This window comes from Imperialibacter sp. EC-SDR9, from assembly GCF_902498805.1.
GTDB lineage: Bacteria > Bacteroidota > Bacteroidia > Cytophagales > Cyclobacteriaceae > Imperialibacter.
Map to the genome: position 1 here is coordinate 1 of NZ_LR701584.1, position 57,671 is coordinate 57,671.

Annotated in this window: 53 protein-coding genes; 18 read left to right on the forward strand and 35 right to left on the reverse strand. The window is 45.6% G+C overall.

Translation table 11 applies throughout. The features are described from left to right. On the forward strand, window positions 1–176 hold a 176-nt coding region (locus GC130_RS12765; protein ID WP_304599205.1), incomplete at its 5' end, for a transposase. On the opposite strand, the gene GC130_RS12770 is transcribed toward GC130_RS12765, so the two are convergent. The 4 genes from GC130_RS12770 to GC130_RS12785 form a co-directional block, all read right to left on the reverse strand. Then, window positions 148–3,180, reverse strand: coding sequence for an IgGFc-binding protein (locus GC130_RS12770; protein ID WP_151998711.1), 3,033 nt, complete (start codon window positions 3,178–3,180; stop codon window positions 148–150). The genes GC130_RS12765 and GC130_RS12770 overlap by 29 nt on opposite strands. A 65-nt stretch (window positions 3,181–3,245) precedes the next feature. Then, the gene (locus tag GC130_RS12775) at window positions 3,246–4,472 is read right to left on the reverse strand and encodes an alanine dehydrogenase (RefSeq protein ID WP_151998712.1); all 1,227 of its coding nucleotides are present in this window, start codon (window positions 4,470–4,472) and stop codon (window positions 3,246–3,248) included. Then, window positions 4,465–4,893, reverse strand: a complete 429-nt coding sequence (tsaE, locus tag GC130_RS12780) for a tRNA (adenosine(37)-N6)-threonylcarbamoyltransferase complex ATPase subunit type 1 TsaE (protein ID WP_151998713.1) — start codon at window positions 4,891–4,893, stop codon at window positions 4,465–4,467. Before tsaE ends, GC130_RS12775 begins: the two co-directional genes overlap by 8 nt. A gap of 1 nt (window position 4,894) precedes the next feature. Beyond that, the gene (locus GC130_RS12785) at window positions 4,895–6,454 is read right to left on the reverse strand and encodes a bifunctional response regulator/alkaline phosphatase family protein (protein WP_151998714.1); all 1,560 of its coding nucleotides are present in this window, start codon (window positions 6,452–6,454) and stop codon (window positions 4,895–4,897) included. A 60-nt stretch (window positions 6,455–6,514) separates the two neighbouring features. On the opposite strand from GC130_RS12785, the gene GC130_RS12790 reads away from it, so the two are divergent. The 6 genes from GC130_RS12790 to GC130_RS12815 all read left to right on the forward strand — a co-directional run bounded on the left by GC130_RS12790 (window position 6,515) and on the right by GC130_RS12815 (window position 12,216). Continuing rightward, window positions 6,515–7,744 carry an HD domain-containing protein gene (locus GC130_RS12790; protein ID WP_151998715.1) on the forward strand — a complete coding sequence of 410 codons (1,230 nt, stop codon included), beginning with the start codon at window positions 6,515–6,517 and terminating at the stop codon, window positions 7,742–7,744. Window positions 7,745–7,769: 25 nt separating this feature from the next. Then, entirely contained in the window at window positions 7,770–8,828 is a 1,059-nt protein-coding gene (gene lpxD, locus GC130_RS12795; protein ID WP_151998716.1) for a UDP-3-O-(3-hydroxymyristoyl)glucosamine N-acyltransferase, read from the forward strand. Then, the gene (locus GC130_RS12800; RefSeq protein WP_151998717.1) at window positions 8,818–10,212 is read left to right on the forward strand and encodes a bifunctional UDP-3-O-[3-hydroxymyristoyl] N-acetylglucosamine deacetylase/3-hydroxyacyl-ACP dehydratase; all 1,395 of its coding nucleotides are present in this window, start codon (window positions 8,818–8,820) and stop codon (window positions 10,210–10,212) included. The genes lpxD and GC130_RS12800 overlap by 11 nt, the downstream gene beginning before the upstream one ends. After that, window positions 10,209–10,988, forward strand: a complete 780-nt coding sequence (gene lpxA / locus GC130_RS12805; RefSeq protein ID WP_151998718.1) for an acyl-ACP--UDP-N-acetylglucosamine O-acyltransferase — start codon at window positions 10,209–10,211, stop codon at window positions 10,986–10,988. The genes GC130_RS12800 and lpxA overlap by 4 nt, the downstream gene beginning before the upstream one ends. 1 nt (window position 10,989) lies before the next feature. Continuing rightward, on the forward strand, window positions 10,990–11,607 hold the full coding sequence (locus GC130_RS12810) for an ATP-binding cassette domain-containing protein (RefSeq protein ID WP_151998719.1): 618 nt from the start codon (window positions 10,990–10,992) through the stop codon (window positions 11,605–11,607). Between the two features lie 105 nt (window positions 11,608–11,712). Beyond that, complete coding sequence (locus tag GC130_RS12815) at window positions 11,713–12,216, forward strand: hypothetical protein (RefSeq protein ID WP_151998720.1); 504 nt, start codon at window positions 11,713–11,715, stop codon at window positions 12,214–12,216. Between the two features lie 49 nt (window positions 12,217–12,265). On the opposite strand, the gene GC130_RS12820 is transcribed toward GC130_RS12815, so the two are convergent. Further along, entirely contained in the window at window positions 12,266–14,665 is a 2,400-nt protein-coding gene (locus GC130_RS12820; RefSeq protein WP_151998721.1) for an endonuclease MutS2, read from the reverse strand. Further along, window positions 14,662–15,039: a DUF4296 domain-containing protein gene (locus GC130_RS12825; RefSeq protein WP_151998722.1), complete on the reverse strand. Its 378-nt coding sequence runs from the start codon at window positions 15,037–15,039 to the stop codon at window positions 14,662–14,664. Before GC130_RS12825 ends, GC130_RS12820 begins: the two co-directional genes overlap by 4 nt. Before the next feature lie 51 nt (window positions 15,040–15,090). On the opposite strand from GC130_RS12825, the gene GC130_RS12830 reads away from it, so the two are divergent. Genes GC130_RS12830 through GC130_RS12840 form a run of 3 tightly spaced genes read left to right on the forward strand, consistent with a single transcriptional unit; the run spans window position 15,091 to window position 17,909 of the window. Beyond that, window positions 15,091–15,969, forward strand: coding sequence for a DUF58 domain-containing protein (locus GC130_RS12830; RefSeq protein WP_151998723.1), 879 nt, complete (start codon window positions 15,091–15,093; stop codon window positions 15,967–15,969). Window positions 15,970–15,985: 16 nt separating this feature from the next. After that, on the forward strand, window positions 15,986–16,855 hold the full coding sequence (locus tag GC130_RS12835; protein WP_151998724.1) for a hypothetical protein: 870 nt from the start codon (window positions 15,986–15,988) through the stop codon (window positions 16,853–16,855). Further along, on the forward strand, window positions 16,848–17,909 hold the full coding sequence (locus tag GC130_RS12840) for a VWA domain-containing protein (RefSeq protein ID WP_226940465.1): 1,062 nt from the start codon (window positions 16,848–16,850) through the stop codon (window positions 17,907–17,909). Before GC130_RS12835 ends, GC130_RS12840 begins: the two co-directional genes overlap by 8 nt. A gap of 23 nt (window positions 17,910–17,932) precedes the next feature. Here the strand turns inward: GC130_RS12840 and GC130_RS12845 are convergent, their stop codons facing one another. Continuing rightward, a complete protein-coding gene (locus GC130_RS12845) occupies window positions 17,933–18,997 on the reverse strand; it encodes an LA_2272 family surface repeat-containing protein (protein ID WP_151998725.1) in 1,065 nt (354 codons plus the stop codon). 155 nt (window positions 18,998–19,152) lie between these two features. Here GC130_RS12845 and GC130_RS12850 point away from each other — a divergent pair, with 155 nt between their 5' ends. Both GC130_RS12850 and GC130_RS12855 read left to right on the forward strand, forming a co-directional pair. Next, on the forward strand, window positions 19,153–19,704 hold the full coding sequence (locus GC130_RS12850) for an RNA polymerase sigma factor (protein WP_151998726.1): 552 nt from the start codon (window positions 19,153–19,155) through the stop codon (window positions 19,702–19,704). A gap of 12 nt (window positions 19,705–19,716) precedes the next feature. Then, window positions 19,717–20,094, forward strand: coding sequence for a hypothetical protein (locus GC130_RS12855; protein WP_151998727.1), 378 nt, complete (start codon window positions 19,717–19,719; stop codon window positions 20,092–20,094). Between the two features lie 17 nt (window positions 20,095–20,111). Here the strand turns inward: GC130_RS12855 and GC130_RS12860 are convergent, their stop codons facing one another. Together GC130_RS12860 and GC130_RS12865 are read right to left on the reverse strand one after the other, a co-directional pair. Next, window positions 20,112–20,726: a hypothetical protein gene (locus GC130_RS12860; RefSeq protein WP_151998728.1), complete on the reverse strand. Its 615-nt coding sequence runs from the start codon at window positions 20,724–20,726 to the stop codon at window positions 20,112–20,114. 214 nt (window positions 20,727–20,940) lie between these two features. Continuing rightward, the gene (locus GC130_RS12865) at window positions 20,941–22,503 is read right to left on the reverse strand and encodes a GH3 auxin-responsive promoter family protein (RefSeq protein WP_151998729.1); all 1,563 of its coding nucleotides are present in this window, start codon (window positions 22,501–22,503) and stop codon (window positions 20,941–20,943) included. Between the two features lie 97 nt (window positions 22,504–22,600). Between GC130_RS12865 and GC130_RS12870 the strand changes: the two genes are divergently transcribed. The 3 genes from GC130_RS12870 to GC130_RS12880 all read left to right on the forward strand — a co-directional run bounded on the left by GC130_RS12870 (window position 22,601) and on the right by GC130_RS12880 (window position 25,557). Then, window positions 22,601–23,284, forward strand: coding sequence for a YggS family pyridoxal phosphate-dependent enzyme (locus tag GC130_RS12870; RefSeq protein ID WP_151998730.1), 684 nt, complete (start codon window positions 22,601–22,603; stop codon window positions 23,282–23,284). Between the two features lie 40 nt (window positions 23,285–23,324). Beyond that, window positions 23,325–23,720, forward strand: a complete 396-nt coding sequence (locus GC130_RS12875) for a DUF423 domain-containing protein (protein WP_151998731.1) — start codon at window positions 23,325–23,327, stop codon at window positions 23,718–23,720. Window positions 23,721–24,585: 865 nt separating this feature from the next. Continuing rightward, on the forward strand, window positions 24,586–25,557 hold the full coding sequence (locus tag GC130_RS12880; RefSeq protein ID WP_151998732.1) for a DUF4382 domain-containing protein: 972 nt from the start codon (window positions 24,586–24,588) through the stop codon (window positions 25,555–25,557). A 76-nt stretch (window positions 25,558–25,633) separates the two neighbouring features. Here the strand turns inward: GC130_RS12880 and GC130_RS12885 are convergent, their stop codons facing one another. From GC130_RS12885 to GC130_RS12910, 7 genes are all read right to left on the reverse strand, one after another. Continuing rightward, the gene (locus GC130_RS12885) at window positions 25,634–28,606 is read right to left on the reverse strand and encodes a PD-(D/E)XK nuclease family protein (RefSeq protein ID WP_151998733.1); all 2,973 of its coding nucleotides are present in this window, start codon (window positions 28,604–28,606) and stop codon (window positions 25,634–25,636) included. Beyond that, window positions 28,603–31,911, reverse strand: coding sequence for an exodeoxyribonuclease V subunit beta (locus tag GC130_RS12890; protein WP_193217849.1), 3,309 nt, complete (start codon window positions 31,909–31,911; stop codon window positions 28,603–28,605). Before GC130_RS12890 ends, GC130_RS12885 begins: the two co-directional genes overlap by 4 nt. A 122-nt stretch (window positions 31,912–32,033) precedes the next feature. After that, on the reverse strand, window positions 32,034–32,168 hold the full coding sequence (locus tag GC130_RS29250) for a hypothetical protein (protein WP_370455778.1): 135 nt from the start codon (window positions 32,166–32,168) through the stop codon (window positions 32,034–32,036). 31 nt (window positions 32,169–32,199) lie between these two features. Next, on the reverse strand, window positions 32,200–32,595 hold the full coding sequence (locus tag GC130_RS12895; protein ID WP_370455779.1) for a transposase: 396 nt from the start codon (window positions 32,593–32,595) through the stop codon (window positions 32,200–32,202). Window positions 32,596–32,768: 173 nt separating this feature from the next. Continuing rightward, window positions 32,769–33,572, reverse strand: a complete 804-nt coding sequence (locus GC130_RS12900) for a hypothetical protein (RefSeq protein WP_151998735.1) — start codon at window positions 33,570–33,572, stop codon at window positions 32,769–32,771. A 231-nt stretch (window positions 33,573–33,803) separates the two neighbouring features. Further along, window positions 33,804–35,732 carry an ATP-binding protein gene (locus GC130_RS12905; protein ID WP_151998736.1) on the reverse strand — a complete coding sequence of 643 codons (1,929 nt, stop codon included), beginning with the start codon at window positions 35,730–35,732 and terminating at the stop codon, window positions 33,804–33,806. Between the two features lie 3 nt (window positions 35,733–35,735). Then, window positions 35,736–36,116: a hypothetical protein gene (locus GC130_RS12910; protein WP_151998737.1), complete on the reverse strand. Its 381-nt coding sequence runs from the start codon at window positions 36,114–36,116 to the stop codon at window positions 35,736–35,738. A 214-nt stretch (window positions 36,117–36,330) separates the two neighbouring features. On the opposite strand from GC130_RS12910, the gene GC130_RS12915 reads away from it, so the two are divergent. From GC130_RS12915 to GC130_RS12925, 3 genes are all read left to right on the forward strand, one after another. Next, entirely contained in the window at window positions 36,331–36,705 is a 375-nt protein-coding gene (locus GC130_RS12915) for an iron chaperone (RefSeq protein ID WP_151998738.1), read from the forward strand. A gap of 179 nt (window positions 36,706–36,884) precedes the next feature. After that, window positions 36,885–37,289 (forward strand): heme-binding domain-containing protein, encoded by a 405-nt coding sequence (locus tag GC130_RS12920; RefSeq protein WP_151998739.1) that lies wholly within the window; start codon window positions 36,885–36,887, stop codon window positions 37,287–37,289. Window positions 37,290–37,292: 3 nt separating this feature from the next. Continuing rightward, complete coding sequence (locus GC130_RS12925; protein ID WP_151998740.1) at window positions 37,293–37,748, forward strand: heme-binding domain-containing protein; 456 nt, start codon at window positions 37,293–37,295, stop codon at window positions 37,746–37,748. A 7-nt stretch (window positions 37,749–37,755) separates the two neighbouring features. Here GC130_RS12925 and GC130_RS12930 read toward each other — a convergent pair whose 3' ends face one another. The 19 genes from GC130_RS12930 to GC130_RS13020 all read right to left on the reverse strand — a co-directional run bounded on the left by GC130_RS12930 (window position 37,756) and on the right by GC130_RS13020 (window position 57,634). Next, window positions 37,756–39,051 (reverse strand): enolase C-terminal domain-like protein, encoded by a 1,296-nt coding sequence (locus tag GC130_RS12930; RefSeq protein ID WP_151998741.1) that lies wholly within the window; start codon window positions 39,049–39,051, stop codon window positions 37,756–37,758. Window positions 39,052–39,288: 237 nt separating this feature from the next. Continuing rightward, window positions 39,289–40,440 (reverse strand): DegT/DnrJ/EryC1/StrS aminotransferase family protein, encoded by a 1,152-nt coding sequence (locus GC130_RS12935; RefSeq protein WP_151998742.1) that lies wholly within the window; start codon window positions 40,438–40,440, stop codon window positions 39,289–39,291. An 873-nt stretch (window positions 40,441–41,313) separates the two neighbouring features. Beyond that, window positions 41,314–41,748 (reverse strand): HU family DNA-binding protein, encoded by a 435-nt coding sequence (locus GC130_RS12940; protein ID WP_151998743.1) that lies wholly within the window; start codon window positions 41,746–41,748, stop codon window positions 41,314–41,316. A gap of 1,109 nt (window positions 41,749–42,857) precedes the next feature. Next, window positions 42,858–43,616, reverse strand: coding sequence for a YdcF family protein (locus GC130_RS12945; protein ID WP_151998744.1), 759 nt, complete (start codon window positions 43,614–43,616; stop codon window positions 42,858–42,860). Next, a complete protein-coding gene (locus GC130_RS12950) occupies window positions 43,613–44,290 on the reverse strand; it encodes an acetyltransferase (RefSeq protein ID WP_151998745.1) in 678 nt (225 codons plus the stop codon). Before GC130_RS12950 ends, GC130_RS12945 begins: the two co-directional genes overlap by 4 nt. Before the next feature lie 107 nt (window positions 44,291–44,397). Then, window positions 44,398–45,177: an SDR family NAD(P)-dependent oxidoreductase gene (locus GC130_RS12955; protein WP_151998746.1), complete on the reverse strand. Its 780-nt coding sequence runs from the start codon at window positions 45,175–45,177 to the stop codon at window positions 44,398–44,400. A gap of 5 nt (window positions 45,178–45,182) precedes the next feature. Further along, window positions 45,183–45,947 (reverse strand): SDR family NAD(P)-dependent oxidoreductase, encoded by a 765-nt coding sequence (locus tag GC130_RS12960; protein WP_151998747.1) that lies wholly within the window; start codon window positions 45,945–45,947, stop codon window positions 45,183–45,185. A gap of 146 nt (window positions 45,948–46,093) precedes the next feature. Further along, a complete protein-coding gene (locus GC130_RS12965) occupies window positions 46,094–47,155 on the reverse strand; it encodes a 3-oxoacyl-ACP synthase III family protein (protein ID WP_151998748.1) in 1,062 nt (353 codons plus the stop codon). An 86-nt stretch (window positions 47,156–47,241) separates the two neighbouring features. Continuing rightward, window positions 47,242–47,469 (reverse strand): acyl carrier protein, encoded by a 228-nt coding sequence (locus GC130_RS12970; protein WP_151998749.1) that lies wholly within the window; start codon window positions 47,467–47,469, stop codon window positions 47,242–47,244. 26 nt (window positions 47,470–47,495) lie between these two features. Then, window positions 47,496–48,218, reverse strand: a complete 723-nt coding sequence (locus GC130_RS12975) for a 3-oxoacyl-[acyl-carrier-protein] synthase III C-terminal domain-containing protein (protein ID WP_370455781.1) — start codon at window positions 48,216–48,218, stop codon at window positions 47,496–47,498. A gap of 364 nt (window positions 48,219–48,582) precedes the next feature. After that, window positions 48,583–49,224: an acetyltransferase gene (locus tag GC130_RS12980; protein ID WP_151998751.1), complete on the reverse strand. Its 642-nt coding sequence runs from the start codon at window positions 49,222–49,224 to the stop codon at window positions 48,583–48,585. Between the two features lie 9 nt (window positions 49,225–49,233). Further along, window positions 49,234–49,845, reverse strand: coding sequence for a sugar transferase (locus GC130_RS12985; protein ID WP_151998752.1), 612 nt, complete (start codon window positions 49,843–49,845; stop codon window positions 49,234–49,236). A gap of 95 nt (window positions 49,846–49,940) precedes the next feature. Next, window positions 49,941–51,077, reverse strand: a complete 1,137-nt coding sequence (locus GC130_RS12990) for a glycosyltransferase family 4 protein (RefSeq protein WP_151998753.1) — start codon at window positions 51,075–51,077, stop codon at window positions 49,941–49,943. Window positions 51,078–51,182: 105 nt separating this feature from the next. After that, window positions 51,183–52,325, reverse strand: coding sequence for a glycosyltransferase family 1 protein (locus GC130_RS12995; RefSeq protein WP_151998754.1), 1,143 nt, complete (start codon window positions 52,323–52,325; stop codon window positions 51,183–51,185). Beyond that, window positions 52,298–53,197 (reverse strand): NAD(P)-dependent oxidoreductase, encoded by a 900-nt coding sequence (locus GC130_RS13000; protein WP_236582971.1) that lies wholly within the window; start codon window positions 53,195–53,197, stop codon window positions 52,298–52,300. The genes GC130_RS12995 and GC130_RS13000 overlap by 28 nt, the downstream gene beginning before the upstream one ends. A gap of 23 nt (window positions 53,198–53,220) precedes the next feature. Beyond that, a complete protein-coding gene (locus tag GC130_RS13005; protein WP_151998755.1) occupies window positions 53,221–54,300 on the reverse strand; it encodes a glycosyltransferase in 1,080 nt (359 codons plus the stop codon). Between the two features lie 13 nt (window positions 54,301–54,313). After that, complete coding sequence (locus GC130_RS13010; protein WP_151998756.1) at window positions 54,314–55,201, reverse strand: hypothetical protein; 888 nt, start codon at window positions 55,199–55,201, stop codon at window positions 54,314–54,316. Continuing rightward, a complete protein-coding gene (locus GC130_RS13015) occupies window positions 55,201–56,640 on the reverse strand; it encodes an MBOAT family protein (RefSeq protein WP_151998757.1) in 1,440 nt (479 codons plus the stop codon). Before GC130_RS13015 ends, GC130_RS13010 begins: the two co-directional genes overlap by 1 nt. 157 nt (window positions 56,641–56,797) lie before the next feature. After that, window positions 56,798–57,634, reverse strand: a complete 837-nt coding sequence (locus GC130_RS13020) for a hypothetical protein (protein ID WP_151998758.1) — start codon at window positions 57,632–57,634, stop codon at window positions 56,798–56,800. Window positions 57,635–57,671 lie beyond the last annotated feature (37 nt).

The following is a 57,671-nucleotide window of genomic DNA, read 5'->3' on the forward strand; positions in this document are numbered from 1 at the left end:
TAGAAACTGTAAACGATGAACTCAAGAACATCTGTCAAGTCGAACATTCCAGACATAGGTCTTTCGAAAACTTCATCACCAACCTTATTTCAGGATTGATTGCCTACTCCTTCTTCCCCAAAAAGCCTGCAATCAAATATCAACCCGTCAAAACAAGCCAATTAGCCGCTTTTTAAAATCGAACTCAGGTTTGTAAGCAAATACTGCTGGCTCAAAATTGACGCAAGCCTCGTTGGAAAGCGACAATTGGTTATTACCATCGTGTTCAAGCGCCTTCACCCTAAAGCAGTAGGTGAACCCATCTTCCTGATAAGAAAAATCAAAGCCATTCTCCGTGACAGTCTCCTGTAGTTGAAATTCGCCTCCATCAATCTGCCGCCAAACTTCATAGTGTTTTACACCATGCTGCCACCCGGCATAGTCGTTCCACATAATAGAACCACTGGTATGATCGTCACTAACGCTGCCAGTTAGCAAAATGCTTTCATGGACACTAGTGGCAATACCCTCTTCGCAATTGGTGTTGGTCTCCAGCCCGTAGGCATAGCTATTGTTCTTTGTCTCCAACAGGCTCCGGTCGAGATATTCGGATTCGCCGTCGGTCAAAGTTGCCAGTAGCCTCCAGGCTGAAGCGACAGGCGAGTTAGTTCTACGGTAAAGAAATTGTGGTTTGTCATATCCTTCAACCGCCGCCAATCCAGTCCAGTCTATTTGAATGGTATTGCCGACCTCTTCACTATGTGTAACCCTGAGGAGCTCAAGTGGTGGAGCTAGCACTGTGATCTGGTTTAACACCCGAGCTTCTGTATTACACAGAATTGTCGAGTCGTAAGCAACCGCTGCCACATCATACACTCCCTGGCATGTGTAAGTGTGCGTTACCTTATCATTAACTGAAATGCTATCAAGGGTTGTTCCATCGCCAAAATCCCAATTCACAAGTGTGAAAAGTGGATCGGCCTGCAATTGAAAGACCGTTTCCTGTAAAACATACGCCCTCTCTGGCTTCTGGTCAATGATTACTTTGCCGGAAGGCTCTCGTTGAAGATAAACTTGCAGTGAATCCGAAAAACCGGCGCACAGCGTGTCGGTAGAAGTCAGTTGTTCGAACCAGAGCCAGCCTGAGCCCGGCTCAAGCCAGTCGATATTTACCTGGTGTTTGCCTTGCCCGCTTGCTATGCTGCCATTCGACACCTGCCAATTGTAGGTGGAGCCTTCAGTGAAGTAAGTACTGTAAGGAATGGCCCTCGCACTGCTCACACAAAGACTGTCAGGCCCAAAAGGAGCTTCCGGCTCGAGTTGAATATTTATTTTAATAGCGAAAACACTTTGTGCACCTGCGCAGCCAAACCTGTTGGTTGCTACCACACCCACAAAAGCAGCATTGGATGTTTGTCCCCAGTTCACAGATATGCTATCTCCATTGAACGAGTTTACAGTACCACCTTCAACCTTCCAGGTGAGGTCATAGCCCCCGGCATTCTCCACCTTATAAACAACATTGTGCGTATTTGGGCACACCGATCTTGGTCCCAGCACCTCTACACTTGGATAGATAGCGTTGACCAATTTGATACTTGTTTCCTGATTTCCGTTGCCGCATTCTCCCAGACCTGTAGAAGCAATAAGTCGAATTAAGTATTCTCCGGTGTCGGCGTATTCATGAGTAACTGCTTGTTTGTCGTCACTGATCAAAGTGGTGCCATCGCCAAAATCCCAAACGTAGTGATCAAACTCAAACTCGCTGACGGGTTCGAAATAAATCGAGGTGGTGGGACACAGACTATCTTTAGCCAATAGCTGACCAGTAGTGCTTATAATGTTAAAATCTACCTTTAGGTTGCCCAAAGCTGCTCCGGTTGGATATCCAAACGATTCGTTATTACCGTAGCCATACACATAAGCAATGAACCCATCACCGCCAGATCGTATAGTGTGATTGCCACCGGATGACTGTAGGGTAGCAAATGAGTAGCCTGGACTTTGAGGTACTTCTGCAAACCTGCTGCTGATATCGTTATTATCGAATGTGAGGCTCGCCGTGCTGGATGAAGGTGAAATGATCGTGACTTCGTATTTCGAAATAGTGGCTATTGACGGAGCATTGAAGGTGATTTTCTTCACGAGTTGTTCATTCGGACTAATCATCACCACAAATGGATCTCCTGTTGTTCCATCGCAACCCTGGCTCAGGCTGAACTGAGCCACGGAAACAGGTTTATCGGACTTAACTGAGGTCACCTCTCGTTGAATGAAACTTTTGAACTCTCCCCGAGCCAGCTCATAGGCTACGTTATTAACGGTAACATTTGTGCCTTCTTCTGCAGCCAGTACTTTCACCAAGTCGCCGCCCAAACGAGAAGCAAACGGAACGGTGATGTATTCTTTTCCCCAGGTATCAACCGGATACATCTGGGCAAATAAGTGATCGTGCCCATCGGGATGCTCGCATTGGCCTACTTTGGTATATCGATTACCGCCAAAAACTGCAAAGTTGCTACAGGTACCTTCCACCGTGTTCACTGACCGGATGTGGGTGCCCGTAAGGTCGCTTCCAGCCTGCAACTGATACACTTGACCCTGATTCAACGTAACAAGAAAAGGAGTTCCGGCAGGGTGCGCTCCAATGGCATTCACGCTTGGCGTAATTTCTATTTCTGTGCCATCGCTAACTGCAACGATGAGCAGTTCCGAGTCTGAGTGAGAATTATTGTCTCTGTTGCCACTTTCCCAATGGGACATGGCAAAATAGTCGCTACCCAATGAGTAAACAGGTAAAATAAGCGCCATATCTGCACTGTACTGCCTTTTGTTCATAGCATACACGCTCACGTTCTTATCGGTAGTGATATGAATGCCTTTGTTTTGGACTAAGCCAGACCCAAAGGCCATGGCAACATTTGCCGGGACGCTTAGAGAAGTGGTGACGCCAGGAATCACAGTAAATTGCAGAGGCTGCCAGCCGCTAATCAGAGGCATGTCTACTATCCCGGACGTAGTATCATCGGCGCTGATGTACAATTCGAGGCGAATGGGGTTATTTGGATCCTGAAGCCAATTGTCCATGTAACCAAGCCAAAACTCTTTGCCCTCCGTGGACAATGCTTGGGCGACAAGGTGCCTGTGATTCAGAAGACCTGACAAGAGAATCAAACAGATGATTATCCTTGCTCTATTCATTTTTCAAAATCCCCATTTTACAGTATAATAAGATGGGGTATATGGCAGCTTGCAAATAGAACAAGTTAGAACCTCGCCGCCATTAATAAATTTAAATCTTTGTACTTAAGATTGAACTTGCGGGCAAGATGAGGGTTGGTGAGGCTTCCCTTGAAGGTATATACGCCTTTCATGAACCACTTGTGAGTAAATATCATGTCGCCAACGCCCCCCACTTCGGCTATTTGCATCAACACCGGAGTGAATATATTGCTGAGCGCTGTTGAAGCAGTTCTGGCCACCCTGGAAGCGATATTGGGCACGCAGTAGTGAATAACTCCGTGTTTTCTAAAAACCGGATCGTTGTGAGTTGTTAATTCGGCTGTTTCTATGCAGCCCCCCTGATCAATAGTCACATCAATGATGATAGAATCTTGTTTCATCTCCATCACCATTTCTTCAGTCACCACGCATTTGTTCCTCCCCTTCTCGACTCTCATGGCCCCAATGACCACATCGGCATTTTTCAGGGCTGTCAGCAAAGTGGCATGATCGAGGGTAGACGTGTACACCTGCTGGCCAAGGGCATGCTTTACACGCCGTAACTTATAAATATGGTTGTCGAAAATTTGAATATCCGCTCCAAGACCGAGTGCAGCTCTTGCGGCATGCTCTGCTACCGTTCCCGACCCCAGGATAACTACCTGTGTGGGTGGCACGCCCGTAATGCCTCCGACAACTACTCCCTGCCCCCCATTCACATTGCTGAGGTACTCCGCTGCTATGAGCATGACTGTGCTGCCCGCAATTTCACTCATGGCCCTTACCAACGGCAGCCCACCTACTTTGTCTTCAATTAGCTCGTAGGCCAGGGCAGTTACTTTCTTTTCGTTGAGTGCGTTGATGAAATGAGCCGACTGACGCCCTGTTTGAATGGCAGAAAACAGCGTTTGACCGCTTTTCATGTAGCTAATCTCCTCCGACATGGGTGGCTCCACTTTGAGCATAATGTCGGCTGAATAAACTTCTTTGGCAGAATAAACAATTTTTGCGCCAGCCTCGCTATAGTCCTTATCAAGGAATTTGGCAGCTTTTCCTGCGCCGGTCTCTACCCAAACCTCGTGACCTCCGGCTGCTAAAACAGCTACTGAGGATGGCTTCAGCGCCACTCTATTCTCCTGAAGCGACCGCTCACGGGGGATGCCTATAAAAAGGGATTTATCGCCCTCTCTTACCTTCAGAAGTGATTCCTGCGGATACAGGGATTGTTCTTTCGCTAGTTCCTCCACTTCCTTTCGGTACTTGTCAGCCATATGTCTCGAGCAAAATCTTCCGTTGGTTTCCTGACACTAAGATAAGGGTAATTTTGAGGTATTCTTCGGGCAGCAACGAGGGAATTTTAGAAGGCCACTCGACGAAACAATAATTCCCCGAATAAAAATACTCATCTACACCAATATCAGCCGCCTCCGACTCAGACTTGATCCGATAAAAATCAAAGTGATAAATAGTCTCCCCTTCAGTGTTTTCGTATTCATTCACGATCGAAAAAGTCGGGCTATTCACATTGTCAACCACTTTCAGTTGCACGCAAATTTCTTTAATAAGTGTGGTTTTGCCGGTGCCCAACTCGCCCTCAAGAATCCACACCTTATTTTTGCCTGCCAGTCCAATGATTTGACTGGCAATCTCCGGAAGCTGAGAAATATCCTCACAAAACAATTCTGTAGTCAACTCAGCCTCCCTTGGGTGTCAGGTAAATAATAGGAATGATCATTTCTTCGAGCGAAACACCTCCGTGCTGGAAGGTATCCTTGTAAAAATTCACATAGTAATTATAATTGTTAGGATAGGCGAAGAAATAATCCTCTACAGCAAAAACGTAAGAAGTAGAAACATTCACCTTCGGCAGGAACATCTCTTCAGGCTTTTTGGCGACAAACACATCCTGCCCATCGTATCCAAGATTCTTGCCTTGCTTGTAGCGCAGGTTAGTATTGGTGTTTTTATCGCCAACAATCTTGAAAGGCCTTTTCACCCTGACCGTGCCGTGGTCGGTTGTAATAATTGTCCTGCACTTCTTTTCAGAAATCTTTTTTAATGCATCCAAAAGAGGTGAGTGTTCAAACCATGATTTGGTAATAGAGCGGTAAGCTGCCTCATCAGGAGCCAGTTCTCTGATCATTTCCAGGTCAGTGCGGGCGTGCGACAGCATGTCTACAAAATTATAGACGATCACATTAAGGTCGTTATTCATCAGGTTGTTGAAATTGTCCAACAAATGCTTGCCCTGATTTACATGGATTATCTTGTGATACGATGACTTAATATTCAACCTGTTGCGCTGAATTTGCCGTTTCAAAAAATCCTCTTCATGATTGTTTTTCCCGTCATCGGTATCTTCTCCCACCCAAAGATCAGGGTGATGTTTTTCCATTTCACTCGGCAGCATACCAGAAAATATCGCATTGCGGGCATAGGCTGTGGTTGTGGGGAGAATAGAAAAATAAGTTTCCTTCTCTTTAATATTAAAGTATTGAGAAATGACAGGCTCTAATATCTCCCATTGGTCATACCTAAGGTTGTCTATCACAATAAAAAACAACGGGTCATTTTCTTTTAGCTGAGGAAATACCTTTTTCTTCATGAGCTGATGTGAAAGCATTGGCTTTTTGGACTCTGGATCGTTAAGCCAGTCCTTATAGTAGTCGGCTATGAACTTCGTAAAGTTTTTGCTCGCTTCCGCTTTTTGCATTTCGAGGACCTCAGCCATGCTTTTGTCTTCTGTATTTTCTATTTCCAACTCCCAATACACCAGCTTCTTGTACACTTCCACCCACTCCTCGTAGTCCATGTGCTCACTGAAAGCCATACTTATGTTCCGAAAGTCCTGCTGATAACTTTGGTTAGTATGCTCGCTTACCAGCCTGCGGTTATCGAGGATTTTCTTGACAGACAGAAGGATTTGATTTGGATTAAGTGGCTTGATAAGATAGTCGGCGATTTTTGCTCCTATCGCTCCCTCCATAATCTCTTCCTCTTCACTCTTGGTAATCATCACCACGGGAAGACTTGGATGCGTCGATTTGATATAACTCAACGTTTCCAGCCCCGTCATTCCTGGCATGTTTTCATCGAGGAACACAATATCAAAATCGTTATGATCGCATTGATCCAACGCATCTGCACCACTAATCACCGGTGTGACTTTGTATCCCTTGCTTTCAAGAAATAAGATGTGAGGTTTAAGCAGGTCTATTTCGTCATCGGCCCAAAGAATGGAATATTTTTGCATAGTGGCTTTACTTTAAGAAGCTGAGTGATCAATTTACACCCAAAATTCAGTACAACTAGTTTGAACAAAAAGAAAATAATAAACGATCCGGTATACGGTTTTATCACCATACAAAGCGATCTGATTTTTGATATTATCCAACACCCTTACTTTCAGCGGTTAAGAAGAATCAAACAGCTCGGGTTGAGTGACTTTGTTTACCCGGGAGCACTGCATACCAGGTTTCATCATGCGTTGGGCGCCATGCATTTAATGACCATTACCCTCGACAACCTGAGGAGCAAAGGTCACGAAATTTCTCCAGAAGAATACGAAGCGGCGCTGATTGCCATTTTACTTCATGATATCGGCCACGGCCCTTTTTCGCATACGCTGGAGTTTAGCTTAATGAATGGCATCGGTCATGAGCACATATCCGTTCTTCTTATCAGTAAGCTTAACGAGTATTTTGAAGGAAAGCTTACTCTTGCCTTCGAAATTTTCAAGAATAAATACCATCGCACCTTTTTTAACCAACTGGTTGCAAGTCAACTTGACATAGATCGGCTTGACTACCTGAAAAGAGATAGCTTTTTCACGGGAGTTTCCGAAGGTACCATTGGCGCTGACCGAATCATCAAGATGCTCGACATCCGGGATGGGCAGTTAGTAGTGGAAGAAAAAGGCATTTACAGTATTGAAAATTTTCTGAGTGCAAGACGGCTCATGTACTGGCAGGTATATCTTCACAAAACCTCAGTGGCGTCGGAAAAAATGATGATTCAGCTCATTAAACGAGCCAAGTGGCTGGTGCAAAACGGCACATCTATTAAAGCGACACCAGCCTTCAGCATTTTTCTCGAAAGAAACATCGCACTAAAAGATCTTCAGGACGACCCCGATCTCCTTGATGTTTTTGCGTCCCTCGACGACTACGACATTTGGGGCTCTGTGAAATTCTGGGTCAGTTACGAGGATAAAGTGCTGAGCATGCTCTCCACCATGCTGCTGCAACGGAAGCTATTCCAGATCGTGATGTCGGGTGATAAAATTAATGACTCGATAGCAAATGGATTGAAGGTGAAAATTCAATCTCAGTTGGGTGTGAACGAGGACGAAGCCAACTACTTTATCGGCAAGGGAAGCATCAGCAACAAAGCGTATATTGCTGAAGGGCAAACCATCAATATTTTAACCAAAGCAGGGCAAATTGTCGATGTTGCCACTGCGTCGGACCTCCCAAACATCAAGGCCATGAGCAAAATCGTAACTAAACACTATCTATGCTGGCCCAAAATTGTATCTTTGTAACACAGAAATTTGAGGCCCATTTCGCATGGAATTTACCCTGGCACAAATCGCTCACATCCTTGGTGGGGAGCTAAAAGGCAACGGTCAAGTAAAAGTAAACAGAGTAGGCAAAATTGAAGAGGGTGGCGAAGGGGCAATTACCTTTTTGTCTAATCCTAAATATGAGCCTTTCATCTACAAGACCACAGCATCGGCTGTGATCGTGAGCAAAGGCTTTCAACCAAAGGGCGAAATTTCGGCCGGTCTAATCCTTGTCGACGATCCATACTTAAGTTTTACAGCACTGCTGGAAGAGTACCATAAATTGGTCAGCTTTCAAAAATCGGGGGTTGAGCAACCATGCTTTTTTGCTGACACAGCCGCTGAAGGAAAAAACACCTACAGAGGGGCCTTCTCTTATGTCGGAAAAAATGTCAGGCTTGGTGACAATGTAAAAGTCTATCCAAATACCTACATAGGCGACGATGTCACCATTGGCAACAACACCATTATATATGCAGGCGTAAAAATCTACTCCAGAACAAAAATTGGGAATTACTGCACCATCCATTCAGGTGCTGTGATTGGCAGCGACGGGTTTGGATTTGCTCCTCAGGCCGATGGTAGCTACAAAACAATTCCACAAGTGGGGAATGTGGTGCTGGAAGACCATGTAAGCATTGGTGCCAACACCACCATTGACTGCGCCACTTTTGATTCAACGATCATCAGGGAGGGCGTGAAGCTCGATAACCTTGTTCAAATAGGGCATAATGTGGAAATAGGGAAACACACTGTCATTGCTTCTCAAACTGGCATTTCCGGGTCTTCGAAAGTTGGCGAATACAGCATGATTGGCGGGCAGGTAGGGCTTGCAGGGCATATTCAACTTGGGGCCAGGACTAAAATCGCCGCACAATCGGGCATCAACAAGTCTATCAAAGAAGAAGGAAAAATCCTTTTTGGTAGCCCGGCATTTGATCATTTACAGTACATGAAGTCCGCTATGCTTTTCAAAAGACTTCCTGAACTAAACCAGAAGATCAGAGAACTTGAAGAAAAAATTATAAATTTGACGTCGCTAAAGACAGACGATGAACATTAGGCAGCAAACCGTAAAAGAGAAAGTAACCGTTTCAGGCGTAGGCTTACACACAGGCGTCCATACCACGATGACATTTGTGCCAGCTCCACCCAACCACGGCATAAAGTTTCAAAGGGTAGACCTTGAAGATCAACCAACTATCGATGCCGATGCTGACTTAGTTGTCGATGTTTCCCGTGGCACTACCCTGGAACAAAACGGCGCCAGGGTGAGCACAACCGAGCATGCTTTAGCTGCTTTGGTGGGCCTGGAGATAGACAACGTGTTGATCCAGCTTGATGGCCCCGAAGTGCCGATTATGGACGGAAGTGCGTTGCTGTTTGTAGAAGCGATTCAAAGAGTAGGAGTTGAAGAGCAAAATGCTCAACGAAACTTTTTCGAGGTGCCGGAAAGCATCTTCTACAGAGACAAAACCAATGAAATAGAGATTGCTGCTCTCCCGCTCGACGATTACAGGGTGACTGTGATGGTCGACTACAACTCGCCTGTTCTGGGAAGCCAGCATGCTACATTGACGAATGTGGGCGAGTTTGCCACTGAGATTGCTTCATGCCGCACGTTCTGCTTTTTGCATGAACTTGAAACGCTGCATAAAAACAACCTCATCAAAGGTGGCGACCTTAGCAATGCGATTGTGGTAGTAGACAGGGTAGTTGAAGAACACGAACTCGATAGCCTTGCAAAGCTTCTTGGCAAGCCCAAGGTACAGGTGAAAAAAGAAGGCATTCTCAACAACGTTGACCTGAGATATAAAAACGAGCCCGCCAGACACAAACTGCTGGATGTAATGGGAGACCTTGCCCTTGTCGGCCGTCCCATTAAGGCCCAGATTTTGGCTGCCAGACCAGGTCACGCTGCCAATGTAGCTTTTGCAAAGAAGCTCAAGAAAGTAATGCAGAGCTCTACCAACGACGGCGTGCCTTACTACGACCCAAAAATACCTCCTGTATTAGACATCAATAAGATTACTAACATACTTCCGCATCGGTATCCCTTCCTTTTGATCGACAAAATATTTCATTTGGATGAGAAGTGGGTAGCAGGCGTGAAAAATGTAACCTACAACGAGCCCTTCTTCCAGGGTCATTTTCCTGGCAATCCGGTAATGCCCGGGGTGCTTCAGGTAGAGGCAATGGCACAAATAGGTGGTATATTGGTACTGAACACCGTGCCCGATCCCGAAAACTACTGGACTTACTTTTTGGGGATCGAAGGCTTCAGATTCAGAAAAATGGTGCTTCCTGGTGACACCCTGGTAATTCGTTGCGAACTTTTGGCACCTATCAAAAGAGGAATTGCCAAAATGAGAGGCGAAGCCTATGTTGGCTCCAACCTGGTTTGTGAAGGTGCAATGACCGCCAGCATAGTTAGAAAAGACGTATGATCCACCCGCTAGCATATGTTCATCCTGAAGCCAAGGTAGGGCCCAATGTAACCATTGAGCCCTTCGCTGTGATCCATCACAATGTGGAGATTGGCGAGGGCACCTGGATTGGCTCACATGCGGTAATTTACGAGGGGGCCCGGATTGGCAAAAACGTAAAGATATTCAACGGTGCCTCTATTTCTACAGTTCCTCAGGATCTTAAATTCAAAGGCGAATCAACTGAGACCTTTATAGGTGACGGCACGTCCATAAGAGAATTTGTCACTATTAGCCGGGGCACAAGCGACAAGCTAAAGACTGTGGTGGGCAGCGACTGCCTGATAATGGCCTATGCCCACGTGGCCCACGATTGCACTATCGGCAATAACTGTATTCTTGGAAACTCAGTGCAAATAGCCGGGCATGTGGTGATTGATGACTGGGCCATTATTAGTGGAACTACGGCCGTTCACCAGTTTTCCAGAATCGGCTCTCACGTGATGGTATCAGGAGGTTCTCTGGTCAGAAAGGACATCCCCCCATTTACTACGGCAGGCAGAGAGCCTTTAAGTTTTTGCGGCATTAACTCTGTAGGTCTTCGCAGAAGAGGGTTCAGTAACGAAAAAATCAACGAAATACAGGACATCTATCGCTATATCTATTTCAGAGGCCTCAATCACTCCAAAGCCATTGAACTGATTCTTGCTGAAACTCCTCATTCCAATGAAAGGGATCAGATCGTTGATTTTATCAAATCCTCAGAACGAGGAATAATGAAGGGTTTTGCTGTCTGACATGGAGGTAGTGCTTGAAAATGCCGGCAAACGCTATTTGCGTGAGTGGATTTTCAAGAATTTGAACTATACACTCAAAAAAGGCTCCTCATACGCCATTACAGGAAGAAATGGAAGCGGGAAATCCACGTTGGCAGCCGTGTTGAGCGGGCAGTTAATTCCCTCTGAAGGGACAGTAAAACACTATATTGACGGAAAAGCAATCGATGAACACCTGGTTTACAGATACACGTCACTGGCAGCACCTTACCTGGAGCTCATTGAGGAATTCACGCTAACCGAAATGGTCAACTTCCATTTCAGCCTTAAAAGATTGGAAAGTGGCAAGTCGAAAGAGGACGTCCTACCCTTCGCCTGGCTGGAAGACTCGGCACAAAAACAAGTGAAGCATCTGTCGTCGGGTATGAAGCAGCGGTTCAAGCTTGCTCTCAGCTTTTTGAGTGCCACGCCACTTCTTATCCTGGATGAGCCTACAAGTAATTTGGACACTAATGGAATAAATTGGTATTTGGAACGTTTGAATTCTGTGCTACAGGATCGGTTGGTGGTGATCTGTTCCAACCAGTCCTATGAATATGAAATGTGTAGAAACACCATTTCAATTGAAGAATTCAAGTGAAACATTGGATTATTCCTATTTTAATTTTTTAAACCGTAATTAGGTATAATTTTCAATTTCTGCTATTTTTGAAAAAGGTTAATTTTTAGTTATAACTAAATCCACATGAACAAACTATCTAATCTATTCACAGCAACAACAATTTTCGCATTGATTATTTTTATCAGTTGCGGAGGCGGGGATGATCCCGGAACAACAGAGCCGGATCCCGTAGCCGAGCGGCTCGAACTGCTCCTCAATGGAGGAACGGAATGGGCAGTAGCGGCCGGAGCGGTAAAACAGGATGGTGTAGCAGCCACAGAGTGGGATGGCTTCGGTTTGAAGTTTACCGGTTCTGGCAGTAGTGGAAGCTACACAGCTACTGGTAGACCAGCAGCCTCAGAAGTACCCAATGTTGACGTAGTATGGCCAGCAAGCGGTACCTGGTCATTTGGTGACGGCGCAACAGCTGGAGAGAAAGACATTAGCAAAATAGTAAGAAGCGATGGCGTTACGATGGCTGCTTCGGTAACATCTACCAAGCTTAGTCTGACATTCACTATCGAAGACACTGGTGCGGGCCGTATGCAAGGTGTAGCCGGTACTTGGGTGTTTGAATTCCCTAACTAATATCGATCTCAGATACGACTAGTACAAAGGCCCAGAACGGGCCTTTTTTTTACTGTCTGAAGCTGATAACAGTCACCCCACTACCACCTCTCTCCACATGTTCGTCGGCCATCCGCTCAATGAACTTATTGCCACTCAGGTAGCGTCTGATCACCTCTCTTAAGATTCCATCGCCCTTGCCGTGCACTATCCTCACCTCGTGCATGCTGAAGAGTACAGAGCTATCTATAAAATCGTCCACCAGTTGAATGGCCTCATCAGCCCTCTTCCCTCTAAGATCAAGATTGGGCGAGAAGTCGGCCCTTCTCTGGTTCATGTCGATCCCTTTGAAAACACCACCGACGCTCTCTCGCTTGAAACTCTTTTTTCCCTGTAAGGACGATTTTACTTTTTCAAGACGGTTAAGTGCAATATGAGATTTTAGCTCTCCCATGAGTACTTCCGCTTTTTTTCCCCGAATCGACACCACTTCACCTGCGGACTCCTGCCCTGCCATCCTGACCTTGTCGCCCACTTTTATCTCACCAGCCACAGTTTTCCAAACAGGCTTCTTTTCCTCTACTTCCTCAGTGAGCGAAACCTGTATTTCTGTGAGCTTTTGACGCACCTCTTTCGTCTTTTCCTTTTCGGCTTTATTCTCTTTTATCTCTCTAATGGTGTTTTCTACAGCCTTATTGGCATCCAGCACTATACGCTTGGCCTCTTGCTTGGCCTCCTTTATAATCTTGCTCTTTTCTGCATCCAAATGAGCTTTCAAATCCTGGTAGTCCTTCAGCACCTTTTCAAGCTCGGTATTCTTCCTGTTAACACTCTCGTATCTGGTTTGAAAGTCGTTCTTGGCAGCTTCCAACTCGTTGATGAGCGTTTCAAATTTTACCTGCGAGTGTCCAACGAGGCTTTTCGCTCTTTCGATCACTGCATTTGACAACCCAATATTTGCAGCCATCTCCAATGCGAACGAGCTCCCGGGTCGGCCTACCTCCAGTTCATACAAAGGCCTTAACTGGTTTACATCGTATCTCATGGCCCCGTTGATGATCCCGGCATTCTTCTCGGCCATGCTCTTCAGGTTGCCATAGTGTGTTGTAATGACTCCGAATGACTGCTTCTTATATAATTGCTCCAGCACGCCTTCGGCGATCGCTCCACCAAACTGCGGCTCGGTGCCAGCACCAAACTCATCGATCAGAAACAAGGTCTTCCCCCCTGCATTTTCCAGAAAGAAGCGCATAGAAGTGAGGTGAGAACTGTAGGTGCTTAGGTCATTTTCCAGCGACTGCTCGTCGCCCATGTCGATGAAGATCTTATTAAAGACGCCCATGACGGAGTCGTCTCTCACGGGCACCAAAAGGCCACACTGTAGCATGTATTGCAGTAGAACGACTGTTTTCAGGCAGACAGACTTACCACCGGCATTTGGCCCCGAAATGATGAGAATGCGCTTTTCGGCGTCGAGCTCAATATCCAGAGGAATGATTGGTTTTTGCGCCTTTTTGTGCAACAGATAAAGAAGAGGATGCACTGCCTTGTGCCAAACAATGACAGGCTTTTCGTCTATGATAGGCAGCAATCCATTGATTTCTATGGCGAACAAAGCCTTCGCTCGTATAAAGTCAACTGCACCAAGAAAGTGGTAAGCTTTTTCCAGCGCAGGAACGTGAGGCCTGAGTTGATCTGTCAGGTTTCTGAGAATCCTGATAATTTCCCTTCTTTCCTCCAGTTCCAGCTCCCTGATTCGGTTATTAATTTCCAGGGCCTCAGCGGGTTCCATAAAGACAGTGTGCCCTGTTGCAGACTCGTCATGAATAAACCCCTTTAGTTTCCGTTTGTGCTCTGCAAGCACAGGAATAACCAAACGTCCGCCCCTCACGGCGATGGAACCGTCGTCAGGTGACCACCCCTGTTTTTGTGCGTCTTTGCTTATGTGATCCATTACCCGCCTCAGCGATGAATGCTCGCTGACCATAGAAGCCCTTATTTGCATGAGTTCTTTGGAGGCGTTGGCCCTTAGCTTTCCTGTATCATCAATAATAGCTTCGAACCATTTAATAACATCGACAGGAAGGTCGACCATCCCCAATAAGCCATAAAGTGTTGGGCACTCTTCGGCATGCTTTATCAACACTGACTGAAGCTGTATGATGGTGCTAAGTGACCTTTTAAGGTCGTAGGCTTCTTCTTCCTCCAGGTAAGTGCCGCTAACCTTCATTTTGGCCAGCTGCTCCGCCGGATCAATGTAGTTGGCGTCGGGCAGTCTGTTACCTGCCGCAAATAACCGTCTAAGCTCTTCAGTTTGGATCAAAAGCCTTTTCAGGTACTTCAGGTCGTCTGAAGGCTTCATCTTCTCTACATGCCTTGTGCCGAGGCTGCTGAGGCACTTGGCCACAACCATTTCACGAATTTTGTCGAAGCCCGTTTTGGCCTCGAAGGTATCAGGAAACACCCTCATAGCGACTCTCCTGATTCTTCAGGCTCCTTACGAGGGCCCATATTCCGCCTCACTGAGAGACTATCTACCACTGCTGCATAAATTTTGTCGAGCATTTCCACGTGCTCAAGGTAATATTCAAAACTATGCGTATAAACCGAATCCGATACGTTGTGTTTGTCAAACAAAAGTTGTTGCTGCTGCTTGTAAAGAGCCGTTGAGGAGTCGTAGGTTAACTTCAGCGACGCTACCTCCGTTTCCAGCTGATGTATATCTGTGAGAATGCTGATCATTCGTTGGGGCTCAACGACACCCACAGGAATTTCCTCTTTGTTGCTACACCCAAAGAGAGATATAAAGAAAAGGCCACCAAGGCTCCAAAAAACATTTTTCACCGACAAAATTTAGCTAAATAAATTCTAACTTTAAACCCCAAACCAAGAGTGATGAAGGATTTCCTCAAGAAGCTGCGAAGATATGAGATTGAGATCAGGAAGGCAATCACCTCACAAATGCAGGGAGATTTTCATTCGATCTTTAAAGGCTCCGGCCTGGAGTTTGACGACGTGCGTCAATACCAGTACGGAGATGATATCAGAACCATAGACTGGAATGTGACTGCCAAAGGGCACGGCACCTTTGTGAAAACATTCAAGGAGGAAAAGGAGCAGACGGTCTTCTTTATTCTCGACGTAAGTGCCTCTCAGGAAATTGGCGCCGACGGGCAGCAAAAGATAGATATTGGAAAAGAGCTCTGTGGGCTTTTGGCTCTTTCAGCCATTAAGGAGGGCAGCCAGGTTGGTGTGTTGTGCTATTCTGACCAAAAGGAAAAATATATCAAGCCAGCTAAGGGGCTAAGACATGCCTATCAAATTATAGATAGCTTGTTTAACCTGAAGCCATCATCAACAGGTACCAATCTAAACCTGGGCATAAGAAGCGCCATGAATATGATTCATCGCAAAAGCGTGATCATTATGATCTCCGATTTTGTGGACGATGACTATCAACAGGGCATTAAGGCTTTAGCAAAAAAACACGACCTTGTGGTGATCCACTTGAGCGACAGAAGAGAAACGCATTTCCCAAGGCTAGGCATAGTGCCATTGTACGACAAGGAAAGTAAAAAAACGATTTGGGTGAACACTTCCGCCCCTGCCTTTCGTAAAAAAGTAGAAACCATCTATCAGGGAAACCAGTATGATCTTGAGAAGTTGTGCAAGAAGAATCAGGCCAACTACCTTTCTATAAGTACCGAAGAAGAATACGTGCCAAAATTGATCCGTTTGTTTAGAGTGAGAAATAAAGTCAGGAAAAGTGGGTAAAACGACGGTTTGTTTCATGGCTGCATGGCTGCTTAGCTGGGGGGCACTGCATAGCCAATCGGTGAATGTTAAAGGATACTTTCTGGAGGACAGCGTGAAGCTGGGTAGCCCTGCTAGCTATGTGCTCGTGGCCGAGTACCCCGGCAGCATTAAAGTGCTATTTCCCGACTCCACGCATCGTTTTACTCCGTTCGAATTCAACAAACAAACGTTTTTTCCTTCCCGACTAAGAAATGGCTCCGTAGTGGATAGCGTCATTTATGAGCTTTCCACTTTTGAGCTTGAGCCCTACCAAAGCCTTCAGCTCCCTGTGTTTCGGCTGAGAGAAAAAGACAGCCTGAAGGTGATGTCTAATGTCGATTCACTGTTTATTGATGGCCTGCTGGACGAAATTCCTCAGGATGCCAAATTAAAAGAAACTGTGGGCTACAGTCCGCTGGATTTCGCTTTCAACTATCCCTACCTCGTTATTGGCGGTATTATCTTTCTGATCATTGTTATCACGCTTTTCCTTGTTTTCGGAAAAACGGTGAGGAAAAAGATCACCCTGTACCGGATGCGGAAGAAATACGAGAAGTTTTCCAATAGCTTTACTGAGCAGCTAAGAACGATAAGGAGCAATAACGATATCCATGAAGCTGAGTCAGCCTTTATTTCCTGGAAGAGCTACCTGGAGGCGCTCGAAAAGGTGCCCTACACGAAGCTGACGACCAAGGAAATTCTAAAGGGCGAGGAGAATGAAAAACTTCGAACAGCCTTGAAAAATATCGACAAGAATATTTACGGGCGAGTAGGCGATAATGAGCTCTTCAAGCAGTTTGAAGCATTGGAAGACATTTGCCAGGACAAATACAACAAGAAGGTAGAGGAGGTGAAACATGGATGAGGCAGCTATAAAGATGGCAGAGGAAACTCCGTGGTTCTTTCTGAAATGGTTCGCACCGTCAACATTTGAGAATTTTGACTGGGCTTTTCCAGTTGTGCTTTATCTGCTACCTGCCGTGCCCCTACTTTTCCTTTTGAAATGGCTGTTAACGTTCAAAAGGCAACAGAAGCTGGATATTGCGCTTACCAAAACCGACCTTAGATCAGATCCACTTAGCGTACTGAGGTTCTTGCCCGGTTTGGTATTATTCTTTACGTTCCTGCTACTCATCATCGCTTTGGCAAGGCCGCAGAAGACGAACGAAAAAGTGGAGCAGTGGACGGAAGGCATCGACATTATGCTGGTGATTGACATCTCAGAGTCCATGCAAATTCAAGATTTTGAGCCTAACAGGCTGGAGGCAGCCAAACAGGTGGCACGGGATTTTATCACCGGCCGGTTTCAGGACAGAATCGGTTTGGTGGTATTTTCCGGTGATGCATTTTCTATGTCGCCGCTGACAACCGACTACGACTTACTCAATGCTAATATTAACACTGTAACGTTCGACTTAATTGAAAGCCGGGGAACTGCCATTGGCAGTGCTTTGGCAGTGGGCACCAATCGAATGCGTGAGTCCGATTCCAAATCGAAGGTACTTATCCTGTTGAGTGATGGTGATAATACCGCTGGCAACATTGACCCCATCACTGCCGCCGAGCTGGCCAGGGCCTATGACATTAAAATTTACACCATTGCCATTGGAAAAGAAGGCCGTGTGCCTTTCGGTACCGACTTCTTCGGCAGGACACGCTTTGTGGAGAATACACTCGACGAAACTACGCTGCGGGAAATTGCCCGAATTGGTGAAGGCAAGTTTTACAGAGCGATCGACAACGATGCATTGGAAAGAGTATTCCAGGAAATTAATGAGTTTGAAAAGGCAGAAATAAAAACGACCCAATTCAAGGACACGACCGATTTTTATACGGTGTACCTGAAATGGGCCATTGCATTTTTATTGCTTTGGCTACTGCTCAAAAGCAGCTTTATGAGCAATATACTGAGGGACTAAAGCCTTCAGCTTCGGTAAAAGTGCTATTCGTCCTGATCAATTCTATCACCTTTCCCTCCTCCAAAATGAGCGTTAATAATTGGCAGCACCCTTAGTCCTTTCGGATTGTCCTTTACAATATTGATGAGACCGATTTGCATGCCACGAAGGCGATGGGTGGTGTTGATGATGCCGATACTCAGGCCATTCTGAGTACCCTGCACGGCATTAACCGCACTGATGGAAATTCCATTCAATGAACTATCCGATCCACTTTCTACCTTCAGGAAAATGGGGGCAACCGTAATGCCTGACACCTGCTGACCACCAATGGCCAGTGCCACATTGATACCCCTGATTTTCTTCGAGCCCATGCCTACACCAGCAAAGTTAATACCGGTAAGCGACTCTCCGGCGCCGATTCCAACAGCGGCCAAATTGATACCTGTCATTTTCTGACCGGCCCCCATGCCTATTCCGGCTACATTAAGGCCGATGGCATTCTCGGAAGCACCCAGGCCTACCAGGGCAAGGTTGATACCCTTCAGGCTCTCACCAGCGCCCACACCAATACCGCCGAAGTTAAACCCAATAGCATTGCCAGACGTGCCCATACCTACCCCACCAATATTAATACCTTTGATATCACCACCGGCACCAACACCCACCAGACCGAGGTTGAACCCTGCCACATCGCCGCCAGCACCTACTCCCACACCTCCGATATTTATTCCAGACAAGCTGTTACCAGCCCCAACGCCAATACCGGCGATGTTGATGCCCGACACATTTCTCCTGGCCCCAACACCAAATATCCCCAGGCTTATCCCGCTCCTGTTTTCGGAGCCCAATGCCAAAGGGACGCCAACAGAGATTCCATTCACATCACCAGTGTGAAGTTCGTCGTCCTTGGGTGCCCAGGCAGTAATATTGATCCCGTTGACCTTTTCAAGGTTGCTGTCTTTAAAATTGAACCGGATACCGGTGAAGCTTGGAAGGTTACCAAATCCGATGCCGCCTTTCTTTGAGGGAATGCCAAAGCCCTGAGAAAAGGCACATTGTGCTGAAAGAACCAGCACAACCACTGCTGAAATCGTAGTCTTTTTCATAGTCCGTTTTTGAGTTTTTATTGAATGGAAGATGTCCACCAGTTGGGGTAGGTTGCATGAGTACAATAGATTTCTCAAGTTTTTTTAGAACCTTTAAAGTAAAATCAAATCTGCGTTCGTCTACTTATTTGATGAACGAACCTGTTTCACTCACGATGACCGAAAGAAGATCTCAAAACATTGCTGAAGCATTAAAGCAATACGGGAAACGTCTGTTTGGCTTTATCAGATCGAGGGTGCGAACACTGGAGGAGGCTGAAGACATCACGCAGGAGGTGTGGTATCAATTCAGCAACCTGGTTGATGTGGAGTCGATAGAGCAGGTAAATGCCTGGCTATTCCGGGTAGCCAGAAACAAGATTACCGACAACTACCGAAAGAAAAAGGTCGATCTTCTGGACGATCAGACCTTCGAAGATGACGGCGACGGTGATTACATGCTGAGAGACCTTTTGCCGTCTGAGGAAGATGTGCCTGAGCTTGAAAACCTGAAAGAAATATTCAGGAAGGAACTGTTTGCAGCGCTCGAAGAGCTTCCTGTCAATCAACAGCAAGTCTTTATCTGGAACGAAATAGAAGATATGACTTTCCAGGAAATGTCAGACCTGACAGGAGAGAATATCAAAACTCTGATATCAAGGAAACGATACGCAGTGCAGCACCTAAGAAAAAAGCTGCTGCCGCTTTACAATGAATTAATGAATTAAAATAACATAGTTATGTATACTGAAAATAAGTTCAACCGTGGTAAACATTGGGCGAAGAAGATAGGCTTATTTGTTCTGCTTGCACCTCTTTTCGTGTTCGTCTTTGGCTTCGTAGTCATGACGCTGTGGAATTATACCCTTCCAGCCCTGTTCGGAATAAGTACCGTCACATTCTGGCAGGCGATTGCCATTACCATCCTTTCAAAAATCCTCTTTGGCGGGTTTCATGGTGGCAAGGGGCACAAACAAAGTCACAATAGAAGTGACTATTGGAAACACCGCTGGAAAAATATGTCAGAGGAAGAAAGAGAACGGTATAAAAACCGCTGGAAGAATTGGTGCGACACAAGGTGGGATGATGAGCGGAAGGATACTGAAGAGCAAAGCTGAGGTAAGAGTTCCCATGATTACCTTAGCGGAATAATCATCCCAATTCCTTCGGGCCCGAGGTTTACATTTTGTAAAATTCGGGCCCAATCTTTTTGAGCACCATGATGGGCGAAGTACATACTCAGATCAAAAACGAATAGAAAGCCACCTTGTAATAGTACACCCTTGCCAAAGCCGTTCAGTCTATCAGCCTGTGTCAATGCATTTTTTGATCTCTCTAACAGGTAAAAGCCGCCAGCCAAGTATGCTACATCCAGGGCAGTATTGACTAGAAATATTTTCTCAATTGAATGCTGCTCGCTATAAGCGGCTTGCCAATCAGCAGCACCGGCATTTCCTCTCATACTTTGCCACAAAGAAGCACCAGCCAGGCCAAGGTTAACGACATTCCAAATTGAATTCATTTGATAGAAGTACTTTTGAGAGCCTTCTGCTTTGCCCTGAAATATGGGGTTTACGGCAAGATTGCTGATCGCCCAACCACCGAGTATATACATACCAGTGGTGGTGATTTTGACTCTATTGTCATCCAGTGCCTGCCATGAAGCAGCTACCTCCAGTGCGCCATCTGGCTGCTGGCCAATAACCGTGTGAAATGAAAAAAGGAGCAGACAGCAAGCAAATAGTTTCATCTGTATAAAATTTACTTTTTAACGGCCAGATCGGTCGCTCGGCGAACCGCCGCCGAAGCGGGAATAGCCTGTACCATTACGAAATAGATCTTAGTCTGCTGACAGGTTATTCATCGTTCCACGCCGGTCCGTTGGGTAGGGTATTCCTTATGGCTATTTCATGCTTTGATAACACCAGGAAAGCTGAAAGGTTGGGTTGAAGGATGATTTCTTTTCAACCACCTTTTAATTCCACATTCTCCTCCACCAAAAAGGCCTTCCAGCTTTCCAGCTTTTCCTTTTTCAGTACCCGTGGAAACTTGTGCTGACCGCCCTCTTTACCCTGCGCTTTCATCCATTTGTAGAAGAGCTGCGAAGGAATCAACTCCACAAAAATCTCTTTCAGTGCAGCAGTGCGCTCCACTTTGTAATCGTCATTAATCTCCTTCAGCCTGGCATCTAGCTGCTCTTTGAACAATTTTGGGTCGGTGTCGTCCTCGATGCCGATATACCACCGATGCGCAAAAAGCGACCCGTACTTTTCGCCGGTGACAGTAAACTCCTTCACCCTGATATTCAGCTCATCCGACACCAGCTCCACCGCCTTGTTCATGTTGTCCATCGACAAATGCTCGCCGCAAAGGCTGAGGAAATGCTTCGTTCGGCCGGTGATCATGATCTCGCAGTCATCCTTAGATACAAACTTGATGGTGTCGCCAATCAGGTATCGCCAGGAACCCGAATTGGTCGAAATGAGCAGTGCATATTCCTTGCCTTCCTCTACCTCGTCAATTTTGTAGGTTTGCGGGTTGTCCACCATCTCCCCATCGGCCGTGAAGTTGGTTTCATTGAATGGGATGAATTCATAGAAAATGCCGTTGTTCAGCACCAGTCGCATTGACTTTGAAAATGGGATGTACTGGAAGCCAAAGAAACCCTCAGAGGCCAGGTAGGTTTCCATGTAAATGAGGGGTTTTGCCAGCAGCTTTTCAAAGCTTTTACGATAGGGATCCATCGAAACACCCCCATGAACGAAAATGGTAAGGTTAGGCCAGATATCGTGAATGGTTTTGACTTTGTAATGGTCAATGATCCTTTCCATAAGAATCTGAAGCCATGCCGGCACTCCTGAAATAATGCCTATGTCCCAATCCTTTGCCTTTAAAGTAATCTCAGCAATTTTTTCATTCCAGTCCCTTGTTTTGGCAATTCGCTTACCAGGCTTATAAAAGTGCTGAAACCAAAATGGAATCTGGCCTGTAGTTATCCCGCTCAAATCCCCCTCAAAATAAGATCCATTACGCTGAAGCTGCGTGCTGCCACCCAGCATCAATATGCCTGCAGAAAATACTTCGTCAGATACATTGTATTTGGAAAGAGTAAGAATCTGTCTGATGCTGGTCCGCTGGATCGACTTGATCATGTCCTTGGTGACAGGAATGTGCTTCGAGGCCGACTCTGATGTGCCTGAGCTGAGTGCGAAGTATTTTACCTTTCCAGGCCAGCAAATATCAGGCTTCCCCTGCATCAGCTTGTGCCACCAGTTGGCATACATGCTACTATAATTATGAACGGGTATACTCCGTTTGAATTCGTCGTAAAAATGGTCGCTGTGTTTGTGTTTGAAACTGGTAAGAAGTTCATTGAAATGGTAAGCCTGCCCAAACTCTGTACCTCTTGCTTGTATCAACAGCTTCCTGAGTTCCATCTTCTGAAGGTCGGCTGGAAACGAGTAATCCTGCTCTAAACTCTCCCTAAGTCTAATTCCCTTCTTTAATAGCTTTCCTATTATCTCCATAAACCGGCAGCAATTGAATTTATTTAGAAAGTTACACAACAAAACATGGAATGGGTAACTCCCTTGATTAATTTTGGATTACGAAAATCGCTAGAAAATGGATATTGATATTGGCAGAAATCTTCAAACTTTTTTAAGAACCATCGATCAAAGTAAAGCAAAGCTAGTTGCTGTTAGCAAAACAAAACCGGTGAGTCTGGTGATGAAAGCATACGACGCAGGCCAAAGGGAGTTTGGTGAAAATAAGGTGCAGGAGATGGTAGAAAAGTATGAGCAAATGCCGAAAGACATCCGCTGGCATTTGATTGGGCATCTACAGACTAACAAAGTAAAATACATTGCTCCATTTGTCCATTTGATTCACAGTGTGGACAGCGAAAAACTACTAAGAACCATCGACAAAGAAGCAAAAAAAGCCAATCGGGTGATCGATTGCCTGCTTCAGGTGCATATTGCCGAGGAGGAAACCAAGTTTGGTTTGTCGGATGACGAAGTGAAACAGCTGGCGAGCCCGGAGGTGGTAGACAGCCTGCCTAACATCCGTATCGTAGGTCTGATGGGCATGGCGACTAATACTGAAAGCGAACAACAAGTCAGAAAGGAGTTCCGTCATTTAAATACACTCTTCGAGGAATTGAAGTTGACAGTTGACCACGCCAGGGTCACCATGTCTGAATTGTCGATGGGCATGAGTGGAGACTATCTGTTGGCCATTGAAGAAGGTAGCACAATGATTCGTGTTGGAAGTGCAATTTTTGGTCAAAGGAATTATTCAGTCTAAATCGTAGTTTGTCACAACACCACCCAGCAGCAGATCAATCATGTCAGATTCAGTGAACAAGGATGCCAAAAGAACCCTTATCGTAGCTTCGGTCTTCGGCGCTCTTGCTGTGGGCATCGGAGCCTTCGGCGCTCATTCGCTCAAAGCACATTTGTTGGAAATTGGCCGGTTCGACACCTTTGAAACTGCTGTGCGTTATCATTTCTATCACACATTCGCCTTGTTGGCGGTTGGCTTGCTCCAGTTGCGCTTCAATAACAAATATCTCCGTTGGTCTGCCAATTCTTTTCTGGCTGGCATTCTGCTCTTCAGTGGCTCTCTTTATGCGCTGTGCCTGGCCCCCAGCCTGTCTTATCTGGGTATTATTACTCCCTTTGGTGGCCTATTCTTTATTGCAGGCTGGCTTATCACTGCTTTTGGCATCAGCCGCCAGTAAACCTTCAAATAGTTTTTGTCCTTTTGTAACAGCTAAGCCTCCGCTCGTCCGGTAAAAGAAAATATTTAGGCTAAAATATGAATAATTTAATTTTTTTTTATACTTTTCATATAACATAAATGGGTTAACTCCGTTAAAGCCATGTAGGTTGTTACTGAAATTGGAAATAGGTAGACAATCAAAAAGAGACTAACTGTTAAATAGTATATATGAATCCATTTGTTCACTCAGGTGAACGTCCCAGCTATGGAGTATAAAAGTTAAGGTTAGGTTGATTAGTATTAGTTGTCATAAAAAGTCTTCCCCTTTGGGGAGGACTTTTTTTATTTTCCATGACTGACGTTGGATCTGTCATAACTTTTCTTTGGATCAAGCAATAAATCTGGGGGCAACTTGGTATAGTTAAATTCGAAGGCAGCTAGATTAGCCTAGGGCTATCAGAAAGGCTTCCCCGGTCGTGTCCCCCGACCGACCGGAATTGCGAGCGATCTTGCCCTCACACTTAATGGGGCTTATTAATAGCAATACAATTAGACTTGCAAGCCCAATCTTGAGTGGCCGATTATTCCATGCGGCAGGTGACACGGGCACCGAGGCAATATAGATGACGTTATTCGGATTGGGCATTCTTTAGTACAATCACTCCCCAACTTTTCCGTTTGATCCCTTTTTGCGAAAAAATTTATGATTTAGTACCCCTTCTTGATAAAAAAGATATAACAATCTGATTTTTAGTTATTAATAACAATAAGTGTCAAATCTGAACTTCACTAAAAATATAACTATTTTCATATTTTTTAATACTTTTCCACAACAACAACGGCTTGAGTCCGTTGGTAAGGGGGTAAACCAAAAATTAAAAGCTATGTGGAAAAGAAAGAATTCAGTTATGTCAATGTGGGCCACCGGCCTTCTTTTATTAAGTGTTTTAGCATTTACAGGATGTAATAATGATGACGGTGACGAAGACCTGGGTGAAGGTACTATGGAAATACAAATGACCGATGCACCAGCGGACAATGACAACATAGACGCTGTCTTTGTGACGGTAACAAGTGTTAAAGTTGACGGCCAGGTGGTGGATGGGTTTGAGGGACCAAAGACGATTAATGTAATGGCACTTCAAAACGGAAAAACTGAAATGCTGGCCACTGATAAGTTTACTGCGAAATCGTATGAGAACATCACACTGGAGATTGATTCTGAGATGGATGAAGATGGAAATGCTCCCGGATCGTACGTTGAGATGGCTGATGGCACGAAGAATAAGCTAATGAGCAGTGACGGAGAAAAGGCTGAATATACATTCAAAGGTAGAAGCCGTGTGATGGCTGATGCAAAGTCTACAGTTGTGCTTGATTTTGACTTACGAAAATTCATCAGAGAATCTGACTCCGGTAGTGCATCCGACTTCAGTTTCGTCAACAAGTCAGACATTGATGGCTACTTGAGATTTTCAGACGAGGACAATGCCGGTAGCGTGAAAGGAAACTATGATGGCCAGGTTGCGGCTGACGAAAAGGTCATAGTTTATGCATATGAAAAAGGTAGCTTCAACGAAAGCCAGGAAACTGATGAGAATGCAGCTCTTCAGTTCAAAAAGGCAGTCGCCTCGACCGAGATACATGGCGCATTGACAAAATCTTTCAGCTTCTATTTTCTCGAAGAGGGAGAATATGAGCTCCACTTTGTTTCATATGAAGAGAATGAGGCCGGAGAAATGGAGCTTAATGGAATAATTGATGCTGAAAGCGAAACTAATGCGAACTTACTCAACAATGTTAAGATACAAGCCGGCGTTCAATTGACACTCAATGTGATTGCCAGTGGCATCTAAAGATAAAGGTTAGGTTGATTAGTATTAGTTGTATAAAACCCTTCTCCTCTGGAGAGGGGTTTTTATTTTGACTTACCTAGTCTCGGTGGCAAATCGAATTGTAGGGACAGTTCTTACATTTCTTCAAATCTTCAGTTTGACCGAAAGGTGTGGCCTGATCAAATATTTCTTCAAGCAACGTTTTTAGTCCACTCACAAATTCGGGTATAAAAGGCCTGATGTCCTGCACCAGGGTGCCCTTCCCTCTCGACCCTTCCGACTTAAGCTCAAGCTCTACCTGGAAATTATCGTTGAAAAGCTCCCGGCTATTGTACAGTCCGGCAAGCACTTTGATGTCTTCGGCAACGGCATTTTTGTCGAGATAGAGCATGCCGTAGTAGAAGGTTTGCATGGCAGCCTTGTTTCGTTTAGGGTGCTCCCGATCAAAAAGGGTCTCGATACCATAAAAAACCTTATTGTCTGCACCACTTTTGTAATCCATCACCCGCACCAGGCCTTCTTTACTGTCGACCCTGTCGATGATCCCTTTTAGCTTGACTTTGCGCCCTCCCGTTAGCTGAAAGTCAAGCGGAAGCTCGTCCAGCTCCAGGCCTAGTATTTCGAACGGTGCATAGCTTTCGTCGTTCTTCAATATCTCCAACGTCAGCTTTTTGGCTATGGACTGTGCAATGAGATTTCGCCCCTCAGCTTTGAACTGTTTGCCAGTGCCCAGGCTGTAGTGCATTTCAAAAGCCTTTTGCAATGCTCCCGGAACGCCTTTTCTTATGCTATCAAAATCGGCCTTATCAATTTGCCTGGAGTCTTTCTTTTCTATGAAATCGGCATACAGAAACTCCAGGGCATGGTGAAGGATGTTGCCAAAGACGGCCGGATCAATCTCTGCCTGCACCTCTTCGGGTTCATAGAGCCTGGCCACGTGCCGAAAGTAAAAGCGCAAACGGCAATCGAGATAGGTGTTGAGCGCAGAGGGTGACAGCCGTTGGTGAGCTGAAGATTCGTCGTCGGTCACCAAAAACTCATCGAGCCTTGCCAGCACCTCCTCCGTCTTTTGTATCAGGATCGGTTGTGGCACACTGATGGCCACGTCGCTGCTGAGCGATTTGTATGTGATGTGCTCGCCGTGTACAGTCTCATACTTAAGTTGGTACAGTAAGCGACTCTGCTCTCCTTTCAGGTTAGTTTCATTGCTGGTGTTGTGCAGGAAAGTTACTTTCTCAGCCCTTTGCAGCAGCCGGTAAAACAAGTAACTGTAGAAGGCATCCTGCTGGTCGAAGGTGGGTAGACCAAAGCCTTTCCTGAGGTTGTAGGGCACAAAAGACTGCGTTGCAGCCTCGGCTGGCCAGTAGCCTTCATTCATGCCCAGCACAAACACCTGTTTGAAGTCGAGATTCCTCGTTTCGAGCACGCCCATCACCTGTAGGCCTTTGAGTGGTTCGCCGCTGAAGGGAATACGCACTGACTGCGCCACCTTTCGGAACAGCTTCTGGAAAAGGGTTACCTCGGGTGTGTCGTTGCCCACAAGTAGCGTTTTCAATCGCATTAGCTGTTCATGGAACTTGATGATATACTCTTGTTCCAGATTAGTCTGTTCCAGATTAGTCTGTTCCAGGTTAGCCTGCTCCAGGTTAGCCTGTTCCAGGTCATCGCTTGCTGATTCTTCAGACTGAAGCACCCCATAAAGCAGGTTCAGCAGCTCCAGCAGGTGGTCGAGAGGGCTGGCGGACGAGAGAAACAATGTTGTGATCAAGCTACCACTTTCACCAAAATCAGCCTTATCGAGTGAAATGATATTGTCCTTTTCTATTCGGTAGATGAGATTGCCTGCTTCCCTGGTTGCGGTGGAGAAAACATAAGGATGCCTTAAAATCGCCAGAACATCCCTGTAGGAATACGCTTCGAAGGCTGTGCCTCCGTCCTTCTTTCTCCTTGTGTTCTTTCGCAAGTCGAGCACGGCATCCAGCAAGCCAAAAAGTGGGGTGTCCTTCAGCGGATAGCCCATGGTGATATTCACCTGCTTGACCTCTTCCGGCAATGAGTTGAGCACCGGGAACAGGAAATGCTCCATGGGCATCACCACTACGGTTTCCTCCGGCACCCAGGCGGGGTCGTTTGCCAACTCCTCCAGCCGTTCGCCTACATACTTGGCCTGCCCTATTTCCAGCGACACGCCAATAGTATCGATTTGTTTTGGTTTTTCGAAATTTGCTGGAATCTCCTCCGGGAAGGTTTTGCCCAACAACGTATCCTCTTTGTATTGTCTGAAAAACTGCCCTGACTCTTGCTGCGCTGACCGGACATAGTAGTCGTCCATGTCCCAGAAAATGCGGGCGCTTGTCTCCCGCACAAAATATTTGAGCACCTCCTCCTCAGCCGACGTTAATGCGTTGAACCCGGCGAACCAAAACTGCGAGTCGCCCTGTTTTGGGTCGAAGGTATCTCCCTTGCAGGCTTCAGCAATACTGCGGTATACCATCCCTTTGTAAGCCAGCTTTTTGTCCTGGAGTCGCTTGCGGTAATCTTGATAAATAGGCACCAGCAGCTTCCATGTTTTCAAAAAGTGAAGCTGGTCTCCTTTGGCCTGAGGCATGAAACTTTTCCAGAATGATTGAATCACCAGCCGCTCTTCGTCGCCCAGGTAAGCAAAAGCGTCGTCGAGTTCCTTCTGGGTCTGGATGCTTTGAAAGAGGTGATCTGGCTCAACGAGGTACTGGTCGATGTCTTCAAAATCACCAACCAGCACTTCGCCCCAGAAGAAAAACTTCTCCAGCGATTCAGCTTCAGGGTTGACCTTGCGATAGGCACTGTACATCTCATACACTAGCGTGAGCTTATCGGCGATCTGTAAATCTGTGTACTGAAACAGAAAGTCCTCGAGGCTGTAGATTTCCGGCGCCCACACGGGGTTTTTGATCTTGCGAGCCAGCGCACGACGCAGGAACAAGCCCGCCCGGCGGTTGGGGAAAATAAGTTTTACCTTGCCCAGATCCTCTCCTCCTTCGGCGATGAGCGCATCGGCAATCTCTTCCAGAAATGTTGGCTGCTGGCTCATGCTACCTGATTGATTTTTAGTTCGTCGATATACACCAGGAAGCCAGTTACTTTTGCATAGCCCATGCCAGAGAGCAAACTCACATATTCCGTTGCCTGCCGGATATGGTTGTTGGAAGGCATACCTGTTTTAAATTCTATCAGCACGGCTTCATTGTCTTTCAGTAGTACTCTGTCGAAACGTCGGATGTCTCCACTCATGGGAAGCACAGGGCTTTCAGTTCGCACCTCCCATTCTCCGCCATACCAGCCTTTCATTTCAGGCAGGTCGAACAGCTTTTCAAGCTGTCCCCGAATAGATGCTTGCTCATCCTCGTCCATTGGCTCCAATGGCAAGAAGTCGGTCAATACTTTTTGGAGATCGTCCTGATGGCGGATATGTGAAAGCAGCCGGTGATAGACCGTGCCTCGCTGGGTGGAAACGAGGCTTTTCTCCCTGACACCTTCGTCAAGCGTGCCGCCTTGCAAGCGGATGCTAAGTCGGTTTCGCCAATTGGTAGAAAGGTAGTTTTTTAAGCCAACTGTCGGTTGTCTGTCTCCTATTTGCTCGTCGTCGTACAAAGGTAGTCCGCCTATTTGCACTGAGTAGCTGGCTGCATCTATTTCCGGCGCAGGTGTGATAGCGAAGTCCCCGGTGCTCTCATCAAGAAAGAGCTTATAGAGTAAGTCGGATACTTTATTGATGCTGAAGCCACCCGACTTGTTGAACTTGGGCAAAGGCGCATAAATATAAAGTGCCTCCTCTGGCCGGGTGAGTGCCACGTAGAGGAGGTTGAGGTTGTCGAGATAGATTTGTTTTTTTTCCTCGTAGTAAGCCTCTGCAAAATACGTGGCCGTTAGCTTGCTGGAATAGCGAACCGGATAATAAGGCAGCCTGTCGAAGGGCGGAACGGCCGGGGCCTCACACCAAAGCACCTCCTCCAGCTTATGGTCAAAATCCCAGCTACAGAAGGGCACCAGGACGGCCTTAAACTCCAGGCCCTTGGCTTTGTGGATGGTCATGATGCGGATGGCATCCTGCTCTTCCGGCACCTGCACGCTGCGTCGGGAGCCGGTATCAGTCCACCACTGTAGGAAGGAACCCACATCGCCCCGGTTGTTTTTGCTGTACTCCAGCAGGGCGTCCTGAAAGCCCTGCAGATAAGGAAACTCTCTTGGGTATTCCGTCAGTCCAAACAACCCGATCAAGCGCTCGGTCAGCTCTAGCAACGGCACCTTCAGCAAAGCAGGCAGTTGCTCAATAAAGTCGGCTGGCAGCAACTGCTCAAACTCGGTCTGCTTCTCCTTGTTGCCTGCCCATATGAACAGCTCCGACAGTCCGGGCACTGTTTTTTTGGTAAGGAAATGATGGTATTCGTACACCAGTTGCGCCAGGGCCAGGTTGTTCTTTGGATTGTACAAATGGCTGAAGGCTGACAGCAGCAACCGCACGACCGGTGATGCACCGAGGTAAAGCGACTCAGGTGAAATGACATCGTAACGCTTTTTGCCTGTGGCTGTTTCTTTTTTCTCGAGCAATGCTTTGGCCATTTTCCGGCCTTCCTCTGCCCTTCTTACCAGTATGCAAATGTCCCGCAGTGCGTATTTGGGTTGCAGGTCTTCGATGGTTGTAATCGCCTCCTGAATCGCTTTTTCATCCCAGCTCCCAGCTTCCTCTGACGCCTCCTCGTCATCATCCGAACTGTCGCTTTCAAACCACTGAAGCTTTATCAGGCCGCCTATTTTGTTTTCATTACCCTGGCCCTGGGCGGCTTCGTGGTACGACAGGCGGAACCGTTCCAGTTCCTGCTCTACCCTCGTTTTCATGGCGGCGTCGGGAATGTACGAGGCACCCTCCAACAGCAGATCGGCCAGGAAGTTCGGAGCCAAGTGAAATAGCTGGTTGTTGAAGTTAATGATGTTGGCGTAACTTCGCCAGTTGTTTTGGAGCTGCTCGGCCTGGGTATACACCTCACCAATGTCGTTGGCTACCTGGTCGAGCAGGAGTTGGGAGTCGCCGCCCCGCCAGCGGTAAATGGACTGCTTCACATCGCCTACCACCAGGTTTTTATAGCCTTGCGCCAGGCTGTTTTCTACCAAAGGCCGGAAGTTGCGCCACTGAAAGCCAGAGGTATCCTGGAACTCATCGATCAGATAATGGCGGTAAAAGGTGCCTGCCTTTTCGTAGATAAAGGGCGTTTCGTTGTCGCCAATGATGCGGTTGAGGAAATCGGGGGCATCGGAAATCAGCATCACCTCCTCCTCATCCCGGTAGTCCCCCAGGTTGCGGCTGAGGTCAGAAATGATGCCCAGCGTGTACAGGTAGCGCATGACCTGGGTGGCGCTGTTGTAAGCCAGGATATTACGGTCGTGGTAGTCGATCATGCCATTGTAAGCGGTAAGGATACCACCTTCGAGTGCAGCTTCGAGCTGAGGCCTGATTTTGCTGGTTTTGGTGATCCATGCATCGAGGTTGTCGGTGGCGCCCCGGCGGGTATCGGAGATTTCGTATTCGCTTTTGGCAAACTTGGTAAACAGGCCAGCCGGGCCGCTTCCGCCTCGGCTAAAGTCCGCAACAGTCAGTTGATGTTGCTCCAGCACCTTGTCAAATTTGGCAATAAAGCCCTTCACCGTGTTTTCAAAAACGGCCGTCAGCTCCTGCATGCCTTTCATGAACAGCTGCACCCGGTTGTCGTCTTTGGCAACTTCGGCCAGCATAGGAGCGACTACTTTGAAGCGTTCCTTAAAAAGCTCCCTACCCAGACTGCGGATGTCTTTGCGGATGTCCCACGACTTGCCCTGCTGCAGTTTGTCTTCCGCAAACTGCGTGAGCCAGCGGGTGAGCTGGGGATTGTCGCCTACCTCCAGCAGCATGCGGTCGATGATTTCGTCCAGCACCTTTTCCTGGTCGAGCTCCAACGTAACGCCGCCCTGAATGCCCACTTCCCGGGCAAAGGCTCTCAGCACCCGTTGGAAGAACTTGTCGATGGTGCTGACATTGAAATGGCTATAGTCGTGCAGGATGGCGGTGAGGCTGTCGTCGGCTTTTTTACTCAGCTGCTGATCTGTGATGCCCAGTGCGTCCCTGATCTCTGCCCGCAGTCCCTTGCCCTCTCCTTTGCGCAGCATGTCGAGGTTTTGAATGATGCGGGCCTTCATTTCGGCAGTGGCCTTGTTGGTAAAAGTCACTGCCAGGATGTGGCGGAAGTAACTCGGAAACTGCAGCGCCAGCAGGATGTACTCCCGGGCCAGCGTATACGTTTTGCCCGACCCGGCGGAGGAGCGGTAGATGATGAAGGATTTGGGGGATTCGGGTTGGGGAGTCATTGGGGTAAATATAGGTCGGCGAAGCAGGAATATGAAACCAACAGTGGGCTCTCCCGCAAGTTTAGGAAAGCGTAACTTGTGGATTCCCCAAGTCAAGCTTTCAGCTTGCTTTTCGCTCATTACTATATAAACAAAATCGGCAATAGTCCTTTCCCTCCCGCATAGTCGATAGCACTGCTGTATTTGTATTCCTGTGGTTCCCAGCAAAAACCCTCCTTTACCGGATTTTGATGGATATAGTCTAGCTTTTGATCCATCATGTCATTTGTTGGCAACTCAATTGGATGACTAGCCTGACGGTTCGCCGTTGCGATGCCAGAACTGATAAGTCTCATTATTAGAGTTTTTCTTACCTGCTCTCTCCAGCATCCATAGTATCCATTCATGCCTACTCTCTTGAGGGTTATCTGAAATGGCTTTAGTTATTTCTTTAGAAGTATGTCGCTTGTGATCTCTCAAGATGTATTCAATCTTATCCTGCTTTGTACCAATGATCAAGTGCACATGACTTGTCATAATGCACCAGGCATATATTTCAAGCCCTTTATTCTCTATGCAGTACTTGAGGCTGTCGATAACAATATCTTTGTAAACAGGCCTGATTAACACGTCAATCCAATTGACAGTGGCATAGCTGACAAAATAAAGCTTTGACTGATCCCTGATTTTATAGTTGCGGCTCATACAATTTAAATGTATAGCTAAAATATCGTACCAGTCTCTTGAAATCAAGGAAGAAGTCTTTCAAACAACTATTGTAAAAGAAGCTGAAAGCTTAACAGATAAATGCCACAAGTTACGCTCTCGCAAAACTTGCGGCAGGGAGGGGTAAACATATGCTTAGATAGGGAAAAGGGCTAAAAGCAGTCATATATCACCTTATCTATTTCCACACTTGAAATGAACGCCTTATCAAATATTTTGGTGAGATACCCATTATCATCATACTCTGCACCATATTGTAGTTCACTTGGAGGGCTTGTGTATGTAAAAGGGTCCGTATAGGATCTGGACTGTCTCAGGTAATTGTTAGCGCTTGGGAACCGATCTACCAGGAAGGTGAAATATTGAACCAATTCAGGCGAATCTGCATAGAACTGAGGAGTATCGTCATAATCAAAGAGTTCTCTGGCAAGTACTTCTTTGGATCCACCAAACCCATCTGGCGAAATATAGAATACCCTGTCAATATTATTATCAGAATTATATTCATATCGGTAGCCAATTATATTCCCGCCCCTTCTAACGGCCATTTCCAGCCTTCCTTCGACGTCGTAAGTAAACTCTTTTTCAAATACAGTACCCAATAGGGCTTCCCCCGTTTCTGTAATCTGCTTAAGTCTTCCGTCTGAAGCATAAACATATTCATAGGTTCTTGGGGCACCAGCAACCTTGGTACGCCGTTCTACTTTGGATACTCTGTTTTGAGAGTCGTACTCCAAACTATCCTTCTTCTCTAAGCTTCCATTTGATCGGTAATATGTAACAGATTGCAGCCTATTGTTGTCTGAATATTCGAACGTCAATCCGGACAGAACCAATGTGGCACTTTGCGGAAGGCAGGTTGAGATTTGTTCCTCTGGGATTGCGTCATCAGAATCTGAGGAGCCGCAAAATGTGAATAAGATAAGTAGTGGTAGGTATGTAAACTTTCGACGCATTTAAGGAAATATTTTTAGTGCAATAAAAGAAAATTCAGTTACAAATATGCAATCAGTTATCTCTTTGAAAGACAAATAAAATACTAATCAGTAGCAAAAAGAACAGTATTCGCAACTTCCTTAATAGTATCGCCCAACAGATATGCTCAGGGTGCTGGATTGGTTCACCATTGCTGTAGTTGGTACCGAGACCAAGGTACATACTATCTCACCACCCTTTTCCATCCTGCTTTAGACCTTTTCCAATGCGCCACCCGCCACCGGCAAATACACCCTAAACGTGGTCCCCACCCCCTCCTCGCTTTCCACTTCAATGCGGCCCTTGTTCATGTCTACAAACTCTTTGACAAGGTTGAGGCCAAGGCCCACTCCTTTTTCGCCGCCAGTTCCCCAATGGCTGCGGCCTGCATCAAAACCAAACAGCGTCTCCATTTTCTCAGCCGGGATGCCGATGCCGGAGTCCGAAACAGCAATAACGCTTTCCTTTCCTTCTAAGCCCAGTGATAGTCCCACCGTGCCTCCTTTTTTGGTAAACTTCAGTGCGTTATTGAACAGGTTTCTGATGATGGTGGACACACTGTTTTTGTCGGCAAACACATTGACGGTGCCAGGTAAGTCGCTGGTGAGGGTGATTTGCTTGGAGACAGCCATATTTTCGATCATGCTCAAATTCTCCTGACATAGTCGGGTAAGATCAAGCTCTTCGGGTTTATTGGGAAATTTCCCCTGCTGGCTCATGGCCCAGTGCAGCAGATTATCGAGCAGGGCAGATAACTCGATGGCAGACTTATCAAGCATTTGGCTGATCTCAACAAGGTCGCTGGTGTCGCCACTTTCGAGGCTAAGCTCAATGAGTCGTACAAAGCCATGAAAATTACCAACGGGCCCCCGGATGTCGTGTGAAATAATCGAGAAGAATTTGTCTTTCGTATTATTCAACTCTTCAAGCCGATCCCGCTGAGAGGCAATAATTCTCCTTCTTTCCCTTGATATTTTAATGGCCCGGTTCCGAAGCTTGTACAGTCTGAACAGTACGTACACCAGAATAACAACCAGCACCAGCACAATGGCAATAGCTATGAGAATGATCCGCTGGTTTCGGGCCTGAGCTTGCAATAGGTCCACCTCAATTTGCTTCTGCCCTACCTCGAACTCGGTCCGAAGATCGGCCATTTCCTGAATCACATCTTCGTTTTTTATGCTATCCCGGTAGGTGATGTATTGATGCAAATAAGTATAGGCCTTTTCGTGGTCACTCATCTCACGGTAGAGCTCCGAAAGCCTGAGGCTGGCATCACGAACTCTTTCCTGAAGACCATCCGCTTCAGCGTACCGCAGTGCTTCATGCAACAATTTCTCTGCACTTTTGAAGTCCTTTTTTTGTAGATAAATGTCCGCCATCTCAGTTTGGAACTCCGTAATGGCATATGAATCACTCAGTCCTATGAGTATTTGAATGGCTTCAGCCAGGAACTGTTCAGCCTTTTCAGCAGCGCCTGTCCTGGCATAAACAAGCCCGGAATTTCCCAGATTGTAAGCCTTCCCTACCAGAAAATTCTTTCGTTCATAAATCTGACCAGACTCGTCGAAGAAGAAAAGTGCACTGTCGTAGTTGGCTACCCGGTAGTATTCATAGCCGGTATTGAGCAAGGCAGCTGCCAGGGTAAGCGAGTCGCCGGAATCTCTAAGTATGCCAACAGCTTTCCTTTTGTATTTGATCCCTTTTACATGGTCGCCCATATCACCATAAACACCCGCAATGGACAAAAAAGCCCCACCTACTCCAGTCTGATAATTGCCCTTCTGGGCCATTTCGACACTTTTGAAATACTCAGCAATAGCCAGATCAAAGTCGCCCTGAAACTTCAGCGCATTACCCTTTTGTAAATGCCCTCTATGCAACCAAACGTAGCTGGAATGCTTTGTGGCAAGCTCAATCAGCTGCTCTGCGTACTCAAGCATCTCGCCTGGCCTGGTCGACTGGAAGGCAATGCGTCGCAAAATTTCAAATTTGGCTGAGTCGGGCACATCGGTGGTTTCCAACACCTGAATAAGACTATCGGCTTCGTGTTGATCCTGGGCAGAAGTGTCGGCACAAAAAAAGAGGTGGAGACCCGCAGCACATAAGCAGGCCCTCCAAATCGCAAACTGTTTCCACATTTTTCAGGTATTCACCTTAATATCTGGATCCAGGGTATAGGTATTTCCATTCGCCTTAAAGCCGATAGTGTAACTTTCTGATTTTCCTGGCTTATCTCCAACTGTACCTGCCCAATTTGGACTTGAAGGAAGCGAATTGAATACACCAACAGCGCCCCCCAGATAGGCAAATGAGCTGATCGCTACTGCTGAAGTGTTGTTTTTCGAAGAAATATGAAATATGACGGTGTCGCCTGGATTTGCATGCACGGTAAAATCGGTACTCGACCCGGTGTCGGCATCAAGGCATGAGTCGTAAAGCAAACAGGCGGCGGCAGGTGACTTTGATGGATCTGATGGCAATGCATCTGTATCCACCACCAATGTGACGTGAATAGTTGACATAAGATTAGGCAGTATTGAAATGGTTAGAAATTAATTAATGCTCTTTAAAACACGCTGGTGAAAGAGATTCTTAAATCTCTAAATAAAAAAATAGAAATCAATATTAAATTCCCGGTAATGCCTAACTGACCCGATTTACATTCTGTTTCCAAAAACAAAACCATTGAAGTCCAATTTATTATCTTTCGTTTGTCGTTGACAAAACCGACACCCGATGGCACCACCTAAAGCACAAAACATCGACGAGTACATTTCAAACGCCCCGGAAGCGCTTCGGGAACGACTGTTCCAACTACACGATTGCATAGCTGCCGTAGCTCCTGCGGCCGAGCAAGGCATCAAATGGCGTATGCCAGCCTATACCACCAAGAGGATTCTAGTCACCTGGGCTGCATTCAAAAAACATATTGGGTTCTATCCAACACCCTCCGTGGTCGCCGCTTTCGCCAACGAGCTGAAGCCTTACAAAACTGCTGAAGGCTCCGTGCAATTTCCACACGGTCAGGAGTTGCCTCTTCACCTGATCAGCAAAATGACCAGGCTGAGAGTAAAAGAATGTGAGGAAGAAGATGCTAAATGGAAGGTGTAGTCGTCACGCTGAAAACGTCAGCCCATGGATCAGCATCTTGCTTTTCTGGCTAAAATGAAGTAGCAATGATAGAATGAAGGTTCAAATCAAAGTGGAAAGTCGGGCATCTGCAATTTTTTGATGTACGGATGTTCATACAGACCGATATTTAATATATTAGGGTAAAAAACCTACGTCATATGAAAAGATTTACCCTACTTGCCGGAGTTCTCCTGCTGTTTGCAGCTTCAGGAATGGCTCAGGAAAAAGAACCTACAAAAATCCTGCTGGTGCCCGAGGCTGATGCTGGAAAAACATTGGCCTTCACTCTTGAAGCGATGTCGGTGATTGAAGCAAAATGTTTGGGCTGCCATTCTCCTTCAGGAAAAAGCGATAAGGCCAAAGAGAAGCTACAATGGGAAAAACTACAAACCCTGAGTGGTGCTGATGCCATGGCGATGCTCGATGAAATTTTAGAAGTGCTCGACAAAGGAGAAATGCCTCCTGCCAAAATGGTGGAGAAGTATCCAAATATGAAACTGACTGAAGAAGAGTCAGCCAAGTTGCACAAATGGGCGGAAGCTTCGCTCGCTAAATTGGAATAAACATTGATTAAGAAAATAGTCTTAGGCATTGGAGTCCTCTTTGTAGGACTCCAGTTTTTCAGAGGTACGCCACCTGAGGTGACTGCCGAAAATCCAGATGACCTGCTTGCTACTTCGCAAATTTCGTCGGAAGTGAGTTCACTTTTCAGGACTGCGTGTTACGACTGCCATTCTAACGAGACCCGGTACCCGTGGTATTCTTATATCACGCCAGTTTCCTGGTTCGTTTTCGACCATATTAATCATGGTAGAGAAGAAGTTAATTTTTCGGAATGGGCGAGTCTTAGAAAGAGTAAAAAAGTGAGAATACTCAAAGACCTTACTGAAGAGGTGGGCGAGGGAAAAATGCCACTGGAATCGTACACGATCATGCATGGCGATGCACAATTGTCCAAAGAGCAAAGGGACTTGCTCGTTAACTGGGCGGAGGGCTTTTCGGCAGAAGTGATGAAGGAATAAATGGTGTCTACCACCTTACCTTCTTAAATTCCCAGTCAGGAATCACCTTTCTCATCTCCACCAGATCGTCACGCCTAGTTAAGCCGCATTTCAAATAGTTTTGGTGAAGCTTTTTCAGCGCCTCCTGGTCTATTTCTACACCTAGTCCAGGGCCGGTGGGCACCTGCACAGCACCCCCTTCGAACTGCATTCGCCCACCTGCGATTACCTCCTCCGACTGCCACGGATAGTGGGTGTCCAATGCGTAAGGAACCTCCGGCAGGGCAGCGCCCAGATGTACCATGGCCGCCAGGGAAATACCCAAATGGCTATTGGAATGCATGGACAACTTGCGTCCGAATGTCTGGCAAAGTTTAGCCAGTTCCATCGAGCTGCGCAGCCCTCCCCAAAAATGGTGGTCGCTAAGGATGATGTCTTCAGACCCCATAGCAATGCTGCCAGGAATGTCCTCAAAGCTGGTCGTGCACATATTGGTGGCCAGCGGCATTTTCAACGCCTTTCGGGCTTTGGCCATATCTTCCTGTCCACGAACTGGGTCTTCAAAATACTCAAGGATACCCTCCATCATTTTACCATATTCGATGGCCGTCTCGAGTTTCCAAATGGCGTTGGGATCAAGACGCAGGGGCACATCCGGGCCGAAATATTCATAAAGCGCTTGCATAGCAGCCACCTCTTCCATAGGCGGAAAGGCACCTCCCTTAAGTTTGATTGACTTAAACCCAAATTCTTTTACCATGGCAATTGCCTGAGCAACGATACCGTCCGGCGTGGTAGCTTCTACTTGCCTGGCAGCATCCCAACCTGTAGCTTTGGGGTCAGTACCAAACGCTAGTTCACCGCCAGCTCCCTCATATTTATAAAAAAGGTAGGCCGCAAATGGCACCCGATCTCTTCTTTTCCCTCCCAAAAGATCAACAACTGACCTACCAAGCACCTTGCCTTGAATATCAAGGCAGGCCACCTCAATGGCACTGAATACATGCACAATCTTGCGCTGATCCCACGGAGCGTCGCCACGCTCTGAGGTGGTTTCCTCATCAAAATGGCTTTCTATGGCGTCTCTTATCTGGTTGAGTTGAAAGGCGTCCTTCCCAACGATAAGCTCTCTTGCTTTCTCAAGCGCCTCGTTAGTATCGGTGGTACCGGGAATCTCGCTGATGCCAATAATGTTGTCGTCGGTAACAATCTCCACTATCGTTCTGAGCGCATAGGGAGCATGCAACCCAGCGGCGTTAAGTAGCGGCGGGTCGACTGTGGCAATGGGGGTGATTATAATGTCTTTGATGATGGGGCCTTTCATGGGAGTAATCAGAGAATAGTTATTGGTAATATGTTTTGAGTCAGATAGCTGTTATTGACCATCCCCAAATACGGTTGACCAATTTGTCTAACTTATCTCTATCGGACAAGCCGGTTTAGTTGATATTCGGACAATCAGATCGTGACACGCTCAGATGGTCAAACAGCACACCGGAGATAACGCAGGTACGACAGTGCCGACATGAGCGTCGGGATGTATCACAATAGGCAAGTTAAGTTAGCCGTTGCTCGTTTGCTTCAACACGCCATGGATCGCACCTATCACTTTTTGTTTTTGCTGTAGGCTAAGATTGGAGCCAGAAGGAAGACAAAGTCCTTCTTTGAATATCCGCTCCGAAACCCCATTCAGGTATTTCGGCGCCTCGTTATACACCGGCTGCATGTGCATGGGCTTCCAGGTCGGGCGGCATTCTATATTCTGTTTTTCAAGCGCCAATCTAATGTCTTCCCTGGTGACTTTACCTGCTTTTTCAGGATTAACCAATATCGTTGTCAACCACCTGTTTGAAAAATGCCCCGGGAGCTCAGAAAGAAATGAAACACCCCCATACCCTGACAGTTCTTCCTTGTAAAAGTCGTAGTTGGCCCTTCGTTGCTGCACCCTTTCCTCTAACACCTCTAACTGGCCTCGGCCAATGCTAGCGCAGATATTGCTCATGCGATAATTGTACCCCACCTCGGTGTGCTCATAATGGGCGGCTGGCTGACGTGCCTGAGTGGCCAGGTAGGTGGCTTTCTCCACCCACTTCTTTTGAGGGGACAGCAATGCTCCACCGCCAGATGTGGTGATGATTTTGTTGCCATTGAAGGACAAAACGCTGACGTCGCCCAGGCTGCCGGCAGGGCGGCCTTTGTAGGTAGCACCAAGTGCTTCGGCAGCATCTTCTATAAGGAAAATATTGTATTTGTCTGCCACTTGTCTGATCTCATCCCCTTTGGCCGGCATGCCATACAGGTGCACATAAATGATGGCTTTGGGTTTCTTTCCTTTCTTAAGCCTGTCTACTATTGCTTCCTCCAATAATACAGGATTCATGTTCCAGGTGTCCGGCTCACTATCCACAAATACGGGCATGGCACCCTGATAGAGAATAGGGTTTGACGTGCCGCAAAATGTAAAAGACTGGCAAATCACTTCGTCACCACGTTCCACGCCAGCGATAATCAATGCCAGATGGACACCAGCCGTACCGGAGCTAATAGCCGCCGCCGGCACACCCACCAGCCTTTGCAGTGCTCCCTCAAAGGCATTCACGTGAGGGCCTACGGGGGCAATCCAGTTAGAATCAAAAGCTTCCTTGATATAGTCCAATTCGTTGGCTCCCATATGAGGAGAGGATAACCAGATTTTTTCAGAGGGATTCGACATGCGGGTTGGAAAACGGATTATTTCAAAAAATAAATCAAAGTTAGTAATTGTTTTGAAAGGAGGAAGAAAGAAAACAGGATACATCAGCCAAAAAGTAGAAGAAAAAGCATGAAGTGACCTTTTGGGCGGCATCCTTGAGAATTTAATTATTTCAACTCCTTACAACCAACATCGGCCTACCGCCTCTCCTCCAACATGTTATTCCCATGGGAGTCAACGGAATGCCCCGGCATGATGTATCAGTATTTCTTGCTATGTTCAAAGGGAGTTATAAGAATAGCATTACCTACGAACCACACCCCTAAGCCGGGCATCTGTGTCAAGTTAACGATCTCATCATCTTACTCCATTTTGGCCTCTCACCTCCTATGCCATGAAGTTGTGGCTCGGCCGCAGTTGGACTTAAGAAAGGAGTGCAGTAGGGCGTGGTGCACACAGCGGTAGCTGGTGGCGACACATGCGGGGTGGTCGAAAGTAAGTTGACCGCAGAGGGAGCAAAGGGATTAACGGCCTCCGGGGAAGAATGCTTCGGGGGACTAGGAATTGAGAAGGTTGGAGACCGGCGTAGGAAGACGGGAGTCGGGAGTCGGGAGACGGGAGTAGGACGACCGGAGGCTGGAGATCGAAGACCGAAGGAAGGCGTCGGTACGGCGAGGGGCATTTGTGTTGGGGCCTTCAGAAGCCGCAAGGGCTAGTTTTTTGCTAAAGATCCGGAGAGAGTGACCCGCCTTCGCCGGAGGTTTCGGCGTGGAAACCCTGCTAAGCCAATGGTTATGGCGGGTAACCCGCCTTCGCTAAAGTTTCGGCGGGTAAAAAAAAATCCCGCTGACGTCAGCGGGATTCAGGTAACCATGGTTAGACACTTTAAGTACTTCATGCAGCTTGACCTGGTTCAACATCGGTGGGCAAAACGAGCTTGTCGTTTTCCACCTTTACAAACTTCACTAAAGAAATTTGGTCTTTCAGCTCATTGCCAGGGGTAAACAGAATCCTGGTATTTCGGATGCTGTATACATTCACCTCCTCAGGCAACAAATGCCCGGTACTGCTGATACCGATACTGAACTTACCCAGCGGTCCCAGTTCGATAGGTCTGCCATCGAGCAGGTATTCCGGGATGAGCTGAAGGAAGGTTTCGATCACCGCATATACATCGGCCATGTTCACAGTGCTTCGTGCCCATATCGCTTTGATGAACTGACGCATCTGAACCTGACGGTCTCTCTCGATGGCAGCATAGTACTTGAATTGTCCACCTCCGACCACTCCAGGCTCGGCACGGCGAACTGTTTTAAATTGAATTGACATAATTGAAAATTATTTAAAATGTGAAAAGAAAATTTAAGTTTGAACCGGCACCGGGCGCCCTGTAACCAGCTCGGTGAGGAGTGCATTGCTCTTCAAATGAGGCCTCAAAAAGAAGGAGAATTTACTCTTCGTGTACAGTAAAAAACATTTCAATATTGATGCCAAAAAATTCATTTAGTGATAAAATCGGATAAAAAATTTAATTTATTTTCATGTCATCTATTCTGCACATGTAGATTGCTATACTTTTTGTTGAAAACAGGCTAATAAAGGCATTAAATTCATATCAATCGATTGAAGTGAGCCAGAAAATTCAAAAGAATAGTTTATCAAAACCGGATACATAGACAAAATAAGATGTCTACTCCTTCAATAATTGAATTAATTAATTTTGTAAAGATTGAGTGGGTGACTACAGTAGTATCGTGGGGATTGGGAGGGCAGTGGTGCCCACAGCGATAGCTGGTGGCAACACATACAGGGTGACGGGAAGGTTAACACCCCACCCCTAAGCCGGGCACCCCTAAGCCACCCCCCAACCCTCTCCTAAGAAGAGAGGGGGTTGCATCCGTGTCAAGTTAGTGACTCATTCTCTTACGACTATTCTGGCTTCGCACTAATCTCTTCATGAAGCTTACAACACTACAGAGGAGCACAGAGAACACAGGAGCGCAACGGGGGCAAACTAAGCTCTTTGCCGGCCGAACTTTCGAGCTTGCTGCATTGCGTGAAGTGATTAAAAAAAACCTCAAAATGAGGCCGAAAATGAGCGGATTGAAAAAGATAGCTATAATTGATGTCAAACATAGCTATAATTGACCTGAAACATAGCTATAAATGGAGGCAAACATAGCTATGTTTGGGATGAAACATAGCTACAATTGAAGTGGATTATAGCTATGATTTCAGAAGTTGGTAAAAATGACAGAAAATAACGCTGAGATAGACAACCCTCCTACGCTAAAGCATCGATGGATAGGTGGTTCGGACTTTCGGATGGTTCAGATGGCAGGACGGTTCGGACTTTCGGATGGTTCCGACTGTCCGACTGTCCGAAAGTCTGATTGTCTGATTGTCTGATTGTCTGAATATCCGAACCGTCCGAATATCTACAGCAGTACCCACTTCGCCCATAATATGCCGAGGTACTCGTGCATCACAAGTTCGGTTTTTCTGAGGCTGGCGGTGGAGGGTAAAAAATCAAATAGTCTTAATCGGATTTCTGTTTTGATGTGGTGATTGGTGGGGGCGGCAATGGGTTGCAGGCCTCTGCCCTCGAAAAGTATCATGGCACGGGGCATGTGAATGGCGTCGGTGGCTATGACTACCCTACAGCTTTTGCCAAAGCGAGCTACACATTTTCCAGCTTCTTCCCAGGTATTGAGGGCTCCTCTGATTTGCAACGTATCCGATGGTGAAACACCCAGGGCAAGAGCTCCTTCGGCAATGGCTTGGGCCTGGCTGATTGGTTGTGTGACCTGACCTGCTGAGCCAGCTACTTTGGCATTAGGCAATGCTTGATAAATGCGAACAGCCTCAACAAGTCTGCCCAAAGTGGTTGTGCTCAACCGGTTCAACGGAGGTAGCTTTTCGGCGTAGTCGTATCCAGCTCCCAGCACAATAATAGGTATTGGTTGATCCGATAGGGGCAGCTGACCTGGATCACATACCGGGTAGCGGCTTTCAAGCTTACCTATCAGGTAGTTGGGAACGAGACATGTAGAAGCCCCAAAAAAAAGACTCGCTGACAGAAAAAAGCTTACCCTGGCACTCTTCTTCTTACCATTAGAACGAAAAAAAACTCCGAGAAGCAGGAGTAGAATAGAGATAAAGACGGGGTGGATGAAATAGGTAAGAAGGGACGTCATTTCTCAGAAGAATTTTTTGGTATCGCAATCACACGCTCCTTCTGACGGAAAAATACCACTGTATCGTCGTCTACGTCTTTATCAACAACCATCCCGGCAGCGATCTTGTTTCTGTCTCCTATTGTTATGCCTGGAATGGTTGCGCTATTGATACCGAAAAGGTTTTCATTGCCTACTTTGGTGAAGCCAGACAATGAGACATTAGGGCAAATAAAATTATAACGCCCCAGCTCAGAATCGTGGCCAATGCTGCAACGTGCATTGAGCAGGGTAAAGTCTCCGATCTTTACATTAGGCCCAATGTTGACATTTGGTGCAACCACAACTCCCTGCCCGATTAAAGCACTTTTTGAGACATAAGTACCGGGGTGAATCACCGTAGCAAACCTAGCGCCAACAGCAACAAATTTCTCGATTATAGGGCGCCGGTAGGTCAGGTTGGCGATTCCCATTATGTACGACGCTTCATCTAGTGTCTTGTGGTTGCTAATGGCACCCAAGAACGGAGCTGAAAAGGAATACCTGGCGTAACTATCCGGGTTGTCATCCAGAAAACCAACAATCTCCCATTCAGTGGATGTTAGGGCCTGATTAGCATACTGAATATACTCATCTATCTCGGCCGCATGACCACCTGCTCCGATCACGATTATTCTAGTTTGTTTGTGTGACATAAACTTTGCATTTCAGCAAACCATTCAAACACAAGGGATTTATGACAGCCTGCACTTTTTTTACTTGCCTGATAATAGCAGTTGAATTGATATTCGTCGGGCATTGGTTACTTTGCGGTATACCCCCCATCGACCACGAGGTTTGTCCCTGTTATCCATCTGGCACTGTCCGACAAAAGGAAAACGCACGAATAAGCCACATCTTCGGGTTTTCCCAGCCCAAGCGGAAAGTTCTGCTTTCGCTTTTCCTGTTCTTCAGGGCCTAAACTTTGAAGGTACTTCAAGATCATTGGCGTCAACACCGTACCAGGAGAAATACAGTTAACATTGATATTTTTATTGGCTAGTTCGATCGCCATTGATTTTACAGCAGAAATAAGAGCTCCTTTTGATGCGGAGTATCCTACAAGACCTGCTCTTCCAATCATAGATGTAATGGAAGAAATGAAAACAAAGCTTGCATGATTTGAAACATACTTCTTTTTCGAGAATATTCCTGCGAGCTCCAATCCACCAACCACGTTCAACTTATATAATTCAATGAAGTCAGCAGATTTCATTGAGACAAGAGGAATTGTTTTTTCGATGCCAGCTGCGTGGACAAAACCATCAATACGAGTTTTGTTCCCAATGTATCGGTCGATGACTCCTCTGAATTCTTTCAAATCGCCCGACAGGTCAAGGATGCAATAACTATGTAGATTATCTGGATTTTGCTTGCTAATTTCTTTCAATTCTTCCATTAGCAATTCTAATTTTTGCTTATTTCTTCCTAAAGCAATAATCTGCGCCCCTTGTTTTGCACATTCAAAAGCACAAGCTCGCCCAATGCCCGATGAGGCGCCCGTTACGACAATGGTCTTATTTGTTAGCAGAAATGGATGCATTGCCATCAAACTGCAGAATATCCTCCATCAATTATCAAATTAGAGCCAGTTATCCATCGACTTGCATCAGACAGGAGGAAGGCACAAGAATTAGCAACATCTTCAGGAGCCCCTAAGCCGAGTGGATGAGCATTCTTTATTTTTTCAAATGCCATTTGATCCTTGCTATAAGATGCATTACTTAACATTGGCGTTACGACGACCCCTGGCGAAACAGCATTGACTCTAATATTTCGAGCCGCCAATTCAATAGAAAGTGACCTCACCCCCGATATCAGGGCACCTTTTGTCATTCCGTACAACGACTTTCCGGAGTCACCCACCACACCAATGATGGAAGCTATAAAAATGATACTGCCCTTGTTTGGTGACATGAAATATCTCTTCGTAACAATTCTGGTTAGATTTATGGCCCCAAAGACATTAACCGAAAAAAAATCTTCCATTTTAGCATTCGTGACTGATCTTAGCGGTATAGTAGTCGCAATGCCGGCCGAATTAACAAGGCCATGCACTTTACCTAGTTTCTTAACTGATAATTCGACTACTGTTTCCATTTCTTCACTCTTTAGCAAGTCCAAACAAAAAAATTGATGCTCCTTTTTTCGTTCCAATTGCGAAAGCGTGTCATTCAAGCGCTCCTCACTTTTGCCTAGTAACGTGAGATTCGCACCGAGCCTGCTGAATGCAATCGCACATTGACGCCCGATACCTGACGAAGCGCCTGTTACAATTATATGTTCGTTTGTTAAAAGAAACGGAGAATCCATGGTAGACTGGGTTCAAATATATTTTGGCATTGAAGAATAAGCGAGCAGTCCTTGAAGTTCCCTATTGACAAACAGCCCTCTTATCAAGATTGCGGACTGAATCTAGGTGTGAACACAAGATTACTTTAATATATGATGTTAAATGTCTATAGTTCTACCATGTCACTTATTTGACAATCCCTCATTTCGAGAATAGCAGAGGCCCATGACATACCGACACCGAATCCACATAAAAGCACATTATTCGACTCTCTTAGTTGCAATTTCAGTTTATCAACTATAGTCAATGGAATAGACACAGATGAAGTATTCCCGAACCGCTCCAAAGAGGTAGGAACTTTGTGCACAGGAATTTTTAGTTTTTTTACCAGATAGTTGTTCATATAACTATTAGCCTGGTGAAAAATATAATAATCCAGCGAATGTAAATCTGTTTCAGCATATTCCGACAATCTCCGAAGATCCTTCGGGATTTCATCAATTACAAAATTGAATACATCCGCACCATTCATGTAACCATGCTCCTCGCTTCTTACGTTTCCGAAATCATCCACCATGCGGCTAGCCACTGTGTCTACCGAGCTTGGTTTGCGATAGCCTCCGGCGTCTATTTTTATCAAATTCTCTCGACTTCCATCTGAATTTAGAGAAAAATAACTGTCTCCAAATTTTTTATTTCGTTCAAGAACAGCCGCAACACCGCCGTCTCCAAATAAATACGCAACTTTTCTGTCGTTTTCAGAATACACCCTTGACCGGGTTTCACCATCCAACAGCAACACCTTGCGAAAACCACCTTGCTGAAGAAAAGAAAAAGCTATTGACAGACCATATACAAATGCTGAACATCCTAAGTTGACGTCAAATGCAGCAGTTTGCTTTGAAAGCCCTAACCTGTTTTGCAAAAGAACTGACGTTGCGGGCATTCTATAGTCGGGGGTCTGAGAAATAAATAAGACAAGATCTATTTCAGACCGGTCAATAGATAAATCTGCCAGTAGTTTTTCTGCTGCTGCGAAGCAAAGGTCAGAGGCACACATTCCCGGGGGTGCAAAACGCCTCTCAAATATCCCTGTTTTGCTGACAATATCATGTGCCGCCTCCTTCCCAAAGAGGCCATTTTGGTAGCCCAGGTTATCAATTGTATTTGCTGGTACTGCTGCAGACAACCCTGAAATACCTATCCCATTAAAACTTAGTAGTGACATAGTAAAAGCATCTTTTAAATTTTCAACGGCGCATAATTGTCAGACTATTACAATAATTAACTTGTCACAATTCAATACTTGGGAGGTTAAACCATTCTCTTTTTAACTTCAACCATTAGTTCTCCAACTGTGCTTAGTTTGTTAAACTCGGCCTGTTCAATGACGACACCAAATTCCTCATCAAGAATTGCTATTAGAGATAGATGACCTAACGAATCCCATTCTTCATAGTCTCGAAAGGTATCTGTGAGGTCGATTGTCCTATCTTCCAATTCTAACGCCTCTTTGAAAGCTTTGATAAATTTTTCTTCCATTTTTCTTCTTTTAAATGTGTTTTAATTCATATTTCAATAACCGGCGGACACACAATTTTATTTGTTTCCAAAATCACAGAAGCCCATGACAATCCTACCCCAAATCCGCATGCAACAATGACGTTGTGTCGGAGTCTGAGTGGATCGCACAGTTGCGAAACCATCGTTAAAGGAATAGATGACGATGAAGTATTTCCATACTCTGGAAGTGAATACGGCACCTTTTCCGGTTCAATTTTAAGCTTCTTTCTAATTTTTTCGTTCATCATTTTATTAGCCTGATGCAAAACGAGATAGTCGACGGCGTCAATCTTGATGTCAAAATACTCTAATACGCTGGAAATACTTTTTGGCGCTTTAGTTATTCCAAACGTAAAAACGCCGGGCCCATCCAGAATGCTTTGAAGGCTATTTCTGACAATACCAGGCTCAATCTCGTGTTCAACCAAAGAATCCCTGGAGAAAAAATTCCTGAAGCCACCATCAGGAATCATTATAGCTTTGTGACTACTTCCATCGGTGGCAGCATGAATCTTCAACCCGATGCTCCCCTCTTCATACTGAACGGCAGTTGCAGTGCCGGCATCGCCGAAAAGTGGGTATGTACTTTTGTCCTTTGGAGATTTGGTTATGGTTGTGGTATCGCCAACTAACAGTAGACCCTTTTTCATGTTGACACTGGAAGAAAGCAGTGATGCAATCGTAGATAATCCATATACCCAGCCAGAGCAGCCAAGGGATATATCCATTGCGTAACACTCTTGGCTAAGTCCCAGCCTGTTTTGAAGAATACAGGCAGTGGCTGGAAAAATGTAGTCCGGAGTTTGTGATACAAATATCAGAAAACCTATCTCACTTCTTTCCCACCCGATTTCGGCCAAGAGAGTCTCTGCCGCTTGAAAACAAAGGTCTGAAGCGCATAAATCGCTTCCTTTAACTGTGTGCCGTTTCAATATGCCTGTCGCCTGAATAAACTTGTTCCTATCATCCTCTGTCTCAAACAAAGTGAGCTCTCGGTTATCTTCGACTTTTTTTGGAACGCAAGCAGCCATACCTTTGACGGCAATGTTAGGGATATATTGAAAAGCCATATTCGATACTTAATGTTATTTACTAAAATACAATCCGTTTCGCCGGGTTCCCTAAATACAATGCATCATTCTTTGTGTTCCGCATGATAACGCTCCCGGCACCTACTCTAGTTCTGTTTCCTATTTTCAATCCCTGAAGAACGGTAGATTGAACGCCGAAAAAGTTAGCATTGCCAATGGTAGTTTCGCCTGAAATGCGGGAAGAAGGGCCAATTACGTTGTAGTCTCCCGTCACGACGTCGTGACCCAGCGAAACCATGCTGTTCAGCAAATTAAAGTTGCCAATTGCAACATCGCAGCTTATGCGGCAACTGAAGAAGATAACATTGCCCTTCCCAATCTTCATCGACGCTTTGTCAAGAAATAGAACATTAGGTGCAATTAGGTTTGGAAAATACACAAGCTGATTATCAATTTTCCCAGACAAATCTTCTATTACCGTAGGGCTGGCCACTGAAATGACAATTGCCAGTTCTTCTGAATAACTATTTAAGTCTTGAATTCCTCCCAGTACTGCCCCAAATTTGTTCTTGTAACCCTTCGGAAGTCCATCATCAAAAAATCCGATGAAATCCCACGTTAGAAACTCACTGTTGATATGATTGATCAAACAAGCAATTTCTTTTCCGAACCCGCCTGCACCGTAGATTGCTATCTTCCTCAATTTGTTATTCTATTTTGCCCTATTTCCCTTAAATGCTTCCATTGTAACATCCTTTGCTGAGTTGATTCCTTCCTTCATGAAGACCTTTTTGATAGTAAGAAAAAGAATTTTCATATCAAGGCTCAAGGAAACATTATCAACATAATACAAATCAAAAGCGAATCGTTGTTCCCAAGAAATAGTATTTCTTCCATTTACCTGCGCCCATCCAGTGATTCCAGGCCTAACGTCATGACGACGTGCTTGCTGGTCATCATAAAGTGGCAAGTATTGCATCAAAAGAGGCCTCGGCCCGACTAGGCTCATCTCACCTTTCAAAACGTTAAATAATTGAGGGATTTCATCTAAGGATGTTGACCGTACAAGCCTCCCCACTCTGGTTATTCTTTCACTATCTTTAAGCAGATTACCCATGGAATCACGCTTGTCGTTCATGGTCTTAAACTTAATCACTCGGAAAAGCACCCCATTTTTTCCAGGCCTATTCTGAAAAAAAAAAGGCTTGCCTCTATTCGAAATTACAAGTATCACCGAAAGTGAGACGAGCACTGGCGACACTAACACAAGTAAGGTGGTGGCCACACTAAAATCTAATAGTCTCTTAAACAAAAAAACGTACATAGTAACTTTTAAACTAAGGTCTTTTTACCGGTTGTGACAAACAATGGACGGCCATTTACAGTTTCCGCAAGGTGATTCAAGGCTTAAGCGAGAATCTAAGCTGAATACCATGCGGCAATGTCTGATGCATTATTTGGAGTGTACTTTTTCGAGGCGTCTAATGCATTCTTTGAAAGCTGGTCTTTCAACACGTTGTCCAGCATCAATTTTCTAATAAATGAAACAATTTGATCCAAGTGAGACGGCGAAAAAGATTCGCCGACCAAATGTTCTTTAACCAATCCAGCAAGTTCAGAACTCGGGTCGGCAATACATAATAGTGGGAGACCGGCAGACAATAAACTAAATGTCTTGCTGGGCACGCTTAGCAAAGATGCTTCTCTCCCCAAACTCACCACCCCTAAGTCAGCAGCCGACATGCTGTAGGGTAACATATTGACTGGCAGTAGCGACAATAATCGACAATTTTTTAATTTTAATTTTTCAATTTTCTTATCGATCATGTCACGTTTTTCACCGCCACCAATAATAAGCACAAAGGCATCGGTATCCTGTAGTTTCTCGGCAATATCGACCAGGATATCGACATCGTGTGTGCGTCCAAGATTCCCAGAGTACATGATAACAAATTTGCCTGCAAGATTTTGGTCAGTAATGAAAGGGTTTTCCTCCTTTGGTATTTGCTTGAAGAAAAGTCCGTCGGCCCACACATTAACAGTGTCTATGGGCACGCTAGGGTAATATTGAAGTAAATTCTTCCTCATACCTCTGCTGATCGTTATTACCCTTGTGGCTCTTTTGAAAACAATTTCGTGGTATTTTCTCCATTTGCGAACAATGAATGACTCTTCCTCCAACACCTTGTACTCAATGAGAGCGTCTGGATAGATGTCAAAAATCAAAAAACTGAACGAGTTTCGACAAAAGAAAGGAAGCAAGGTGGAAAACGGAGGATTCGTCACCAAAAAAAGATGAGCGTTCCGGTATTTCCACCGAATTAACCAAACAATCTGAATAAAGCCCCAAACCCACGTAAAAATCCTTCTAAATTTTGTGCTGCGATCGTAGGGAATTATTCTTTCTTGTTTTACCTCCTTCTGAAGCGTAATGTTTCGCTCCACCACAATTCCTGAAATAATTGTTCGTTCGTCATAAATCCCCTCAAATGCGTTGACAATGTCGATCATGAGGTACCCAGAGCTTTGATTGATGAAGACTATCTGACTCTTCATTATTGGATCGGCATATAATAAGGTTTATGGAATAGAACCCTGGCAAATAAATTCCACAAATTCGAAAAGTGAACAAGCAATTGTAAAAAAATAATCAACATATACTTAACTAAAAATAGAAATAAAGCTTCGTGCTGCCTTTCTAACTCTTTCATCGTAAGGCTCAAAGATCATCCTGTTGAAATCCGTCCTCTCAGGAAACTCTTTGATAGCTGACGCTAGCTGATTTGGGTTATGTGGGTCAAAAAATACGCCCCAACTGCCAAGTTGTTCCATGTTCACTTCGATATCTGAAGCTATAACGGGGGTTTGCAAGGATATCGCATCTTCAATCACCGTGCTCCATCCTTCAAAAAGACTAGGCTGGATGACAGCCTGTGCATACTTCATGAGGCAAAGCTGCTCTTCTCTCGCAAGAAGCCCCAGAAGAAATACTTGTCCTTGCAACTCGTGGTCAGCGATCAGAGATTTCAATTCGGCAATGTGCGGCATGCTGGTGTCGTCAGGGATTTTTCCCGTCATAACCACAACTGGTTTGCAACCTTCATCTTTTAGCCGGATGAGTGCCTCTAATACAATTTTATGGTTTTTGTGTTTGTGAAATTGGTTGGAGACTAAAAAATAGCTAGCTGGTAACTTGAACTTGTCGGTAACAATGTCCCGACCGGGAAAACTAAAACTATCGATCACTGAAGCAAAATGGAATACATGAAGGTTATTGGCTTTTGAGGCACGGTAAAACCGGTTAAAATCGTCCCGGACGGCCTCGCTTGAGACCACCAGGTCTTTGTTATTCCAAAGAATTAATCTGGTTCTCAGTTCGCTCTCCCATAAATATTTCTTCTTGAAAAAATGCGGATAGTGTTTGTGCTGCAAGTCTGCATACCAGCTCACAAGCTTCACCTTACCTCTGCTTCGCACCGGATAGTCTCTTAGGGGAAATAGGGCGTCAAGAGGATATTTTCTTATTATTGTCTCGACGAACTGATTTTTTAGTGTCAACCAAGAATTAATATAACCTTTGTAAAAGGAAGGAAACTCCCATTCCACAGCTTCCAGGTAAGGATAGTCAATTTCATCGACAAACCTTTTTAGGTCCTTTCGGTAAAAGAGAATAATCCTGGGCTTTTCCTCATCATCCAGCCAATTCAGTATTTTGATTGCATTCAGGATATAGATCAGCCCGCCCATCCAGGTACTTCTGAAATTGTAGATGATTCCTATTGTTTTTCTTTCTGTTGCACCCATTGGTAGTAGCGCCGGAGGCCTTCCTCTAATGTAAATTCGGGACTGTAGTTATAGTTCTCTTTTATTTTTGAAATGTCCGCCACCCAGCGTGATGGGTCGCCCTGTCGTTCAGTCTGCGTAAATCTAATTTGAGGCGGATCAGGGTAATAGGAAAAGAATGTCTCGGCTGCAGACCTGATTGAAGTTTCTATACCGCTAGCCGCATTGACCGCCTCCCCATGAAACTCACCGTGTATGGCTATCAACTCAATAAGTCTCACCAAATCAAGCACATAAATGAAGTCTCTGGTTTCGTTACCCGAGCCAAATAGTTCTACTTTTCGTTTGGCCTTTGACTTTTGATAAAGGTCCCAGAAAATTTGCTTTGTAAGGCCTTCTCCATACGCTGAAAAAATTCGCAAGCTACAAGTGGCCAAACCGAATTGTTCATAGAACTCTCTGCATATCGTTTCACTCATGTACTTGTGATACCCATAGGGGGACAAGGGTCTAGGGATCGCCTCTTCAGCCACGGGCAGGCTTGTTGGGTTGCCGTAGACCGCAGCACTCGACAAATTGATGAAACGACAATTGGGTTGTCTGTCTCTTATCGCATTCAACAAACTAAAGACATTACTGGTATTCAGATAATAATCCCGGCGGGGATTTCTAATTGAGTCGGGCACACTTGCTGCGCCGGAACAATTAATGCACAAATCAAACGCTTGCTCTCTGAACACGCTCTCAAAACCACCATTGGTAGCATCTATGAGAAAGTAGTTTTTAGCGACGTAGTCCACTACCACATCGGCACCGTAGACATGATACCCTTTATTCTCCAAATAGGTCTTTAAGTGCGAGCCAATAAACCCCCTCACGCCTATTATTATCACTTTTTTTATGGTTACACTATCTTTCACTCCCGGGGCACAATAAAATCATAAAATCTTCTTCCAATTACCAAAGGATCAAATTTGTCGACGCTTTTAATTGCTCTTTCACTCATATCCTTTCGCAAACCAGGATTGTCTATTAGTTGCTGAAGGCGCCTCCCAAATAATTTCTGATCAAAAAGTGGGATCAAAAAACCGTTTTGCCCATCTGTAATCATTTCAGCTGGCCCAGCCACACAATCATAGCTCACCACAGGCAAGCCAGCAGCCAGGGCCTCGCCAATTACATTTGGGAAACCCTCTGAGGAAGAGGTAAATGCGAATAGAGACGCCCGGTTATAGTACAATTCCACATCGAGGCGCTTACCGGCAAACTCTACCCTGTCAGCGACCCCCAAACTGACCGCCAACCGCTTCAACCTTTCGAGGTGGTGCTGTTTCAGGTGATCCTCCCCCACAATGACCAACCGCCACTCAGGGGCATTCAATTGCGCAAAAATCGTGATGAGCTGGTCCTGGTGTTTAGTCTGGATGAGCCTTCCCACCATGAGAATTTCTTTTCCCCTTGGCCTGTCGGCAGTTGTAATTTTTCTGATTGGATTCCCTATTACCTCCATCCGTTTAGGTTTGTATATATTGCGATAAATGGAGGCAGCAGTCTCTGTTTGTGCAATCACGCCTGCTGCTGTGGGATAAAGCCATCTTCTGAGTTGGTGTTGCATCCTGCCCAACGGCTTGTCGGGCTGGCTTCTGTCCGACACAAACACCTGCAAACCTGTTCCAAGCGTTGCCAGCAAAACAAAGGAGTTCCAATATTCGCCAAAGCTCAGGGCCGAAGCCGGCTTCAGCTCTTTCAGTATTTTTCTTAAAAAAAACAATGTTCGGACGGTAGAAAAAAAACGGGTACTGTTTTTGAAGTCAAAGGGAGGTAGATGCAATATTACATTTTTAGGCACGGGGTAAAAAATTTCTCTATTGAAACCATAAAGCACCAAATGAATTTCGATCTCTCCTCTGGCAGCAAAGTACGCTACCACCTCCAGCATTACACGCTCCATCCCTCCGGCCTGCAAGCAGTGCGTCACAAAACATACTCTTTTCATTTAAGGAAATTTTTCATTGAAAACTGCCTGATTCTTCTTGCATTATTGCCGTTTTGATCGCTTCAAAAAGCTTAACTGAACCCGCATAGTTCAAATGATTCTCGCTCAACCAATCTGCCCGGGAGTTGAGCAATGGCCCTGCAATGTCACGCCGATTTAGGTTAACAACCTTAAACTTAACACCGGAGTCAAATCCAACATATACATCATCGCAATTATTCTGCTTCCAACTCCAGCAAGGCATTTCAAAAGCAAGAAATTTGATACCACGGTCGGCACATTGTTGGGCTATTGGCTTCAAAAAAGCGTAACCTTTGCTCTGATAGTCTGTTGCGCAGTTGGGGTTGGAGGAATTTTCGAACACAGTACCGTCAGCAACAGTGCGCTCTAGTATGAGCTGCCCGGCTACGACTGAAGAGTTTCGGTGATCCGAAGACAAGAGTTTCTTAAAATTCTCTATAAAAAGCCACCGAAATTTAAACAGGGGGAGCTCCGCCAATTTGAAACGCCACAAACCATAGTAATTCTCAATTATTGGATTGACTACGTACTCCCTGTTGTAGTTAATATGACAACTACTCAAAAAGAACAGTACAAACTCCGGCCGATTATTCCTTGCGAGGTAGTGCTCTAACTGAATGTAATTAGACTCGATAGATGACCCTGCCAGGGAGAAGTTATACGCAGCTCCTAAAGAGTCGGACAGCATTTGCGTATTTACCCCATCGAGTGCTGTGCTATTACCCAATACAAGGATTTCAAATGATTCGTCAGTAAAATTAACTGACTCGTCCGTCTTCCGAAATTCAGCATCTACTTTGCTAAGGGCAAACAAGTACAGCGCATTTACAGCCAAAAAGGCGATCAGAAGGAGGGCTAGAAAGACTCCAAATTTTCTCATCAGAATTGGAAGTAGATAAAGCTCTGTTTCGAAAACTCGCCAAACAGGCAAATCAGTATCAAAAGAGTAAGGGAAGTCAGAAAAGCGGCTCTTTCGCCAGACTTGATCACCTCATTTTTTCTATAGAGGTAAATCCAGCTAAAGAAGAAGAAAGCTGAAAATGAAAAGACTAGTGTGATGATCTGATTGTTCGGAATTACCAGAAGGCGCCCACCGGTCGATGAAAAGACTCCTTTAATGTAGCCCACCGCACCGAGAACCGATTCCGACCTAAAAAACACCCAGGCTAATGTCACCACTGAAAATGTCAAGGCCACTTTTAGCGTATCGATAACCCCAGGCAAAAGCTTCGTTCCGGAGACAAGATCGGCTTTGTATTTTGAATTTGAATTAAGCACAAACGAGGGGATAAACAATAATGCGTGAATTCCTCCCCATGCCAGAAATGTCCAGTTCGCTCCGTGCCAAAGCCCGCTGGTCAAAAACACGACGAAAACATTCCTGATGGCCACCGAACTTCTTACTCTCGACCCCCCCAACGGATAGTAAACATAGTCCCGGAACCATGTAGATAGTGAAATATGCCATCTTCGCCAAAACTCTCCTATGTTCCTTGACAAGTAAGGGAAATTAAAATTACTCATCAGGTCGATGCCAAACAGCTTTGCGGTGCCTATTGCAATGTCGGAATAACCGCTGAAGTCACCATATATTTGGAATGAAAAAGCTATGGCGGCAACAATCAGCGAAAGCGAGTTGTACTCCTCATGCGATCCATACACTTCACTTACCATACCTGCCAGCGCATCAGCAATCACCACTTTTTTAAAGAAGCCCCATAGTATTTGCTCAATCCCCTCAATAGCCTTTGCTGAACTAAAGGTTCTTCTTTTCTCAATTTGTGGAAGGAGATTCGACGCCCTCTCTATAGGGCCAGCCACCAGCTGCGGGAAGAACGATACAAAGGCGGCAAAGTTGACAAAATTCGTTGTTGGCTTTAGTCGTTCGTAATAAATGTCCAACGAGTAGGACATGGTTTGAAAGGTGTAAAAGGAAATGCCAACTGGCAGCACAATATTCATTGTCCAGGGATCCATATAGATGCCCATCTGGCTAAATAGTTCAATCCATGAGCCGACAAAAAAATTGTAGTACTTAAAAAAGCCCAGTAAACCAAGATTGAATACCATGCTGAAAGTGAGCCAGATCTTTTTGGTTTTCTGTAGTGGGGCAGCATCGATCCGAATCCCCGAGATGAAGTCAACAACTGTGCTCAGAAATATGAGCGAAAGGAATCTCCAGTCCCACCAGCCATAAAAAACATAGCTGGTCACCAGCAACAGCACGTTCTGAATTCGCAGACTTTTTCCACATACGAACCAGTAAAGAAGAAAAACCACTGGAAGGAACAGAAGAAACTCTACTGAATTAAATAGCATATCACTTTTACTGCCCTGTCAAGACCTTTGTTTTGACTGTCTGAAGATGTATTCTGAACAACATTCTATAGAAGCTCACGACACAGTTAAACAATACTTGAAAATCCAATAATCAAAATATTAGTCGATTAACGTGATTAACATTATTAAAACCAAACTATTCTGGAACCTCGCCCATAACGGAGTTTAAATATTCGGTCAGCTTCACTGCTCCGCTACCGTTTACATGCGAATTATCATGAAAATCGCCGTATTCTAAAGAAACCTGGGTTAAGTCGATGACGTTTCCCTTGCCGAATATTTTCAAGTAGTCGCTTAAACACCCACTTTTCGGGTATGGCGGAATTATAACAATTATTCTGCAGTTAGTCTGAGCTTCCACTTTGCGAAAAAGCGTGTTGATTCTCAACAGCGAATTTCGATAGATTACAGGAAGCGGAACAAGGCAGTTATCGAACTCTTTCTTAAACGCTTCCAATGAATCTCTATCTGCTGCAGCATTCAAATGGCTTACAGACTTTTCCAATGGTTTCCATCCGAACTTCTGCCTGGCGTTTGGCCCAAAATGGGTAATATCACGGACGACCCTTGCGGTAATAGCTGGCCAGTGCTCAAGCGGGTAGTCGGAATAATTTGCGTAGCGGTATCTGATAAATGTTTCCGAAAAATACCACCATTGCCCATATCCGCTGCTGATCTCGTTCGCCTCCTGAAGATCCAAATATATAGTCCGTCTATCCAGCAAATGATGCTCGTTAAGCTTCATGAGGACGCCGACCGATGCAAAAGCAAATTGCCCCCCTTCAGCCAATATGGTTGATTCCTCGCTTAACAGGGAGTCGATGATGCTCCACTTCAGCTTAGAGCTGCCAATGAAAATGTTCTCTTTTACTTCTCCACTCTCTAAAGCTTGCACCAGATAGGTATTGCTTATTCTGTCGTATCCATAGAAATCAACGAGCAACAGAACTGTAGCAAAAAGGAAAAAAAACATCCCAAACTTTAAAGTTTCCTTGAGGAGACTGCGCAAA

Excerpts from the sequence above, each read along its gene's own strand:
- GC130_RS12770 (WP_151998711.1), bottom strand. The coding sequence starts at position 3,180 with ATGAATAGAGCAAGGATAATCATCTGTTTGATTCTCTTGTCAGGTCTT.
- GC130_RS12775 (WP_151998712.1), bottom strand. The coding sequence starts at position 4,472 with ATGGCTGACAAGTACCGAAAGGAAGTGGAGGAACTAGCGAAAGAACAA.
- GC130_RS12785 (WP_151998714.1), bottom strand. The coding sequence starts at position 6,454 with ATGCAAAAATATTCCATTCTTTGGGCCGATGACGAAATAGACCTGCTT.
- lpxD (WP_151998716.1), top strand. The coding sequence starts at position 7,770 with ATGGAATTTACCCTGGCACAAATCGCTCACATCCTTGGTGGGGAGCTA.
- GC130_RS12800 (WP_151998717.1), top strand. The coding sequence starts at position 8,818 with ATGAACATTAGGCAGCAAACCGTAAAAGAGAAAGTAACCGTTTCAGGC.
- lpxA (WP_151998718.1), top strand. The coding sequence starts at position 10,209 with ATGATCCACCCGCTAGCATATGTTCATCCTGAAGCCAAGGTAGGGCCC.
- GC130_RS12810 (WP_151998719.1), top strand. The coding sequence starts at position 10,990 with ATGGAGGTAGTGCTTGAAAATGCCGGCAAACGCTATTTGCGTGAGTGG.
- GC130_RS12815 (WP_151998720.1), top strand. The coding sequence starts at position 11,713 with ATGAACAAACTATCTAATCTATTCACAGCAACAACAATTTTCGCATTG.
- GC130_RS12820 (WP_151998721.1), bottom strand. The coding sequence starts at position 14,665 with ATGAGGGTGTTTCCTGATACCTTCGAGGCCAAAACGGGCTTCGACAAA.
- GC130_RS12830 (WP_151998723.1), top strand. The coding sequence starts at position 15,091 with ATGAAGGATTTCCTCAAGAAGCTGCGAAGATATGAGATTGAGATCAGG.
- GC130_RS12835 (WP_151998724.1), top strand. The coding sequence starts at position 15,986 with ATGGCTGCATGGCTGCTTAGCTGGGGGGCACTGCATAGCCAATCGGTG.
- GC130_RS12840 (WP_226940465.1), top strand. The coding sequence starts at position 16,848 with ATGGATGAGGCAGCTATAAAGATGGCAGAGGAAACTCCGTGGTTCTTT.
- GC130_RS12845 (WP_151998725.1), bottom strand. The coding sequence starts at position 18,997 with ATGAAAAAGACTACGATTTCAGCAGTGGTTGTGCTGGTTCTTTCAGCA.
- GC130_RS12850 (WP_151998726.1), top strand. The coding sequence starts at position 19,153 with ATGACCGAAAGAAGATCTCAAAACATTGCTGAAGCATTAAAGCAATAC.
- GC130_RS12855 (WP_151998727.1), top strand. The coding sequence starts at position 19,717 with ATGTATACTGAAAATAAGTTCAACCGTGGTAAACATTGGGCGAAGAAG.
- GC130_RS12860 (WP_151998728.1), bottom strand. The coding sequence starts at position 20,726 with ATGAAACTATTTGCTTGCTGTCTGCTCCTTTTTTCATTTCACACGGTT.
- GC130_RS12865 (WP_151998729.1), bottom strand. The coding sequence starts at position 22,503 with ATGGAGATAATAGGAAAGCTATTAAAGAAGGGAATTAGACTTAGGGAG.
- GC130_RS12870 (WP_151998730.1), top strand. The coding sequence starts at position 22,601 with ATGGATATTGATATTGGCAGAAATCTTCAAACTTTTTTAAGAACCATC.
- GC130_RS12875 (WP_151998731.1), top strand. The coding sequence starts at position 23,325 with ATGTCAGATTCAGTGAACAAGGATGCCAAAAGAACCCTTATCGTAGCT.
- GC130_RS12880 (WP_151998732.1), top strand. The coding sequence starts at position 24,586 with ATGTGGAAAAGAAAGAATTCAGTTATGTCAATGTGGGCCACCGGCCTT.
- GC130_RS12885 (WP_151998733.1), bottom strand. The coding sequence starts at position 28,606 with ATGAGCCAGCAGCCAACATTTCTGGAAGAGATTGCCGATGCGCTCATC.
- GC130_RS12890 (WP_193217849.1), bottom strand. The coding sequence starts at position 31,911 with ATGACTCCCCAACCCGAATCCCCCAAATCCTTCATCATCTACCGCTCC.
- GC130_RS29250 (WP_370455778.1), bottom strand. The coding sequence starts at position 32,168 with ATGGATCAAAAGCTAGACTATATCCATCAAAATCCGGTAAAGGAGGGT.
- GC130_RS12895 (WP_370455779.1), bottom strand. The coding sequence starts at position 32,595 with ATGAGCCGCAACTATAAAATCAGGGATCAGTCAAAGCTTTATTTTGTC.
- GC130_RS12900 (WP_151998735.1), bottom strand. The coding sequence starts at position 33,572 with ATGCGTCGAAAGTTTACATACCTACCACTACTTATCTTATTCACATTT.
- GC130_RS12905 (WP_151998736.1), bottom strand. The coding sequence starts at position 35,732 with ATGTGGAAACAGTTTGCGATTTGGAGGGCCTGCTTATGTGCTGCGGGT.
- GC130_RS12910 (WP_151998737.1), bottom strand. The coding sequence starts at position 36,116 with ATGTCAACTATTCACGTCACATTGGTGGTGGATACAGATGCATTGCCA.
- GC130_RS12915 (WP_151998738.1), top strand. The coding sequence starts at position 36,331 with ATGGCACCACCTAAAGCACAAAACATCGACGAGTACATTTCAAACGCC.
- GC130_RS12920 (WP_151998739.1), top strand. The coding sequence starts at position 36,885 with ATGAAAAGATTTACCCTACTTGCCGGAGTTCTCCTGCTGTTTGCAGCT.
- GC130_RS12930 (WP_151998741.1), bottom strand. The coding sequence starts at position 39,051 with ATGAAAGGCCCCATCATCAAAGACATTATAATCACCCCCATTGCCACA.
- GC130_RS12935 (WP_151998742.1), bottom strand. The coding sequence starts at position 40,440 with ATGTCGAATCCCTCTGAAAAAATCTGGTTATCCTCTCCTCATATGGGA.
- GC130_RS12940 (WP_151998743.1), bottom strand. The coding sequence starts at position 41,748 with ATGTCAATTCAATTTAAAACAGTTCGCCGTGCCGAGCCTGGAGTGGTC.
- GC130_RS12945 (WP_151998744.1), bottom strand. The coding sequence starts at position 43,616 with ATGACGTCCCTTCTTACCTATTTCATCCACCCCGTCTTTATCTCTATT.
- GC130_RS12950 (WP_151998745.1), bottom strand. The coding sequence starts at position 44,290 with ATGTCACACAAACAAACTAGAATAATCGTGATCGGAGCAGGTGGTCAT.
- GC130_RS12955 (WP_151998746.1), bottom strand. The coding sequence starts at position 45,177 with ATGCATCCATTTCTGCTAACAAATAAGACCATTGTCGTAACGGGCGCC.
- GC130_RS12960 (WP_151998747.1), bottom strand. The coding sequence starts at position 45,947 with ATGGATTCTCCGTTTCTTTTAACAAACGAACATATAATTGTAACAGGC.
- GC130_RS12965 (WP_151998748.1), bottom strand. The coding sequence starts at position 47,155 with ATGTCACTACTAAGTTTTAATGGGATAGGTATTTCAGGGTTGTCTGCA.
- GC130_RS12970 (WP_151998749.1), bottom strand. The coding sequence starts at position 47,469 with ATGGAAGAAAAATTTATCAAAGCTTTCAAAGAGGCGTTAGAATTGGAA.
- GC130_RS12975 (WP_370455781.1), bottom strand. The coding sequence starts at position 48,218 with ATGGATATATCCCTTGGCTGCTCTGGCTGGGTATATGGATTATCTACG.
- GC130_RS12985 (WP_151998752.1), bottom strand. The coding sequence starts at position 49,845 with ATGTACGTTTTTTTGTTTAAGAGACTATTAGATTTTAGTGTGGCCACC.
- GC130_RS12990 (WP_151998753.1), bottom strand. The coding sequence starts at position 51,077 with ATGAAGAGTCAGATAGTCTTCATCAATCAAAGCTCTGGGTACCTCATG.
- GC130_RS12995 (WP_151998754.1), bottom strand. The coding sequence starts at position 52,325 with ATGGGTGCAACAGAAAGAAAAACAATAGGAATCATCTACAATTTCAGA.
- GC130_RS13005 (WP_151998755.1), bottom strand. The coding sequence starts at position 54,300 with ATGAAAAGAGTATGTTTTGTGACGCACTGCTTGCAGGCCGGAGGGATG.
- GC130_RS13010 (WP_151998756.1), bottom strand. The coding sequence starts at position 55,201 with ATGAGAAAATTTGGAGTCTTTCTAGCCCTCCTTCTGATCGCCTTTTTG.
- GC130_RS13015 (WP_151998757.1), bottom strand. The coding sequence starts at position 56,640 with ATGCTATTTAATTCAGTAGAGTTTCTTCTGTTCCTTCCAGTGGTTTTT.
- GC130_RS13020 (WP_151998758.1), bottom strand. The coding sequence starts at position 57,634 with ATGTTTTTTTTCCTTTTTGCTACAGTTCTGTTGCTCGTTGATTTCTAT.